This window comes from Streptomyces sp. NPDC058371 (genome assembly GCF_042723265.1).
In the GTDB taxonomy this organism is placed as follows: Bacteria; Actinomycetota; Actinomycetes; order Streptomycetales; family Streptomycetaceae; genus Streptomyces.
Map to the genome: position 1 here is coordinate 1 of NZ_JBHXJC010000001.1, position 57,251 is coordinate 57,251.

At 69.9% G+C, this 57,251-nt stretch carries 49 protein-coding genes and 5 pseudogenes (1 of these 54 running past the window's edge); 26 read left to right on the forward strand and 28 right to left on the reverse strand.

The window, feature by feature from the left end:
* Positions 1–120 precede the first annotated feature (120 nt).
* The 3 genes and pseudogenes from ACFWM2_RS00005 to ACFWM2_RS00015 form a co-directional block, all read right to left on the reverse strand.
* Positions 121–789 carry a nucleotidyl transferase AbiEii/AbiGii toxin family protein gene (locus ACFWM2_RS00005; protein ID WP_167518972.1) on the reverse strand — a complete coding sequence of 223 codons (669 nt, stop codon included), beginning with the start codon at positions 787–789 and terminating at the stop codon, positions 121–123.
* 5 nt (positions 790–794) lie between these two features.
* Positions 795–1,187 (reverse strand): hypothetical protein, encoded by a 393-nt coding sequence (locus ACFWM2_RS00010; RefSeq protein WP_359942424.1) that lies wholly within the window; start codon positions 1,185–1,187, stop codon positions 795–797.
* Positions 1,188–1,540: 353 nt separating this feature from the next.
* Positions 1,541–1,738: pseudogene (locus tag ACFWM2_RS00015) on the reverse strand (CorA family divalent cation transporter); the annotation flags it as partial.
* A 586-nt stretch (positions 1,739–2,324) separates the two neighbouring features.
* Here ACFWM2_RS00015 and ACFWM2_RS00020 point away from each other — a divergent pair.
* Together ACFWM2_RS00020 and ACFWM2_RS00025 are read left to right on the forward strand one after the other, a co-directional pair.
* A pseudogene (locus tag ACFWM2_RS00020) lies at positions 2,325–2,768 on the forward strand (DinB family protein); the annotation flags it as partial.
* 101 nt (positions 2,769–2,869) lie between these two features.
* Positions 2,870–3,493 (forward strand): hypothetical protein, encoded by a 624-nt coding sequence (locus ACFWM2_RS00025; RefSeq protein WP_383271271.1) that lies wholly within the window; start codon positions 2,870–2,872, stop codon positions 3,491–3,493.
* Positions 3,494–4,356: 863 nt separating this feature from the next.
* Here ACFWM2_RS00025 and ACFWM2_RS00030 read toward each other — a convergent pair.
* Positions 4,357–4,680: pseudogene (locus ACFWM2_RS00030) on the reverse strand (transposase); the annotation flags it as partial.
* A 164-nt stretch (positions 4,681–4,844) separates the two neighbouring features.
* Between ACFWM2_RS00030 and ACFWM2_RS00035 the strand changes: the two are divergent.
* From ACFWM2_RS00035 to ACFWM2_RS00050, 4 genes are read left to right on the forward strand one after another with little or no spacing between them, the layout of a single operon-like run.
* Complete coding sequence (locus tag ACFWM2_RS00035; RefSeq protein ID WP_043687078.1) at positions 4,845–5,348, forward strand: DUF4365 domain-containing protein; 504 nt, start codon at positions 4,845–4,847, stop codon at positions 5,346–5,348.
* An 8-nt stretch (positions 5,349–5,356) separates the two neighbouring features.
* Positions 5,357–6,442, forward strand: a complete 1,086-nt coding sequence (locus ACFWM2_RS00040; RefSeq protein WP_383271273.1) for a hypothetical protein — start codon at positions 5,357–5,359, stop codon at positions 6,440–6,442.
* Positions 6,443–6,490: 48 nt separating this feature from the next.
* On the forward strand, positions 6,491–7,084 hold the full coding sequence (locus ACFWM2_RS00045; protein WP_383271275.1) for a hypothetical protein: 594 nt from the start codon (positions 6,491–6,493) through the stop codon (positions 7,082–7,084).
* Positions 7,081–10,197, forward strand: coding sequence for a helicase HerA domain-containing protein (locus ACFWM2_RS00050; protein ID WP_383271277.1), 3,117 nt, complete (start codon positions 7,081–7,083; stop codon positions 10,195–10,197). Before ACFWM2_RS00045 ends, ACFWM2_RS00050 begins: the two co-directional genes overlap by 4 nt.
* Positions 10,198–10,562: 365 nt before the next feature.
* Here ACFWM2_RS00050 and ACFWM2_RS00055 read toward each other — a convergent pair whose 3' ends face one another.
* From ACFWM2_RS00055 to ACFWM2_RS00065, 3 genes are all read right to left on the reverse strand, one after another.
* Positions 10,563–11,120, reverse strand: coding sequence for a nucleotidyl transferase AbiEii/AbiGii toxin family protein (locus ACFWM2_RS00055; RefSeq protein ID WP_383271279.1), 558 nt, complete (start codon positions 11,118–11,120; stop codon positions 10,563–10,565).
* 109 nt (positions 11,121–11,229) lie between these two features.
* The gene (locus tag ACFWM2_RS00060; protein ID WP_383271281.1) at positions 11,230–11,403 is read right to left on the reverse strand and encodes a hypothetical protein; all 174 of its coding nucleotides are present in this window, start codon (positions 11,401–11,403) and stop codon (positions 11,230–11,232) included.
* Entirely contained in the window at positions 11,397–11,549 is a 153-nt protein-coding gene (locus ACFWM2_RS00065; RefSeq protein WP_383271283.1) for a hypothetical protein, read from the reverse strand. The genes ACFWM2_RS00060 and ACFWM2_RS00065 overlap by 7 nt, the downstream gene beginning before the upstream one ends.
* Before the next feature lie 58 nt (positions 11,550–11,607).
* Between ACFWM2_RS00065 and ACFWM2_RS00070 the strand changes: the two genes are divergently transcribed.
* Entirely contained in the window at positions 11,608–11,739 is a 132-nt protein-coding gene (locus ACFWM2_RS00070; RefSeq protein WP_383271285.1) for a hypothetical protein, read from the forward strand.
* 612 nt (positions 11,740–12,351) lie between these two features.
* On the opposite strand, the gene ACFWM2_RS00075 is transcribed toward ACFWM2_RS00070, so the two are convergent.
* Complete coding sequence (locus tag ACFWM2_RS00075; RefSeq protein WP_383271287.1) at positions 12,352–12,618, reverse strand: hypothetical protein; 267 nt, start codon at positions 12,616–12,618, stop codon at positions 12,352–12,354.
* A gap of 105 nt (positions 12,619–12,723) precedes the next feature.
* On the opposite strand from ACFWM2_RS00075, the gene ACFWM2_RS00080 reads away from it, so the two are divergent.
* Positions 12,724–13,023 carry a trypco2 family protein gene (locus tag ACFWM2_RS00080; RefSeq protein ID WP_383271289.1) on the forward strand — a complete coding sequence of 100 codons (300 nt, stop codon included), beginning with the start codon at positions 12,724–12,726 and terminating at the stop codon, positions 13,021–13,023.
* 1 nt (position 13,024) lies between these two features.
* On the forward strand, positions 13,025–15,676 hold the full coding sequence (locus ACFWM2_RS00085; protein WP_383271291.1) for a trypsin-like peptidase domain-containing protein: 2,652 nt from the start codon (positions 13,025–13,027) through the stop codon (positions 15,674–15,676).
* A gap of 369 nt (positions 15,677–16,045) precedes the next feature.
* Here the strand turns inward: ACFWM2_RS00085 and ACFWM2_RS00090 are convergent, their stop codons facing one another.
* From ACFWM2_RS00090 to ACFWM2_RS00100, 3 genes and pseudogenes are all read right to left on the reverse strand, one after another.
* Positions 16,046–16,378, reverse strand: coding sequence for a hypothetical protein (locus tag ACFWM2_RS00090; RefSeq protein WP_383271293.1), 333 nt, complete (start codon positions 16,376–16,378; stop codon positions 16,046–16,048).
* Positions 16,378–16,893: pseudogene (locus ACFWM2_RS00095) on the reverse strand (ATP-binding protein); the annotation flags it as partial. The pseudogene ACFWM2_RS00095 and the gene ACFWM2_RS00090, both read right to left, overlap by 1 nt.
* Entirely contained in the window at positions 16,890–17,819 is a 930-nt protein-coding gene (locus ACFWM2_RS00100) for a hypothetical protein (protein ID WP_383271295.1), read from the reverse strand. The gene ACFWM2_RS00100 and the pseudogene ACFWM2_RS00095, both read right to left, overlap by 4 nt.
* A 511-nt stretch (positions 17,820–18,330) precedes the next feature.
* Here ACFWM2_RS00100 and ACFWM2_RS00105 point away from each other — a divergent pair.
* The 3 genes from ACFWM2_RS00105 (at position 18,331) to ACFWM2_RS00115 (ending at position 20,418) form a co-directional block, all read left to right on the forward strand.
* The gene (locus ACFWM2_RS00105) at positions 18,331–18,588 is read left to right on the forward strand and encodes a helix-turn-helix domain-containing protein (RefSeq protein WP_383271297.1); all 258 of its coding nucleotides are present in this window, start codon (positions 18,331–18,333) and stop codon (positions 18,586–18,588) included.
* Between the two features lie 277 nt (positions 18,589–18,865).
* Positions 18,866–19,144, forward strand: a complete 279-nt coding sequence (locus ACFWM2_RS00110) for a helix-turn-helix transcriptional regulator (RefSeq protein WP_383271299.1) — start codon at positions 18,866–18,868, stop codon at positions 19,142–19,144.
* A 47-nt stretch (positions 19,145–19,191) separates the two neighbouring features.
* Positions 19,192–20,418 carry a tyrosine-type recombinase/integrase gene (locus ACFWM2_RS00115; protein WP_383271301.1) on the forward strand — a complete coding sequence of 409 codons (1,227 nt, stop codon included), beginning with the start codon at positions 19,192–19,194 and terminating at the stop codon, positions 20,416–20,418.
* Between the two features lie 285 nt (positions 20,419–20,703).
* Here the strand turns inward: ACFWM2_RS00115 and ACFWM2_RS00120 are convergent, their stop codons facing one another.
* A complete protein-coding gene (locus ACFWM2_RS00120) occupies positions 20,704–21,864 on the reverse strand; it encodes a magnesium and cobalt transport protein CorA (protein ID WP_383274008.1) in 1,161 nt (386 codons plus the stop codon).
* Between the two features lie 520 nt (positions 21,865–22,384).
* Between ACFWM2_RS00120 and ACFWM2_RS00125 the strand changes: the two genes are divergently transcribed.
* Positions 22,385–23,551, forward strand: coding sequence for a winged helix DNA-binding domain-containing protein (locus ACFWM2_RS00125; RefSeq protein ID WP_383271303.1), 1,167 nt, complete (start codon positions 22,385–22,387; stop codon positions 23,549–23,551).
* A 26-nt stretch (positions 23,552–23,577) separates the two neighbouring features.
* On the opposite strand, the gene ACFWM2_RS00130 is transcribed toward ACFWM2_RS00125, so the two are convergent.
* The 4 genes from ACFWM2_RS00130 to ACFWM2_RS00145 all read right to left on the reverse strand — a co-directional run bounded on the left by ACFWM2_RS00130 (position 23,578) and on the right by ACFWM2_RS00145 (position 29,556).
* Complete coding sequence (locus tag ACFWM2_RS00130) at positions 23,578–24,225, reverse strand: LysE family translocator (protein WP_383271305.1); 648 nt, start codon at positions 24,223–24,225, stop codon at positions 23,578–23,580.
* 198 nt (positions 24,226–24,423) lie between these two features.
* Complete coding sequence (locus tag ACFWM2_RS00135) at positions 24,424–25,215, reverse strand: S1 family peptidase (protein WP_383271307.1); 792 nt, start codon at positions 25,213–25,215, stop codon at positions 24,424–24,426.
* Positions 25,216–25,511: 296 nt separating this feature from the next.
* Positions 25,512–28,319 (reverse strand): AAA family ATPase, encoded by a 2,808-nt coding sequence (locus ACFWM2_RS00140; protein ID WP_383271309.1) that lies wholly within the window; start codon positions 28,317–28,319, stop codon positions 25,512–25,514.
* 400 nt (positions 28,320–28,719) lie between these two features.
* On the reverse strand, positions 28,720–29,556 hold the full coding sequence (locus ACFWM2_RS00145) for a response regulator transcription factor (protein ID WP_383271311.1): 837 nt from the start codon (positions 29,554–29,556) through the stop codon (positions 28,720–28,722).
* A gap of 102 nt (positions 29,557–29,658) precedes the next feature.
* Here ACFWM2_RS00145 and ACFWM2_RS00150 point away from each other — a divergent pair, with 102 nt between their 5' ends.
* Both ACFWM2_RS00150 and ACFWM2_RS00155 read left to right on the forward strand, forming a co-directional pair.
* Positions 29,659–31,362 carry an AMP-binding protein gene (locus tag ACFWM2_RS00150; RefSeq protein ID WP_383271313.1) on the forward strand — a complete coding sequence of 568 codons (1,704 nt, stop codon included), beginning with the start codon at positions 29,659–29,661 and terminating at the stop codon, positions 31,360–31,362.
* Entirely contained in the window at positions 31,359–32,966 is a 1,608-nt protein-coding gene (locus tag ACFWM2_RS00155) for an AMP-binding protein (RefSeq protein ID WP_383271315.1), read from the forward strand. Before ACFWM2_RS00150 ends, ACFWM2_RS00155 begins: the two co-directional genes overlap by 4 nt.
* Positions 32,967–33,062: 96 nt before the next feature.
* Here the strand turns inward: ACFWM2_RS00155 and ACFWM2_RS00160 are convergent.
* A pseudogene (locus ACFWM2_RS00160) lies at positions 33,063–33,443 on the reverse strand (hypothetical protein); the annotation flags it as partial.
* A gap of 1,283 nt (positions 33,444–34,726) precedes the next feature.
* Here ACFWM2_RS00160 and gcl point away from each other — a divergent pair.
* Positions 34,727–36,511 (forward strand): glyoxylate carboligase, encoded by a 1,785-nt coding sequence (gcl, locus tag ACFWM2_RS00165; RefSeq protein ID WP_383271317.1) that lies wholly within the window; start codon positions 34,727–34,729, stop codon positions 36,509–36,511.
* Positions 36,512–36,904: 393 nt separating this feature from the next.
* Here gcl and ACFWM2_RS00170 read toward each other — a convergent pair whose 3' ends face one another.
* From ACFWM2_RS00170 to ACFWM2_RS00185, 4 genes are all read right to left on the reverse strand, one after another.
* Positions 36,905–37,129 (reverse strand): hypothetical protein, encoded by a 225-nt coding sequence (locus tag ACFWM2_RS00170; RefSeq protein WP_383271319.1) that lies wholly within the window; start codon positions 37,127–37,129, stop codon positions 36,905–36,907.
* Between the two features lie 515 nt (positions 37,130–37,644).
* Positions 37,645–39,102 (reverse strand): catalase, encoded by a 1,458-nt coding sequence (locus ACFWM2_RS00175; RefSeq protein WP_383271321.1) that lies wholly within the window; start codon positions 39,100–39,102, stop codon positions 37,645–37,647.
* A 515-nt stretch (positions 39,103–39,617) separates the two neighbouring features.
* On the reverse strand, positions 39,618–40,508 hold the full coding sequence (locus tag ACFWM2_RS00180) for a 2-hydroxy-3-oxopropionate reductase (protein ID WP_383271323.1): 891 nt from the start codon (positions 40,506–40,508) through the stop codon (positions 39,618–39,620).
* 106 nt (positions 40,509–40,614) lie between these two features.
* Entirely contained in the window at positions 40,615–41,454 is an 840-nt protein-coding gene (locus tag ACFWM2_RS00185; RefSeq protein ID WP_383271324.1) for a TIM barrel protein, read from the reverse strand.
* Positions 41,455–41,602: 148 nt separating this feature from the next.
* On the opposite strand from ACFWM2_RS00185, the gene ACFWM2_RS00190 reads away from it, so the two are divergent.
* The 7 genes from ACFWM2_RS00190 (at position 41,603) to ACFWM2_RS00220 (ending at position 47,613) form a co-directional block, all read left to right on the forward strand.
* Positions 41,603–41,863 (forward strand): hypothetical protein, encoded by a 261-nt coding sequence (locus tag ACFWM2_RS00190; RefSeq protein ID WP_383271326.1) that lies wholly within the window; start codon positions 41,603–41,605, stop codon positions 41,861–41,863.
* Positions 41,860–42,228, forward strand: a complete 369-nt coding sequence (locus tag ACFWM2_RS00195; RefSeq protein ID WP_383271328.1) for a helix-turn-helix domain-containing protein — start codon at positions 41,860–41,862, stop codon at positions 42,226–42,228. Before ACFWM2_RS00190 ends, ACFWM2_RS00195 begins: the two co-directional genes overlap by 4 nt.
* A gap of 223 nt (positions 42,229–42,451) precedes the next feature.
* Positions 42,452–42,967: a 2-oxo-4-hydroxy-4-carboxy-5-ureidoimidazoline decarboxylase gene (gene uraD, locus ACFWM2_RS00200; protein WP_383271330.1), complete on the forward strand. Its 516-nt coding sequence runs from the start codon at positions 42,452–42,454 to the stop codon at positions 42,965–42,967.
* The gene (gene uraH, locus ACFWM2_RS00205; RefSeq protein ID WP_383271332.1) at positions 42,964–43,365 is read left to right on the forward strand and encodes a hydroxyisourate hydrolase; all 402 of its coding nucleotides are present in this window, start codon (positions 42,964–42,966) and stop codon (positions 43,363–43,365) included. The genes uraD and uraH overlap by 4 nt, the downstream gene beginning before the upstream one ends.
* A gap of 5 nt (positions 43,366–43,370) precedes the next feature.
* Positions 43,371–44,318 (forward strand): factor-independent urate hydroxylase, encoded by a 948-nt coding sequence (gene pucL, locus ACFWM2_RS00210; RefSeq protein ID WP_383271334.1) that lies wholly within the window; start codon positions 43,371–43,373, stop codon positions 44,316–44,318.
* Positions 44,319–44,479: 161 nt separating this feature from the next.
* Positions 44,480–45,856 carry an 8-oxoguanine deaminase gene (locus tag ACFWM2_RS00215; RefSeq protein ID WP_383271336.1) on the forward strand — a complete coding sequence of 459 codons (1,377 nt, stop codon included), beginning with the start codon at positions 44,480–44,482 and terminating at the stop codon, positions 45,854–45,856.
* A gap of 407 nt (positions 45,857–46,263) precedes the next feature.
* Entirely contained in the window at positions 46,264–47,613 is a 1,350-nt protein-coding gene (locus ACFWM2_RS00220) for a nucleobase:cation symporter-2 family protein (RefSeq protein WP_383274010.1), read from the forward strand.
* Between the two features lie 108 nt (positions 47,614–47,721).
* On the opposite strand, the gene ACFWM2_RS00225 is transcribed toward ACFWM2_RS00220, so the two are convergent.
* Together ACFWM2_RS00225 and ACFWM2_RS00230 are read right to left on the reverse strand one after the other, a co-directional pair.
* Positions 47,722–48,537, reverse strand: coding sequence for a chitosanase (locus ACFWM2_RS00225; RefSeq protein ID WP_383271338.1), 816 nt, complete (start codon positions 48,535–48,537; stop codon positions 47,722–47,724).
* A gap of 183 nt (positions 48,538–48,720) precedes the next feature.
* The gene (locus ACFWM2_RS00230) at positions 48,721–50,907 is read right to left on the reverse strand and encodes an alpha-N-acetylglucosaminidase (protein ID WP_383271340.1); all 2,187 of its coding nucleotides are present in this window, start codon (positions 50,905–50,907) and stop codon (positions 48,721–48,723) included.
* 99 nt (positions 50,908–51,006) lie between these two features.
* Between ACFWM2_RS00230 and ACFWM2_RS00235 the strand changes: the two genes are divergently transcribed.
* Positions 51,007–51,732 carry a TMEM175 family protein gene (locus ACFWM2_RS00235; RefSeq protein WP_383271342.1) on the forward strand — a complete coding sequence of 242 codons (726 nt, stop codon included), beginning with the start codon at positions 51,007–51,009 and terminating at the stop codon, positions 51,730–51,732.
* Here the strand turns inward: ACFWM2_RS00235 and ACFWM2_RS00240 are convergent.
* Positions 51,693–52,487, reverse strand: coding sequence for a helix-turn-helix domain-containing protein (locus tag ACFWM2_RS00240; protein WP_383274013.1), 795 nt, complete (start codon positions 52,485–52,487; stop codon positions 51,693–51,695). The genes ACFWM2_RS00235 and ACFWM2_RS00240 overlap by 40 nt on opposite strands.
* 179 nt (positions 52,488–52,666) lie before the next feature.
* Here ACFWM2_RS00240 and ACFWM2_RS00245 point away from each other — a divergent pair, with 179 nt between their 5' ends.
* Positions 52,667–53,521, forward strand: a complete 855-nt coding sequence (locus tag ACFWM2_RS00245; RefSeq protein ID WP_383271344.1) for an NAD(P)H-binding protein — start codon at positions 52,667–52,669, stop codon at positions 53,519–53,521.
* On the opposite strand, the gene ACFWM2_RS00250 is transcribed toward ACFWM2_RS00245, so the two are convergent.
* Positions 53,494–55,005: an MFS transporter gene (locus ACFWM2_RS00250; protein ID WP_383271346.1), complete on the reverse strand. Its 1,512-nt coding sequence runs from the start codon at positions 55,003–55,005 to the stop codon at positions 53,494–53,496. The genes ACFWM2_RS00245 and ACFWM2_RS00250 overlap by 28 nt on opposite strands.
* 90 nt (positions 55,006–55,095) lie before the next feature.
* On the opposite strand from ACFWM2_RS00250, the gene ACFWM2_RS00255 reads away from it, so the two are divergent.
* Complete coding sequence (locus ACFWM2_RS00255; protein ID WP_383271348.1) at positions 55,096–55,497, forward strand: winged helix-turn-helix transcriptional regulator; 402 nt, start codon at positions 55,096–55,098, stop codon at positions 55,495–55,497.
* Between the two features lie 135 nt (positions 55,498–55,632).
* On the opposite strand, the gene ACFWM2_RS00260 is transcribed toward ACFWM2_RS00255, so the two are convergent.
* The 3 genes from ACFWM2_RS00260 to ACFWM2_RS00270 form a co-directional block, all read right to left on the reverse strand.
* A complete protein-coding gene (locus tag ACFWM2_RS00260) occupies positions 55,633–56,055 on the reverse strand; it encodes an acyl-CoA thioesterase (RefSeq protein WP_383271350.1) in 423 nt (140 codons plus the stop codon).
* 72 nt (positions 56,056–56,127) lie between these two features.
* Complete coding sequence (locus ACFWM2_RS00265; RefSeq protein ID WP_383271352.1) at positions 56,128–56,754, reverse strand: hypothetical protein; 627 nt, start codon at positions 56,752–56,754, stop codon at positions 56,128–56,130.
* Positions 56,755–56,809: 55 nt separating this feature from the next.
* A protein-coding gene (locus ACFWM2_RS00270; protein ID WP_383271354.1) for a histidine phosphatase family protein crosses the window boundary here: on the reverse strand, positions 56,810–57,251 show its 3' portion. 209 nt of this gene lie beyond the right edge of the window; the window shows 442 of its 651 coding nt (coding positions 210–651); its start codon lies off the right edge, out of view; its stop codon occupies positions 56,810–56,812.

Genomic DNA, 57,251 nt, shown 5'->3' on the forward strand with positions numbered 1-57,251 from the left:
AACAGGACCCTAGACAAGTCCCATCGTTGCAGGTCAGGAGCACTCTCCGCTTATTTGATCAAGCCTCGGACACCCCACCTCGTGAAAGCGCGAGGCTAGATGTGCCTCGCCTGGGCGTGATCAGTCGATGTCGGGGGCACCGGACTCTTCGAGGAGACGGGTCGCGAGGTCGTCGGCCCACTCCACGGCCCAGGCGCGGAGAGAGATGATCGTGGCGTCATCGAGGCCGTAGGCTGTGAAGGCGTCGTCGTCGGTCCACTCGGCGCCCGTTAGGTTCGCCTGGAGGTCCTCGCGCTCGAAGCGGCCGCGGGCGTGTCGGCGGCCGAACTCTTCGAGTTCGGCATTGGTCCAGCGGCGGGAGGCTGCGAACACGTCAATCAGGTCGCGGGGCGCTCCGCGGTCGGCGAGGGCGCGGACCTTGGTCCCGATCACGTCCTCCTCCGCGAGGACGGGCCCGTACGGGCTCTGGGCGACCGGCCGCCAGAAGATTTCCTTGAGGATGTCGACTTCGCATTCTTGCCCGGTGGCCGGGTCGGCCACGGTGAAGCGGGCGGACAGCGGGGCGGTCTCCAGCGCGTGTACCTTCCAGCCGCGGGCTTCCAGGCCGGCGCGGAGCGTGGCTGCGATGTCGGCCATGGGCGCCGGGTTCTCGGTGGCGACGTCGAGGTCCTGGCTGGGTCGGTTCACCAGGCGGTGTGCCTGCACGGCGTATCCACCGGTGAGAACCAGTGGATACGGAGAACCGAGGGCGATGACATCCGCTAGGAGCCGCGTGTGCAGCTCTGGCATGTCCGTCACGCGGCCGCCCGGGTGCGAGAGGCGAGCTCGGGGAAGGCGTCCTCCCACACAGTGCGCACGGTGCGACCGACGAGGGTGCGCAGCACTGGCCACAACTCGAGCAGCAGGTCCCGGTTGAGGTAGCCGGGGAGGTCGTCGTGCAGGCCCTCGTGCAGGACGGTGCGGTACAGGCCCATGCGCTGGCGAGGTTTACCCAGTTCGTACGAGGTCATTCCGGACCATGCCAGGTGCAGCGGTAGCTCCACGACACCGTGGGTCGGTCCGTGTAGCTCGTCCAGCGACTCCGGTAGACGGCGCCGGAACTTTTCCCGGTACAGCGCGAGATCCTCGGCGTCCGCGCCGGAGAGGTTTCTCGTCCCGGGTCCGGAGTGCTGCGGGTGGGAGGTCACGCCTCCATTATGGCGGCCGCACGGGGCCGGAGGCTTGTGGCTCCTTCGATGGAGCCAATGTCACGGTCTGTTATCCATTGCGGATGTAGCAATGGAGACCGGCGAGACTCGTGGCGTGGAACGGGGCGGCGACGAAGTTGCCGGTACAGGGCCCGTGTCGTCGGCAGATTCTCCCCGGATTCTCCCCAGCGGCTTCAGGAGGGCAAAAGTACTGGTCAGGGGTTCAACGGAGGGAGGTAGACGAGATCACCCGCATCACTTCTCCCCAACGGCTCCCCAGGGCCGGTTTGGGTCGACCTTCGGGCTTTACTGTTGCGAAGGTTGTGAGATCACCTGGCCTGCTCAAGAATCGCTTAGAGCCAGTCCCGTCGCTTGAAAATGACGTACAAACTGGCGCATACGACCCCCATCAGGCCGACCGCGAAGGGGTATCCGAAGCTCCAGCCGAGCTCCGGCATGTGCTCGAAGTTCATCCCATAAATAGTTCCCACGAGTGTGGGAGCAAAGAGAATGGCCGCCCAGGACGAGATCTTCTTGACGTTGTCTACCTGGAGGCGCTGACCTGTGGTGATACGGCTCTGATGGCCTCTGGCCTGCACGGATGGATCTTTCAGCGTTTTACCGGATCATGCCGTGCTATGCAGCCGATTCTCCCCACGTGCTCCCCGGTGCCGCCCGTACTCCCCAGATTCTCCCCAGAGAGGGTGTCCCGAAGGGATCCGCGCCAGGTGTGCTCGTGCTCGCCTGGCGGCCGGTGGAAGTCACTACGGGTTACCTCTGACGTGTCGTCCATCGGCCTCCGGCGAGTGTATTTCGCGGTCGCCGAATTCTGTGCCCGCATGAGTTCACCGGGTTGCGTCCGGGTCGTCTGCGACTCGCAGCGACACCTGGCCACGTTCGGTGCGGCGTCGAGCGATGAGTTCCGATACGAAGAGAGGTCTTCTTGGTCGAACGTGCCCCCGGGGTGCCGATAGAGAGGCTGCTCGGTCCTCGGATCGTGGGGACGTACCAACTCGGCCGAGACTGATGCCCAGCAGGGAGACCCCAGCGTGAGCGACCTTGTCGTCCAGAAGACCGTCCGGCCCGAACGTGCGCTGTCGGGCCCGTGGTTGGAGCTGATCGCCTCGAATCTCGACTCGAGCGACCTTCCTGTGGAAGTGCGAGGGTCTCTCGGACGCACAACTACGGCTACGCCCCGTGGGGTCGTCGGCATTGACCCTGCTGGGGCTCATGCGTCATCTGCAGGGGGTCGAACGGGCCTGGTTCCAGCGGACGTTGGCCGGCACGGCGCCTGACTTCTTCTTGTATCGGACCTATGCCATCGCTGACGGCGGGGAGTGGTACGACGAGTCGGACGCCACGCCGGCCATGAACGTCTACGAGGACTACCTGAAGGCGTGCGAGGAGTCACGGCAGGTGTTCGCGAGGGTGACCGTCGACCTCGCGCGCATCGTGCAGAACCCGGAATTCGGTGACACCGACGTGCGGTTCGTCCTTGAGCACGTGATCGAGGAGTACGCCCGCCACGTCGGCCACGCGGATCTCCTCCGCGAGGCCATCGACGGCACCACCGGCGAGTAGCCGACCGCCGCGCACTGCGATGCATCCCTGGGCTCGTCAGACGAAGTGCTTGCCGGAGTCACGGCAAACGGTTCCTCCAACTCCCGCTACGCTCCCGCCTCATGGGAACACCCTGGGCCTCCATTATCGCCGGGTCAACGGCCGTCTTCAGCGCGGTCGCCACCGGGGGCGCGTGGCTGGCGGCGCGCCGTGCGAACGCCACCGCGGACACGGTTGCGCGCATCGAGCGGGACCGTTGGCACGCCGACCTGCTGCCGCAGTTCAGCGTGAGGATCGAGATGGGTGAGGGCGACCGAGCGACGCTCAGCGTCCGGCTCGTTGGCCCGCTTCCGCTGTGCCATCTCGACGAGATCCGAGTCGAGGTCGCGCAGAGCGACGACATGGACTACACGCCCCGGCTCGCTGGGGGACCGACCGAGGAGCCGGTGGCTGCCCAGGTGTGGGGACCGCTGCGGTTCGTGCCCGGCTCCGACGGCGCGGACCGGAACGGGCATACGGTCGTCCCGTTCGCTCTCGCCGTGGGCAGGGGACGGCCGTTCTCGCTGGAGCGCACGCGCTCACCCCTCTGGTGGGACGGCAACGACCGGGAGGAACGGTGGCGGGACAAGTGGCTCAACCTGCCGATGCGCCTGGTCCTCACCTGCCGTCGAGAAGGTTTCGAGCTGTGGACGGTCCCGTACGAGGTGGACGTGCCGGAGGCACCGCGGGTGCGATTCGTCGGTTGACCCTGCTGGGGTTGATGACCCGACCCGGGTAGGCAGCATGCGTTGACCTCTCCAGCCTCCCGTGTCCGCCGAACGGACACGGGAGCGACGATCAGGGCGACCGCCGAGCGGACACCCCCAGCCGCCAACTGAGGCCGGCCGCCGCTTCCTTCACGGATCGGCGCTCTCGCGCTGGCCGCCCCCCCCGTACGGACAACATCTGCATCGCCACTGGATATACGGGGGTTGTGGGCGCGGCGGCGGTTCGCCCGGCGGGCGTCCTTGAGCTCGCGAACCGTGAGGCGGTAGCGGAGTAGCTCACGCCACCACTCCAACCGAGCCGGGGCGGTCTGGGGCAGGGCGCGGACGAGAGTGCGCGCCAACGTGACGAGGCGCGGTGGTGACGGTGGTCAGGGCGACGAGGCAGGCGGCGGCCCAGGATGGGACCGCTGAGAGGTCGGGCAGCACGGGATGAGGGCCTTCCGGAGGCGCGAGGGCGAGGTCCGCGACGAACCAGCCAGGGGCGTGCCGAGGAGCCTGGCGCTGGCCGAGCGGTGGTCGTGCCCGTGCTGTCGGGAGGTCGCTCGACTCAGCCAGGTGGGGCGGTTGGTCACCGGGTTCGGCATGCCGGTGACGTCGTTGGCGTCGCCCCTGGCATGTGCATCCCCCTACGCGTTGTCTCCGTTGGCCGGTGTCTTCCCCGAGTCGGAGATCCCTACACGATTTCCGAGGTGCGACGGGGCAGCCCCCAGTGGCCCCCGAGTGGTTCAGTTACTCAGACGCTCTCAGGTCCCGATACGATGTGACCGTTTTGTCCGCTGCTTGCTTCGGTCACGTCCGCTGAGGTGGTGTATTGACGGCCACTCGGTGATCTCGTTTTGAGGCTAGGCGGTGAGTTGGGTCGGGACGATGGTCTCGTCGGTTTGTGACTCGATCGGGTGGAGGCAGCCCTTGGCGAGGAGGTCGAGTCCCATGTAGCGGCGGGCTTCGGTCCATTCGTCGTTCTGCTCGGCCAGGACCGCGCCGACGAGGCGGACCAGGGCGGTGCGGTCGGGGAAGATGCCGACCACGTCAGTGTGGCGGCGGATCTTCTTGTTGAGTCGTTCCTGCGGGTTGTTGGACCAGATCTGCCGCCAGGTCTCGCGCAGGAACGCTGTGAACGCCAGGACGTCGTGCTGGGCGGCATCCAAGTGGGCGGCCGCTTGGGGGGAACTTGACCTCCAACGCGTCCAGGCGGGGATGAACAGCTGCCTGCCGGCCATCGTTTCGCAGGCCTGCCGGAAGGTCCATTTTGGGGCCCTGACAGTCGTCAGCGCGTGCCGTAAGGTTCTGACTACTGTGTGCCACAGTAGGGGGACATTGGGGGGCTTTCGTGCTCGATGCGAAGCAGCATCAGGGCAAGTTCGGCGAAGACTACGTCCGTGTGCTGGCCTCTGCGGCAGGCCTGATCGTCCTGCAAGGCGATCTCGACGCGGACGGGGTCGACCTCGGGTTCCGCGCCACCGGCCGCTACGGACGGACGCTGTCACCCACTGTCGAGGCTCAGATCAAGACATGGTCGGCGCCGTCCGTGTCGTCCGGCCACCTGAACTACCGCGGGCTCAACGAGTGGCAGTTCAACAGGCTCGCCGGTCCCGACTTCACCGTGCCCCGGTTTCTGTTCGTCATCTGCGTCCCCGCCGACAACCAGGCGTACGCGGCCATGAGCACCGACGGTGTGATACTCCGTCACCTCGGCTACTTCGTCTCGCTTCGCGGCGAGGAACCGATCAAGGACCCCGACCGTCACCGAAAGCGTCCGGTCAGAGTTCCGACAGCGAACGTGCTCACTGCCGCCTCACTGCGCCGGCTCGCCGAGACGCAGTCCGACTGGTAGGGGAACCGATGACGATTCCGCTGAAGGTCGACGACATCGCCAGCTATCTGGCGGAAACGGGCTGGGAGCGGGATCCACAAGGCTGGCGCGGCGCGAGTGTGTGGCAACACCCGGGCGACTACGAGGTGTTGGTACCCGCTCGCGACGGCATGGGCGACAACGACCGTCGAGTACGGGAGATCCTGCGCTGTCTGTGCACGCTGGAGGACCGGCCGGTGGGCGACATCGCCCTGGAGATCGCCAGACCGCAACTGGACAAGCAGTCCTTCCGCACGTTTCCCACCGGCCGCGACCCCGGCTACACCTCGCTGCTCCTGGGTACGCAGACGGTGCTGGGTGTCCGCAACCTCCTGACGGCGGCGGCGCGCACCGTCGTGCAGGGTCCGCACTTCGCCTTCGCCGGCCGACAACCGGGCGTGGTGGGCGACCTCTTGCGCGCAGCCGAACTCGGCCCCTCCCGCGCCGGGAGCTACGTCGTCGAGATCCGGGTGGCGGCGGACGCGACGGCCCGAACCCCGAGCGGGGAGCAGGTCACCGGTCGGGCCGTGCTGGTCCAGATGCTCGAGGCGGTGAGCGCGGCCCAGGCAGCCGTAGCGGCGGACGCGCCCGCGGCCTTCGACGAGACCGTCACGGCCGGCGTCTCCGCGGATCTGTGCAAGGCGCTCAGTGAGCTCTCCGGTTTCGACCGGAGCGAGCCCTTCGAGATCGGCTTCCGGTGGGCGCGCTCGCAGCCACTCGATGTGCCGTCACGCGTCATCGCGTTCCCGGAGACCTCGGGATCGCTTCTGCACGCCGCGTCCCTGCGGCTTCGCGGCCTCAACGCCACCGGTGCCGCGACGGTCTCCGGTGTGGTCGAGGGGCTGCATGACGACTCCTCCGGCAACGACCGGTGGCGGATCAAGGTCCGCGGTGAGTTGCGCACCGAGCACGCCGAACTGGTCCGGCGGGCCGTCTGGGTGCGGCTCCCGGACCAGGCCTCGTACGACCGTGCGATCACCGCGCATCGGGAACGGCAGGTGATCACCGTCATGGGCGAGTTGTCCAGCATGACCGGCCGGGTGGAACTGGTGCCCAGGCGGGGGTTCGACATCTGACCGGATTTCGGCTCATCGAGGAGGGGTACTGTGCCGACGGAGTTGACTGTGCGGGATCATGCATCGCTGTTCGCCCTGATGGTGGTCGCACGGCCGGTGACCAACCGTGAACTGCGCGAACTCGCCGGCCTGGAGATCACCGCGGCGGTGCGACGGCGAGTGAACCAGGATGCCGAGCGGATCGTGACCAGGAAGCACGGTGCGGTCAACACGCACCAGCTCACGTCCGCGGGCCGGACCTGGTGCGAGTCCGCTCTGGTGGCCGGACGCCCGGACGGAGCGAAGTTTCCGGCCGGGGTGCTCTACGCGGTACTGGAGAACGTCGGACAGTACCTGGCCCGCTCCGGCACCAAGTTCGGCGAGTTCTTCCAGCCCGACGTCGAGGACTGGATCCGCGCGGTCTACACGGAACTCACCGCCCGCCGGAAACCGGGCAGCTGGGTCAGACTGTCGGCGCTGCGCCCATGGCTCGAGAACCTGCCGCGAGGGGCCGTCGACGCCGAACTCGACCGGATGATCGAGCAGTCCGACGTACAGCTGATGGGCGAGCTCAACCAGCGCACGCTCAGCGACGAGGACCGCGGAGCCGCCGTCGACATCGGCGGCTCACCTCGCCACCTGCTGCGGATCGGACCGGCGTGAACGGGGAACTCGCCGCCCTGGAGACGCTGTACATCAACACCGCGCTGACCCAGGAAGAGATCTGGACACCGGTGACCTCCTACCACGTCGACGGCCTTCATCCTGAGGTCTTCCGGCGGCTGGGGAGGGCAATGAGCGCCGTCGAGCGCGCCCACTCGCCGGTTGCGACCGTGGTGCGTGGCGAGACCGGTTCGGGCAAGACGCATCTGCTCGGCTGGACCCGCCACGAGATCCAGCAGCGCGGCGGCTCCTTCTTCTACATCAAGCTTGTCACCGGCCGGAACTTCTGGGAGAGCGCCGCCGACAGTCTCGTCGACAGTCTCTACCGGGAGGACGAGGGTGGCCAGGAACAACTGATTCGCCTGCTCGACGAGCTTTCGCGCCAGGCTCGCCTCGACACGGATACCCGTAACGCCGTCACTGGCCGGCGCGAGTTGACGCGAGCCCATGTCGATGCGTTCGTTCGGGGGATCCGGACCATCGACCGACAGGTGGGCAACGAGGCCGCGGACACGGCCCGCGCGCTGGCGCTCATAGCCTCCACCGGCGATCCCGTGGAGATCGGCAGGGCCTACTTCGCGCTCAACGACGACGACGGGGACAAGCGCGCCGTCTGGGGGATGTCGCCGGGCGGGCGACAGGCTCAACTCGTCCTCCGCGATCTGACGCGCCTGTTCGCCCTGGTCGGACCGCTGGTGTTCGCCTTCGACCAGCTCGACACCCTGGTGTCCGCCGCGGAGACGTCGTCGCTGACATCGGCCCCTTCCGGCGAGGGCCGGGCCGCGAAGAGGCTGAGCAGCGAGATCGCCACCGGCCTGATGGAACTGCGGGAGGAAGCCCGCCGGACCCTGATGGTCGTGGCGTGCCACGAGGACACCTGGGAGCAGATTTCCCGGGCGGCAGTCCGGTCCGCCCTGGACCGGTTCGAGGTTCTGCCGACGCTCGGCGCGATTCCCGACGAGGCCACCGCCGCCGCCATCGTCAGCAGCCGCTTTCGGGCCTACTACGAGTCGGTGGGGTTCACTCCGCGGTATCCCACCTGGCCGGTCACCTCGACGGCGCTGGCCGAAGCCCCACACCGTTACACCGCACGGCGGCTGCTCATCCGGGTCCAGAAGCACATCGAGGCGTGTCTGCAGACCGGCACGGTGGCCGAACTGACCTCCCTGGCAGGCGCAGAGCCCACGGCAGCCGCACCGCCCGCACCGGCGAGGGCCGTCAACCTGAGCACCCTCACGGAGCCCTTCAACAAGCTCCGTGCCGAGGCGGACGACCTCGGGCCGCTCGACCCCACGACCGAGGACGGGTTGATGCCCGCTCTGCTGGGCGCGGGGCTGCGGAGTCTGGTCAGGGAACTGGGCGCCGACGAGACGCGGTTCTCCATCGAGACCGACTTCGGCCGCAAGGCGGCGTTGCACGCCCGGTTGCGCTATGTCGTGGACGAGGCCAGCGAGAACGAATTCCACTGGTCCTTCCGGGCGATCGCCGCGAACAACGCCATCGCCGCCCAGAACCGGATCCGAAATGCGGCCGTGGAGGCTGGCCTGACGGCCGACCTGGCGAGCCGCCGGCTGATCCTGCTGCGGAACATGCCGTACCCGAGCGGCCCTAAGACCAAGGGCATCAAGGACGACTTCGAAGCGCGGGGCGGCGTGTCGTTACCGATCGGCGCCGCCGACCTCCGGACCCTGGCCGCCCTCCGGGCCATGCTCGACGACCGTACGTCAGGCCTGGACGAATGGCTGCGACAGGAGCGCCCCGCTTCCCGCATCGAGGTCTTCGCGCCGGTGCTGGGAGACTTACGGGAGCTTCTCGGCATCGCGACCACGGAAGTCGGCTCCGGGGTGGCAGCGGATGTGGCGGGCATACCGGAGGACCCCGAGCCCGCTCGTACCGAAATCGTCGTCGGAACCACGGTCCGGGGCGGCCGTTCGTTTGCGGTACCCATGGAACGACTGCGGATGCACACCGCGGTGGTGGGCGCGGCGGGATCGGGCAAGACGGTCCTGATCAAGCGACTTGTGGAGCAGTGCGCTCTGCGCGGCGTCTCGGCGATCGTGCTGGATCCGAACGACGATCTCGCACGGCTCGGCGACCCCTGGTCGAGCCCGCCGAAGGGTTGGACGGACGACCATGAGCGCGAGGCCCGACGCTATTTCGCGGATGTCGAAGTGGTGGTGTGGACACCGGGTCTGAACCGGGGACGTCCGATCTCCTTCTACCCGCTTCCCGATTTCGGTCCCGTCCTTGACGACGAGGACGACTTCCCCCGTCTGGTCAGGTCGACGGTGACCTCACTCGCGCCACATGCCGGTGTACGCGGCAGCAGTGCTCGCGCGACCCAGCAGCTGGGGGTCCTCAAACGTGCCCTCGAACGGTACGCGCGCGACGGCGGCAAGACCCTGGCCGGCTTCGTCGAGCTGCTCGCCGAGCCCCCGAGCGACATTGTGAACAGCAGGACCAGTCGCTTCGCGGTTCAGATGGCGGACACGCTGGAAGCCGCGATGGAGACCGACCCGCTGTTCGGGGAGTCCGGCGCACCCGCCGATCCCGGCATGCTCCTGATCCCGTCGCCGGGAAAGGCCGCCCGTATCTCGGTGATCAGCTTCATCGGCCTGTCCGGCGACGGACCGGCCCAATTCGTCAGCCGCCTCCAGGCGACCTTGTTCTCATGGTTCAGGGCACACCCGGTCGGTGACCGTGCCCTGGGCGGGCTGCTGGTGATGGACGAGGCGCAGAACTTCGTGCCCTCCGGTGCATCGAATCCGAGTACGGAGAGCACGGTCGAACTCATCCGCCAGATACGCAAGTACGGACTCGGGATAGTCCTCGCCTCACAGCTCCCCAGGGGGATCCACAACCAGGCGCTGGGCAACACCGTGAACCAGTTCATCGGCCGACTCACCCAACCCGCGCACATCGAGGCCGCCAAGACCATGGCCCAGGCGCGGAACGCGGTCCTCGACAACCTCGCCGGTCTCAAGGCCGGCATGTTCAACGCCGCAAGCGAGGGGACCGGATTCAGCAAGATCGAGGTGCCGATCTGCCTCAGTCACCACGATGTGCCGCTCACGGAGGACGAGATCGTCGAGCGAGCCCGCCGGGGTACCTGAGCGGTCGTGAGGTGGTGAGCGCGTCCTGGCCCATGCCGAAACCCTGACCTGCGCGGACAGGGTCGCCAGGGCGCTTGAGCCGTCCTGTCCCGGCGGTCACCCCCATGGCGGTGGGTGAACTGCTCACCGCTCATCTGGCCGTCGTAGTCCAGTCCGCCGACGGACCACACAGTTCCGACCGCACGATGTCATCCGGGAGCACACCCAGCAGGTGTCGAGGAACCTCCCGGAGGCCGAACGCCGCGCCGTTCTGCGGGCCGTGGCCGACCTGATTTCCGTCGGCGGCGGGTTCAGCGGCGTGGCTCAGACGACGCGCCGGATCGCCTCAGTCGACGCTGCCTGGCGCGGGAGGATTTCACTCTGGTTCAGCTGCGATCTTGGTCGGATTCGGGCTGGGTGAGTTGTTGTTGCCAATCGTTGAATTGCTGGCGGAGCGCGGCGGCTGCCTGGGTGTCGAGGCCGTAGGCGGCGTATTGCTTGTCGGTGTAGCGCTGCACACGGCGGAGGGCGTCGGCGAACATCCGTCGGTCGAATCCGGCGTCGTTCTGTGTGGCGAGTTCGATCAGCCGCTCGCGGCTGTAGCCGGTCTTGAGCAGGCCGTCGACGTCGATGGCGTCGCGGACCTCGGCCCGGGTGAACAGGGCGCCGGTTTTGCCGGCGGCGACGTCGTAACGGTGGAGCACAGGACCGAGCTCGGAGGGGACGGGCGCATGGCGGAGGAATTCTGCGACGACGAGTTCCACCTTGGTTTGTGATCCGGTGGACGGGTCGATGACGTTCAACCGGCTGTAGATAGGGGTCTGTTGGGCCGTCTCCACCGTGTATCCAGCCGCCGAATACGCCTTGATGAGCCGGGCGACCGCCTCGGGCATCTCGTCGGCGGCGCGATCGATGGGCGCTAACAGGTCGACGTCATCGCTCATTTGACGATGCGATGCGCCTGGACGGCATAGCCGCCCGCGAGTGCGTACCCGTAGTCCTCGGCGAGCGCGTCGAGCCCGATCCTGATCAGCCGCCGATGCAGTTCCTCCACTATGCCGCGGCCGCCTTCGCCGCGAGCTCGGTGAACCGGGACTGCCAGGCCGTACGGACCGGCAGCGGGAGGAACAGGTCGGCCCACAGCCGCCGCAGAAGCGGGCCGTTCAGGTAGGTCTCGAGGTTGGCCGGGGTCTGGGCCTCACGGATGACCCGTTCGTACATCAACACGACATCAGCCTGGTCGGCCGGGTCGTAGACCTATCGGGATCCCGGTCGAGGTGACGGGGCAGCGTGACCGTACCCGTCGTCGGCCCGTCCAGCTCGGCCAGCGCCGTCGGCAGGGTGTAGGGCTTGGCTGCCGCGTACCTGTTCATGACCCCAGCATGCCGCAATCGGCCTGTCCGGGGGTATCCACGGCGCGGTTGTCACGGGATGGGCCACGCGGCAGGGAGCAGCCTGATCGAGGATGACGGGATCCGGTCGAGCGCGTTCCCCCACAGCTACCCGTACGTCCTCGCTGCCCTGGAACAAGCTCTGGAGCAGTCGATCTTCGGCTCGGCGTAGGAGGAGGCATCCGGGTGCGGCCGTCCTCCGGCGCCGGCGGCGGGAGTTACTGGCATGGGCTTGGGAACGGGCGATATCGAGGCATCGGTGTCGCCCCTCGGTTCAGAAAGCTGCGCAGCCGCGCGTTGGCTCACAGCCGGGTGTCAAAAGTCCGCCGTCCCTGCGATTTCTGGCGCGGAGTCCTCGAGGATCGACGAGAGGCCTCGTCGCAGAGCGTGACGAATGCTTGTTGCATCTGCCTGCGACGTTGCTTCACAGAGAGTCAGAAGCCGTCTACAGCGCAGCGAGCAACGCGCCACGAGAGGAAGTGCCATCGGTAAGCCCTACAGCCGATCTGGGCTGCGGAAACACGGGGTGTAGCGAAGCGCCCCCGGCAGGGCTCGAATCTGCGGCCAAGCGCTTAGAAGGCGCCTGGCGAAGACACGTCTTCTGTGCCTCTGACCTGCCCTTACGTGATGTCCTGACCGGCTGTCAGCGAATTTTCCGCCGTTTTCGGGAAGGAGTCGACTGGCTCGACGGCTGCTGGGCGTGTGACTGTCCAGCAACTCGCTGCCTGTTCGTCCCAAATGGGGTTCGGGCAGGATCCGGCACCTGCCGAGTTGGCTTTCGGGCTCAGCCCACTTCCTCGCGGGCTGCCTTGAGGTCGTCCACCAGGAACACGTCCTGGGACCACTGCCCCGGCCATGCAGCAAGAACCAGATCCTTCGGTCCCGCCTGTGTGAGCATCGCCCGCTTCTCGGTTATGCGGGTCGCTTGTGTGACGATCCCTTTCGCATCGATCCGGATCAGAGTCACGGTCTGCCCGCGCCAGGGAAACCCACCCTCCACAGCGCTGGTGCGACGGAGGGACGAAGCGTCGAACTCGGCGAATCTCGGCATGACTTGAACCTTCTTGTCGGCAGCTGCGCCTGTCTCGCCGTGCACGGTAGATCATCTCGGTGTGTGTCAGTAGGGTGCTGGCATCGTCATCGGCTTGGGGGACGCGTGATCGAGCTGTCAGAGATGATTCGCGAGCTGCGTCGAGAGTTCACGGCGGCGATGGCTGAAGGAGACGGGGAGCGGGTGCGGTTCGAACTTGGCCCCGTGGAGGTCGAGGCGTCCGTGACCGTAAGCAAGGAGGCTGGGGGCGATGCGAGGCTGCGCTTCCTGATTGTGGAGAGCGGAGCCGCCGCCAAAATGGCGCATGCCGAGACTCAGCGCATCACCTTCACCTTGCAGCCGCGGATCGCGGACTCCGGCGCCTCCGTGCTGATATCCGGTGACGACGTGGCCAACGAGCGCTGAAGTGCCTCCCGGCGCGGCAAGCGGTCTGGATGCCGGCCGTGTCGCCGAAGTCATCGTCGCTGGTGGTGCTGGAACCCACCGGCGCGGCTCGGGCTACTTGGTTGCTGTCGGTCGCGTGCTCACAGCTGCCCACGTCATCAGGGACGCCCGTTCGATCCAGGTGAGATTCGACGCCGACCAGCCGACTGAGCAGGTTCATCGTGCCGAGGTCGCCTGGGTAGATCCACGCATTGATGTCGCGGTGCTCGCCGTGGGCGGCGACCAACAGCACGTCGCTTGGACTGACTTCGGCCGTGTTCCCGAGCGCGACGCCGAGCTGCGGTGCAGCACCATGGGCTTCCCTGCCTTCAAGATGCGCAGCGGCGACGACGGCACATCGTTTCGGGACTCGTGCCACGCGCACGGCACGTGCGCTGTGTTGTCCAACCGCCGTGAAGGGACCCTCGACTTCCACGTCGTGTCTGGTCCCGCGGCGACTGATTCTGCGCGCTCACCGTGGGAGGGCATGTCCGGCGCCGCTGTCTTCAGCGGAGAGAGCATCATCGGAATCATCGGCCGGCACCACCTGGCCGACGGGCCCGATCGCCTGGCTGTGCTTCGCGCGGATCGGTGGCATGGCCAGCTCACACCAGATGCGGCCAGACTTCTGGAAGACGCCATCGGGGTTCCACTGGTGCCGAGTCGGCTGACCGACGCATGGCATCAGGCTGGGGGCGTGAAGAGAACCGCAGCCGGACCATCCCTTGGACGGCTTGTGAAATCCCTCGCGCCTGAGCACGCCCTGGCACTGGAGGTCCATCCGGCGATCCAGGCGCGGGGCCCCGACCAGAAACTCGACATCCTGCCTCCCTACTTGCAACGTCCCCATGTGGATGATCAGTTGCGTGAAGCAATGGTTGACGCCGAGGACGGCAGCCGATTGCTGATGCTCGTCGGCGGATCGTCGACAGGTAAGACCCGAGCCGCGTGGGAGGCGGTGCGTTCCTGGCTGTCGGACGGCTGGCGGCTGTGGCATCCGCTTACACCTGACCGGCCCACTGCCGTGTTGAAGGCGCTGCGTTCCGGCCGAGTGGCTCCACGCACCGTCATCTGGTTGAACGAGGCCCAGCTCTATCTGAGCCCGCGACCCTACGGTGAGCAGGTGGCTGCCGCGCTCCAGGAGCTTCTCGCCGAAGAGAAAGTCGGTCCCCTGCTCATTCTGGGGTCCCTCTGGCCCGACTACTGGAAAGAGCTCACCGCGGACCCGGTGCCGGGAGAGCCCACCCCTTTTGCTGCTGCTCGGGCATTACTTGACCTCGCCACTGTGATCCATGTGCCGGACACATTCAGCGAGCACGACCTTCGCATGCACGCGCAGATGCTCGACACTGATCCGCGGCTCGCGCAGGCAGGGGCCTCCGTCGGCGGGCGGCTCACTCAGTTTCTCGCTGGCGCACCTGAGCTGATACGCCGCTATCGACATGCTCCTGTGCCCGCGCGAGCTCTCCTCTGGGCGGCCATGGACGCCCGTCGGCTTGGCCATGGTCCGCGTCTGCCTCGGGCGTTCCTGGAGGAGGCCGCATCGGGCTATCTCAGCGATGACGAATGGGACGATCTGGATGATGCCTGGTTCAACCAGGCGCTCGCTTATCTTTCCGAGCCATGTCGGGGTGCACGAGGGCCGCTCACTCCGATCCGACCGCGCCCCGGCTCGCCGGAAGCCGGCTGGATGACCTACCGGCTCGCCGACTACCTTGAGCAACACGGCAATACTGAGCGCCAACTCATCAGCCCTCCGGCCGGATTCTGGGACGCTGCGGTCCATGCGGCGACCGCGCTCGATGTACGGCAACTTGCCGAGTCTGCACATCTGCGCTGGCGTCTGCGTCACGCGGCTCGCCTCTACACGTATGCCGCCGACCAGCAGGACGAGACGGCGCTTCAAGGCGCCGTCCGATTGCCGGCCCACAAAGGCTGGGCCCCGGGCGCTGACCATTCCCTGACCGATCTGTCTCGTGACGTTGCGGTCACCCAGACGGACACCGAGACCGACGAGCTCTGGGTGATAGGCCAAGAAGAGCTTCGTACGCTGGCGGACGCGCATGAGACGGCGGAAAAACAGGACGAGGAGATGGAACTTCTGTCTCCGTGGGAGCGCGCCGAGTCCTTCGAGTCCCGTACTCAACGCGAGATGTCGCCCCTGAGACAAGCTGCTCCGGACATGGTGGGTGCTCAGGCGTTGATGGCCGAAGCGGTACAGGAAGGGAACACCCGGCTTCTGCTCAGTCTGGCTTCGATCAAGGAGCTGGCCGGCGATCCAGACAGCGCTGAGACCTATCTGCGGCGGGCCGCAGAGGCTGGCTACGCCATCGCCTTCAGTGATCTTGCTCGGTTACGGGAACTGGCCGGAGACCACGACACAGCCAGTACGTACGTACTGGCAGCTGCGGCTCAGGGGGAGCTGCGTTTCTTGGAAGTGTTGGTGGAGCGCCGCGAGCGCTACCACCTCCCGGCAGCGCGATGGTTGGCTCATCGGGCTGCTGATGCTGGCTACGCAGGGATCTTGGTGCGGCTGGCGGTTCGCCGTACTCGGGCGGAGGGAACCGACAGTGAGTGGGTACGGCTCTGGCGATACGGTCTGACCGCCGACGGAGACATCAGCCGGCCCTGGTGAGTTCGCCGGGCCGATGGTTTGACGCTGTCGGACTCGCACTCTCAGCTTGGGAAGCGACGGCGCTTGGGGAGGCGTATGCCTTCTGAGCTGGGACTACGTGTTCTTAGCTGGCGTCCGGGAGCGCACGATCGCACCGCTGTTGACCGTGGTTCTCCGGTCTTAAGGGCACGCTATGGGCACGGCGCTGGGAAGGATGAGCCGATGGCGGTTGGGAGGTGTCTTCGAGGCTCGAGATGGCCTGGCCCACAGGAAAGCTGAGCGGGGGCATCGCGACTGCACACATGGCCACGGGACATCGGCATGTGCGGCTTGATGGCGGTGGCGATGCTGATGAGGACCGGTGATAAAGGCCGACGATCTATCGACGTTTCACCCCAGGTCTTCCGAAGGCGCCTGCCTCACCCGTTCCGCCGGGCTCAGGCTCACCTCCATCGTCACGTCCTCGCGGTTGTCGTTGATTCTGAGCGCAAGCGCCTGGATGGAGGTCTGGTCGAATCGGAACGGAGGCGGCCAGTCCAGCAGGGGATGAGTTGGGGGCCATATCTGTAGGACGGAGCCATGGAAGTCTTCAAGGGGAGCGAGGTTCCCGTCGAAGAAGGGAATGAGGACCTGAAACGCGACCTTGACGACTGAGAACGTGACGCACAGGTCGAGTAACTCGTCTCTCGTATCTTTCCCAGGCATGTAGATCGGGCGAGACACAGCTCCTCGGTCCACTCGCTGGTCTTGGCCGCGCCGAGGTCATCGAGGAGCAGCAGTGGGCATCGGGCCAGGGTCTGCAGCTCCCGTTCTCCGTCGTGGCCGGCGCGGGGGCGGAGCCGTGCGTGCAGGTCGGCGCTGGTGGTGGCTTCCCAGCGCAGGCGGACGCCTCGGGTGAGGAGGGCGCGGACGGCGCCGTATCCCTGGTGGGTCTTGCCGGTGCCGGTAGGGCCGGCGATCAGCAGCGACGGGCCCTCGGCGATGCCCGGTCCGCCGGGTCCGGGGCGTCCGGCGCGGGCGATCCGGTCGGCCCAGGCGGTGATCTGCGGGTGGTCGGCCAGGGCGCGGCGGTAGCGGGCGGGGATGCGGGCGTCCGCGAGCTCCAGGGCGGTGACCGGCTCGGCCGGTGGTTCCTGTGCTGTGACCGCGGGGTCGATGCCGCGATTGGCCAGGATGCCGTTGAGCCGGTCGGCTATCGGGCCGACCCGGTGGGGCTCGCGGGTGAGGGTGGCGGTCAGAGGTCACCTCCGTAGGCGGCGTCGAGGTCGGCGGGGTTCGTCCATGCCCTGTGGGTGGCAGGTACGGGCGCCGCGTTCATGACCTCGTGGACGAGACTCGGCAGGACTCTCGGCGACAGGCCCTTGGTCCGATGGCGTTCCAGGGCGGTCCGGAGGTGGGCAGGGGCAATGTCCTCGTCGAGCAGCCTGCGAACCTGTTCGCCGAGCTGGCTCAGGAAGACTTTCGGCGGGCGGTGGTTGCACCCAGCCACGTACTCGCCAAGGAGATCCTTGGCCGAGACGGTGTTGGGCGCGGGGACGCTTGCGGCCCCCGAAGGGGTACTTCCTAGATCCACGGTCCTAGGTCCTAGATCCGGACGATGAGGCGTCACCGCCGATGCAGGGAGGGCTCCCGAATCCTTCACGGAGTGCTCCGTGAAGTCCTTTTGACCTGCGGCTTCGCTAGCAGGTCCCAAGTGCGGTGCGCGCTCGCGTGCTTCACGGGAGGTCTCACGGAGGGTTCCGTGAGGCGAGGGTGCGGACTCCGTGACGCTTGCCTCCGCCACCGGTGCGGCGGCAATCGGCCGGGTGCCAGACGGGCCGTTGTGGCGGGGGCAGTCGGGCAGACGGCTCATGCTCGGCCGGTTGATCTTCTGATGCTGGTGCCATGTGACGACGTGCAGGTACCGCTTGTCGTCCGGGCCTGTGTAGCGGCAGATCAGACCGGCGTCGGCGAGCTGGGCGAGGTCCGTCTCGACGTCTGACGGAGTGTGCTCGGGGCGCAGGACCCACAGCTGCCCGGCGATGATGGCGGCGTGGTCGCGGTGGCGGCCTTGGTCGTCGGCCTGGGTGAGCAGGCCGAAGAAGGTGCGCTCGGCGGTCAGGGAGACGGCGGCCAGGGACTCGGAGACGAAGGCTTCGGGCTTGATGGTGCGGATTCGTGCCAAGAGGGGCGGGTCCTCACTCGGTTGCAGGTGGGCAGGTGCCCACGGCTCACCGTCGATGGGCGGTACGGGCGTACGGGGTGGGGGAGTTGGCCTGTCGGCGGCACGGGGCGCGCTGATGGCCGCTCGCGCTTTCCGGGGGTGTCGTCAACATAGCCACACCCAGGTCGCGCAAGTCCAGCCCCATCCCGCGCAATCTCTTACGGCAGAAAGGCAGCCGTAAAAGCGGGCGGTAGAGGGCGGTGGCAAAACGGTAAGGCACGATCCCCGGTTGACCAAATAGTTGTGCCGGTTTCCGAGCCAGAAGCATCACATCGGGAAGCCGTTGACGTGTCGGCGACGGGCAAGCTACAACACAACACCCCATGTCGCAGCAGTCGCTGAGCGGCGATCAGCGCGGCGGCTCTCGGAGCATGTCAGCGCAGGGAACCGCTCCGTATGTGGACGGCGCGGGGGAACATAGACCACGATCGCCGGTTAACCAAACCGGCGAATGGACGCTACAACTGGAGCCATGCCCGCACGCTCATTGGAAATCGGTCCCGCAGGAATACGGACGGCCCGCACCATCGAAATCCTCCGCACCGAACGCGGCTTGTCGCAACGCCAACTCGCCCGCCACGTCACCGCACTTGGCCACCCGATGTCCAACACCATGCTCTCTCGCATCGAACGCGTTCAGCGCCGGTGCGACATCGACGACCTTGTGGCTCTCGCCGAGGCACTGCACGTCGCACCCACAGTACTCCTCGGAGACCCCAGACTCGTCTGACCTGCCTCTGGAGCTGGATTCACAGTCCGGGGACCGTCGGCGAGTGCTTGCCCCGGGCCGTACGGCTCGTACTCGCTGGGGCATATAGCACGAGATCCCCGGTTACCGAAACCGGGGATCCTCCGCACCATTGATGGTGTTCGCCGACCGCGCTCGGCAGAGAGCGCCCCTTTCCATGTCGCGCCGCCTGGCAGACCACACCCACCCCGCGCCACGCCCACGGAGGCCAACCATGCCTGCACGCCCGCCTTCTGCTCCGAAGCCGAGGTCCATCCAAATGCCGGATGCCACCCCCACAACGCGCCAGGCATTCTTGAGCGTGAAAGACGCCGCCGAATACCTCGGCCTGTCCCCACACACCCTCTATGTCTGGCGGCATCGCCGAAACGGCCCGCCCAGTTTCCGGATGGGGCCGCGTGGCCGCGTCATGTACCGGATAGAAGCGCTCGACACCTGGATCCGAGAGCAGGAGCAGGCCGACTCGCGTTCCAATACGACCCTGAGCCCATTGGGCACCGCCCCGCAGAAACGCTCGGACTACGCCACAGGCGCCTGACCCTGGGCTGACTCCTACCGCACGCAACCTGCCATCGAGGGAAGTATTTGGCCGGCTACATAGAAGACCGCTGGATCAAGAAGAAGAAGGACCCCGACACCGGCAAGCGGGAACGCACCGCCCGCTACGGCAAGGGCTCCAGGTACCGGGTCGCCGGCATCCCCGGTGTCCGGGACAAGTCGTTCGACGTGCTCGAAGACGCCAAGGCGTGGCTGCGCAGGGCCGGCACCGACAGCGAACGCGGCGAGTTCGTCGATCCCCGCGACGGCTCCATCACGCTGGACGACTACGTAACACGCTTCTGGCAGACGGGAGTTCGCGGTGCGCCCGGCACGATCAAACGCATCGACGAACGCGTCCGCCTCCACATCCAGCCGCAACTGGGCACCGTCGCCCTGCGGGACATCAGCCCGGCGGTACTGCGTGGCTACATCGCCGCGCTGGAGAGCGAACTGTCACCGCGATACGCCCGGCAGATCCTCGGCTCGCTCTCGAACATCTTCGAGACCGCCATCGACGACAAGCGCCTGGTGCGCAATCCGATGCGGGCCAAGTCCGTGCGGTGGCCCAAGGCGCCGGAGGATCAGAGGGAAGCCTGGCCCCTGGAGACCGCGCAGCGCGTACGGGACGCGATCAACGCGCGCTACCGCATCGCCGTCGTGCTCGCGCTGGGCTGCGGGCTGCGGCAGGGTGAGGTCTTCGGGTTGTCGCCGGAGGATGTCGACTTCGCCCGTGGAGTCCTGCGCATCCGCCGGCAGGTCCAACTCCTCGACGGGCGGCTGTACTTCACCTTGCCGAAGGGCGGCAAGACCCGTGTCGTCGACATGCCTCCGTCGGTCGCCGCCGCGCTGGCCCAGTACTTCATGGAGTACCCGGCGGTCGAGGTAGAGCTGCCGTGGGGCGGTCCGGAGTCCGATCGGGAGACGAAGAAGTTCCCGCTCGTCATCACCACGAGGTACGGCAACGCCCTTCGCGCGAACATCTTCAACGTCGAGGTGTGGAAGCCGGCCCTGGCTGCCTCCGGCGTCATCCCCCTGCGCAAGAAGGGCGAGCGGTGGAAGGCGTCGCGCAAGGACGGCTTCCACGTGCTCCGGCACACGTACGCCTCGGTCATCCTCGAAGCGGGCGAGTCCGTCGTCACCCTGGCCCGCTGGCTCGGCCATTCGAGCCCGACCATCACCCTGGACTACTACGCCCACTTCATGCCGGAGGCCGGCGGCAAGGGGCGCGGTGCCATCGACGCTCTGCTCGGCCGGCCTGCTCTGGCCGCGTAGCCGTCCGTTCCTCACGACCCATGAAACGGGTGGGCACAGCGATCGCTGTGCCCACCCGTTTCGGCGTTCCACAAGGGAAGTTGGCTACTCTCCGTGCCGAGCGGTGCTCTCAGGAGGTGCCTGAAGAGCGAAGCTCCGGCAGGTCAACGCGCTCGATCGCAGAAGACCGCCCAGACCGGAGCGCGGCTCATTCTCCCCAGATTCTCCCCAGGAGCTTCTGAAGCGCCGTCGGAGCTTGCGATCCGGGCAGCAGCCACTCCCGGGAGCGCCTCCCGAGGCGATTACTCAGAGCCAGTCTTTCCGCTTGAAGATGACGTACAAACTGGTGCAAACAACCGCCATCAGGACGATGGCGAAGGGGTAACCGAGCACCCAGTGCAACTCCGGCATCCGATCGAAGTTCATCCCGTAGATCGTCCCCACCAGCGTCGGCGCGAACAGGATCGCCGCCCACGACGAGATCTTCTTGATCTCCTCGTTCTGTTCGAAGCCCGCCTCGGCCAACGCGCGCATTTCGGCGTTCTGTTGCTGGGTCACCAGGGTCGCGTTGACGGTGAGGATGTCGGCGAGGGCCTGGCGGAAACCGTCGACGCGCTCGCTGGTGTGGGTGACGTGGTCGGCGACGTCGCGGAGGTAGCGCTGGAGCTCCTCGTCGGTGCCGTACTTGGCGAAGCCGGCCATCAGGCCGTGCAGCATGCCGACCAGGGGGCGGGTGGCGCGCTGGAACTCGACCATTTCCCGGGAGAGTTCGTAGATACGGCGGGACACCTCGGGGTCGCCGCGGAAGACCTCGGTCTCGATCTCGTCGATGTCGTTCTGCACGCCGGCGACGACCGGGAGATAGCCGTCGACGACCGAGTCGAGGATCGCGTAGAGGACGGCCTCCGCGCCGAGCTTCAGCAGCTCCGGGCTGTCCTCCATGCGGCGGCGCACCGCCGAGAGGTCCGGCGCCGCGCCATGGCGGACCGTGATGACGAAGTCGGGGCCCACGAAGACGTGCAGCTCACCGAAGTCGACCTCCTCGGACGCGTCCAGATAGCGGGCGGCCCGCAGCACGACGAACAGCGTCTCGCCGTAGCGCTCCAGCTTCGGGCGCTGGTGCGCCTCCATCGCGTCCTCGACGGCGAGCGGGTGCAGGTCGAACTCGGCAGCCAAGGAAAGGAGTTCGGCCTCCGTGGGGCGGGCCAGACCGATCCACGCCATGCCGTCGGGCTGTTCGCGCAGCTCGCGGAACGTCTCCGCGAGCGTGGTCGGGGTGGAGACGCGCACACCGTCGCGGTACAGGGCGGCCTGTACGACGCTGTCAACCTCGGCCGGGTCCGTCACCGGCGGCTCCGGGTGCGGTGCCCGGGACGGCGCCGACGGCGTGGACGGGGGCGTCAGGGCACGGCGCCAGGCGGACTTCCTGCCGTTCTTCGCGGCCGGACGGGCGCGGCGCTCGGACATCGACTGCCTCCCGTCCTCGCTGTGCGGCTGACTGATCACGGAGCAGGATATACGGGTCAAATGAGGTCGGCGCGAGTGCCCGGGTCCTGCACGGTACGGGTTGTTCGGGAATTGCGGACAGAAACTGTCCGCAAGCCCCACTAGCCTGCGGAGCATGACGACGGCGACGGACCCGGCGATGACGAAGACCGACGTGAGGAAGGCGGACTCGACGGTGACCGAGGCGGACGACAGGAGCAGGGCGGGCCGGGCGACCGCCCGCGGGGCATCCCCGGCGGCACGGCGCGCGCCGTCCCCGGCGGGGGAGCGGGCGGCCTCCGCCGCGACGCCTTCCACTGAGACGGCCTCCGAGAAGGGGCCGACCTCGAAGGTGCCGTCCGCTGAGACGGCCTCCGAGAAGGTGCCCTCCTTGAAACTGCCCTCCTCGAAGCTGCCGTCGGAGAAGGGGCCCTCCGCCAAGACGGCCTCTGCGAAAACACCCTCCGCCAAGACACCCTCCGCCAAGGAGGCCGCCGCGAAGGTGCCCTCCGCAACGGCCGCCTCCGCGAAAACACCCCCCGACAAGACCCCGGCCTCGGCAAAGGCGGCGAAGAGCAGGGCGGCGGCCCCCGTACTCGGTGTCCGGGCGCTCAACCGGGCCACCCTCGACCGCCAGCTCCTGCTGCGCCGCTCCGCGCTGTCCGCCAAGGACGCCGTCACGCACCTCCTCGGACTCCAGGCGCAGAACGTGAAGCCGCCGTACTACGCGCTGGCCGCCCGCCTGGAAGGGTTTGCCCCCGAGGACCTGTCGCGGCTCATGGCCGACCGCGAGGTCGTCCGTATCGTCACCATGCGCTCCACCATCCACACCCACACCGCCGACGACTGCCTCACCCTGCGACCGCTCGTGCAGGCGGCCCGCGAGCGGGAGCTGAACGTCTTCCGCAAGGGGCTCGCCGGGGTGGACCTGGACCGGCTCGCCGCGGTCAGCCGGGAGCTGGTGGAGGCCGAGCCGCGCACCATGAAGCAGCTGCGCGAGGCACTGCTCGCCGAGTGGCCGGACGCCGACCCGTTCGCGCTGGCCGTCGCCGCCCGCTGCCGGCTGCCCCTGGTCCAGGTCACCCCGCGGGGCCTCTGGGGTCGCAGCGGCCAGGTCGCGCTCACCACCGCCGAGCACTGGCTGGGCCGCCCGGCCGAACCGGTCCCCGCACCGGACGCGACCGTGCTGCGCTACCTCGCCGCCTTCGGGCCCGCCTCGGTCAAGGACATGCAGACCTGGGCCGGTCTGACCCGCCTGCGCGAGGTCTTCGAGCGGCTGCGGCCCGAGCTGGTCACCTTCCGCGACGAGCACGGCGTCGAGCTCTTCGACCTGCCCGACGCGCCCCGCCCGGACGCGGACACCCCGGCTCCACCGCGCCTCCTGCCCGAGTTCGACAACCTGCTTCTCTCGCACGCCGACCGCTCCCGCGTGGTGCCCGCCGACCTCAAGGGCCGTACCTGGCAGGGGAATCAGGCGTACCGCACCTTCCTCGTCGACGGATTCCTGGCAGGTGTCTGGCGTCACGAGGAGCAGGTGCTCACGATCGAGGCCTTCGGCACCCTCACGAAGGCACAGCGCGACGAGGTCGTCCAGGAGGCCGGACGGATGCTCGCGGTGATGTCCGGCGGGACGTCGTACGACATCCGCTTCGGGACGGTCATCGAGTAGACGCCGCCCCGGTCACGGGCCCGGGCTCAGTCCGCCCGGCCCGTGACCGCGACCGTCAGGCCGAGGCCGATCATCGTGAATCCGCCCGCGCCGCCGATGAGCGACAGCCGGCGGTCCGAGCGGGCGAACCAGCCGCGGGCCGCGGAGGCGGTGAGCCCCCACAGGGTGTCCGTGACGAGACCGATGGAGATCGGGATCAGCCCCAACAGGAGCATCTGGAAGGGGAGTTGGCCCGCCGAATGGTCGACGAACTGGGGCAGTACGGCGGCGAAGAAGACGATGCCCTTGGGGTTGGTGACGCCGACCAGGGCACCGTCGAGGACCGTGCGGGCGTCACCGCGCGCCGGTGCCTGCGATCCGGTCCCGATCGCCGCGGCCCGCATCTCCTTGCGATGGCGGAACGCCTGCACGCCGAGGAAGACCAGATACGCGGCGCCGGCCAGCTTCACCGCCAGATAGACGGTCACGGACCGCTCGACGAGTGAGCCGATCCCGAACGCGACCGCCACGACCAGCAGGTAGGAGCCGATGACATTGCCCAGCGCCGTCGCCACGGCGGTGCGCCGGCCGTGCGCGAGCGCCCGGCCGATGACGAACAGCACGCTCGGGCCCGGGATCACGATCACGAGCAGCGACATCGCGGCAAAGGCCAGGAACCGGTCCGTGGACACCATGCCCATCACCTCCCACAGGGGCCCATTCAAACAGGTGACGTCAGCCGCGGACCACCGTCCCGGACAGGGAAGAACCGCGGCCCGGACACCGGGCCGCGGTTCGTCACCGGGCTGGAAGGGGAGCGGCGCGGGCCGCTCGTGGAGGCTCGCGACGCTCCCCGGCTTGCACCTGAGGGGTACTCAGGAGTTCTTGGGTGATTACGAGTTGACCTGTGTCGTCACCAGGCTGGAGAACGTGGTGAGCCGGGTGTACACGCCCGGGTAGCCGGCCTCGGCACAGCCCTCGCCCCAGGAGGTGATGCCGGCCAGCACCCCGCCGATGAGCAGAGGGCCGCCGCTGTCGCCCTGGCAGGTGTCGACGCCGCCGGCGGTGTAGCCGGCGCAGACCATGTCGGAGGCCACGAAGTCGGAGCCGTAGGAGCTCGCGCAGCTGGAGTTGGACACGATCGGGACGGTCGCGGTGCGCAGCTGGTTGGACGAGCTGCCGCTCTCGGAGGTGGTGCCCCAGCCGACGATGCGGGCGGTGGCGCCGGTCGCGTACACGCTCGTCTGGGAGGAGGAGACGTAGGACGCAGGGGTGTACGACATCGCCGTCGACAGGGTCAGGACGGCCACGTCGTCGCCGTTGGTGGCGTCCGTGTAGTCGGGGTTGACCCAGATCTTGCTGACCTTGCTGACGGTCCCGTTCGTGCCGTTGAGATAGGTGCGGCCGCCGACGACGCGGACGCTGCTCGTGGTCTCCCCGACCATGCAGTGGGCGGCGGTGACGACCTTCTTGGCCGCGACGAGGGTGCCGCCGCAGAACTGGCTTCCGGAGGCGTCGGTGATCTGCATCATGAACGGGTACGCGGTCGTCGTGGTCGTCGAGCCCCCGACGATCGGCTGGGGCGCGGCGACGGCACCCGGGGCGCCCAGCAGCACGGTCGCGGCGGCAGCGGCGGTCGCCGCGCAGACGGCGGCGGTCTTCTTGGCGCGGTTGAGCCCGAACATGGGTCTCCTCGGAGGTTGCCGGTGGGGGGACGCGCGGGTGGGGGGTGCTGCACGGGGGCCGGCGGGCCGGCACCCAGTGCCCGGGCGAGCGGCACGCCCTCACGCTAGAAGCCGGCACGCCCACCACCCAATGAGGGAACCCCCTAGGCGAGTTGGGGAGGGAAAACCCTCGGTCGCGCCGCGCAAACCTCCAGGAGGGTTCACTCGTTCGGTCCGCGCGTTCGGCCGTCCCTCGGCGGGGCGCGCCGCCGTCCGGGATGATCCCGGCACGCGGTGCCCAGAAGTCGGTCCAGGCGTCAGCCCGCGCGGCCACCCGCCGCCAGCCGCACGATGTCGACCCGCGACCGTATCCCCAGCTTCCGGTAGACGCGGGTGAGCGTGGCCTCGACGGTCTTGACGCTGATGAACAGACGGGCGGCGATCTCGCGGTTCGTGGCGCCCTCCATCACGAGCGCCGCGACCTGACGTTCCGTCGCGGCGAGGGTGTCCAGCGCGGCGGGGGCGATCACCGGCGCCGGGCTCACGGTCGCGGCCGTCTCGACCTGGCGCAGCCACGGCAGGGCGCGGCAGCGCCGGAACAGCCGCGCGGCCTCGTCGTACGAGGTCGGGCCCGGCCGGTGGGTGCGCAGCCCCGCCAGCGCGTACGCCGCCCGCGCCTCCTCGAGCCCGTATCCCAGCTTGGCCAGCCGGTCCTGAGCCGACGTCAACTGCCGGGTGGCGGCGCCCAGTTCACCGCGTGCCGCGCGGGCGAGCGCCTCGGCGCGGTCGAGCACGGCGAGAACGCTCTCCCGCCCGAGGCGCAGCGCACGCGCACGTGTGGTGTCGATGACGTCCTGTGCCTCCGCCGGCTCACCGATCCGGACCAGCGCCTCCGCGAGATCGCCGTGCCAGCGGCCCCGCGCGGGATCCGTGACCCCGAGCCCCTCCTCCAACTCCCTGACCCGGCGCAGCGCCTGGACAGCGGCCGGCGCGTCCCCCGCGACCAGGTGGGCGTGCCCGAGGGCGCCCAGCGCGCGCGACAGATAGATCAGGTCCCCGTCGTCCTCGGCGCGTTCCACCGCCTCCAGAGCCAGCACCAGCGCCCGGCCGGCGTCACCGCCCGCGGCCTCCGCGAGCGAGGTGAACATGGCGGTGGCGGCCTCCCCGATGCCGGTGTCCCGGGCCAGCCGCAGGCTCTCCCGGGCCAGGTCGAGGGCGCGGCCGCAGTGCCCGGCCCGCAGCTCCGTCTCGGCGAGTCCCCGCAGGAAGTGCACCTCGCTCTCGACCATCCCGCGCCGGCGCACCTCACGCAGCAGAGCGGTGATCGTCGTGCGCGCCTCGGCGAGCTGGTCGCCCATGATCAGCCAGCGGAAGCGGACCGCGCCGGCGCCGTTGTGGTCGCACGCCACCCGCGGGTCCTGCGGCTCCCGCATGGCCCGCTTGATGGTCGCGGGCGCGTCCGCGTGCCCCATCAGGGTCTCCATCTGGGCGCGGAAGGCGAGCGCGAGCAGCTCGGTGCGCCGGTCCCCGGCCCGCTCGGCCAGCTCCGCCGCCCGCGCCGCCTCCTCGCGGCCCTTGGCCATCTCGCCCTCGACGAGCAGCGCGCGCCACGCCAGTTGGTAGCGCACGAGAGCGAGCAGTCCCGGGTCGTCGCCGGCGTCCGCGAGGGCCTGCGGGAAGACCGCGTCGACCTCGGCCATGGCCTGCCCGGCCGCGTCGATCACGACCATCCAGGCGCGTACGCGGTCGGCGGGCTCGGTGGCGCGGGCCAGCACATCGCGGGCGATGTCGCGTGCCAGGTCCCTCTCCCCGGCGGTCAGCGCGTCCTCCGCGGCCTGCAACCGCCGCTCGTCCGGGCCGGGCGCACCGTCCACGGGGGTGTGCCGGGCGGCCAGCAGTCCCAGTCCCGCGGCGACCGACGGCGCGCCCCGGTCCCGGGCCGCGGTCGCGGCCTCCGCGAGCCGGGCGGCGACCCGGGGGTCGGTCCCCGTGGCGGCCAGGGCGAGATGGCGGGCCCGCTCGATGGGGTCGGAGGCGGCCGTGGACAGCGCGGCATGGGCGGCGCGCCGCTCCTGCGGGGTCGCCTCCGCGTACACGGCCGCCGAGATGAGGGGATGCGCGAACCGTACGACCGGACCCTCCCGTTCGGGGGTCAGCAGCCCGAGCGCGGCGGCCGACGCGGTCTCCGTCTCGGCGTTCTCGCGCCCCGCGGCGAGCAGCAGTGCCTGGGTGGGACGGGCGCCCGCGCTCGCCACGAGCAGGGTGCGGCGGGCCTCGGGCGAGAGCATGCCGAGACGATTCAGCACCAGTGCCCGCAGCGAGGTCGGGACCGGCAGCGGTTCGCCGGGGCGCGGGGCGGTCGGGCTCTCGGCCAGGGCCCGGCCCAGCTCGAGCGCGAAGAGCGGGTTGCCGCCGCTGGTGCGGTGGATGTCCCGCACGGTCGACCGCGGCAGGCCCGTGTAGCCGCGTCGGCTCAGCAGCTCGGCGACCTGGGCGCGGGAGAGCGGGTTGACCCGCACGGCGAGGGTTTCCGGAGGGGACGCGCGTAGATGGCGGTCGTGCTGCTGCGCCTCCGGCTCCGTCTCGGTGCGTGCCGCACACAGCATCTGCACCGGTATTCCGCCGAGGCGGCGGGCGGCGAAGCCGAGCAGCTCGGTGCTGGCCGAGTCCAGCCACTGGAGGTCGTCGGCGACGATCAGCACCGGCCCGCGGGAGGCCAGGGCCCGCAGCACGGACAGCACCGCGAGCCGCAGCGCGAGTCCGTCGCGCTGGAGGGTGGACTCACCGCGGCCGGTGAGAGCGGACTCCAGGGCGGTGCGCTGCGGTGCGGGCAGCGCGTGGGAGACCTCGTCGAGGACGAGGCCGAGGAGGTCGGCCAGGGCAAGGAAGGGGAGATGGGATTCCGACTCGGTGGCGGAACAGCGCAGGACGGTCCGCGCGGCTTCACCGTATTCCGCGGCCAGGGCCCGCAGTACGGTCGACTTTCCAATTCCCGCCGGGCCGTGGATCAGCACACTGCCCCCGCGGGAGAGCTGCTCGCGGGCGCCCGCGACCAGTTCCTCCCGGCCGATGACCAGGTCGGGGCGGGGTCTCGCAGGCTCCTTGAAGTCCCCTGTCACGGTCACCGCTCCCCTCGTGTGTCGTGTTCGGGCCAATATTAGGCAACGAAACCTTGAAATTCGGACGGTCGGAGAGGTGAGGGAAATAACAAGGCCGAGGCATAAGGCAATTCATTGAGCCCGTCATTGAATGGGTGATCTCTCACAGCTCTGCCGAACGGGTTGATTCCGGGCCCGCGGAACGGCCTATAAGGTCCCGCAGGGCACCAAATCCCCCGGAGCGGCGGAGAACGGCCCGTTGGGGGCACCCCCACCCCGTGCTCCAAGGAGCCGTGCCCCGGCGGACGTCGGCCGAAAGGACTCGTCCGGAACGAAAGGCGGCCGGCGAGATCTGGCTACGCCGGCAACCCGGCCCGGCGTCGGAACGCAACGCGGCCTGAAGCCAACGCGGCCGGTGCCCCATGGCCTACGGCAGCAGCCCGGCCCGGCGGGCGGCCACCACCGCTTCCAGGCGGGTGTGCGCACCCAGCTTCCGCATCGCCGAGCGGAGATAGCCCTTCACCGTCTCCGGACGCAGCCCCAGCCGCTCGGCGGCGACCGCGTTGGTGGCACCCGCGGCGACACAGGTGAGCACATCCACCTCGCGGGGCGACAGCCCGACGTCACGGGCGGCGGGCTCCTGGCCCGCCGCGCCGGCCAGGCGCCCGCAGGCCTCCAGGAGTTCCGCCCGCAGCGCCGGATCCACGATGCGCGGGGCCAGCGCGCGCAATACGCCGTGCGCCTCCCGCACCTCCTCCCACGCCGCCGGGGACGCCGCGGCGGGCACCCGCGTCGCGGCCAGCAGACTCCGCGCCTCGTCCCGTACGACCAGCGCCTGTTCCACGTCCCGCGCCGCCTGCACGGCCGCGGTCAGCGTGCGGTCGCCCAGCGGCTGGGCCGTCCGCAGGGCGCCGTACAGGACGGCGCGCACCCGGCGCCGTACGACCACGGGCACGGCGAGGACGGAGCAGAGCCCCTCCGTGGCGACGGCGACGTCGTACTCGTGGCTGATCTGCCGCGAGGACGAGTAGTCCGTCACGGCGCACGGGCGGGCGAGGGCCACCGCCTTGCCGCCCAAGCCGTTGCCCGACGACACCGCGAGGGCGCTGAGCGCGGCCGTCGCGGTGCCGCTGAGTTCGCTGATGCGTACCTGTCCGCGCCCCGGCTCGACCAGTCCGCCGAAGGCCACCGGCAGCCCGGTCGTACGCCGCAGCCGCAGCAGCGCACCACGCATCTCGACCACCTCGGCTGCGTCAGCTGCCACCTGCTCGCCCCTTCATCGCGGCGCACCCCCCGTTCGGGGGTGGTGAGACCTGCATCACGGATTACACGATGGTAGGTGGCTGTCCGGCAACGAGGAGTACACATGACGGCGAAGACGAGCGCGACGGACGAATTCCGGACCGCGCGGGACTTCCTGCTGGCGCACCGCGAGGACTACGCGACCGCCTACGAGGGATTCGACTGGCCCCGCCCGGAGTACTTCAACTGGGCGCTCGACTGGTTCGACGTCATCGCAGAGGGGAACGACCGGACGGCGCTGCACATCGTCGAGGAGAACGGCGAGCGGACCCGGCTCTCCTTCGCCGAGATGTCCGAGAGGTCCCACCGCGCCGCCAACTGGCTGCGCGCCCAGGGCGTCCGCGCCGAGGACCGCATCCTCGTCATGCTGGGCAACCAGGCCGAGTTGTGGGAGACCGCCCTCGCCGCGATGAAGCTGCGCGCCGTCGTCATCCCCGCCACCCCGCTGCTCGGCCCGGCCGACCTCCGCGACCGCGTCGAACGCGGCCGGGTCCGGCATGTCATCGCCCGCGCCGAGGACACCGACAAGTTCGCGGACGTCCCCGGCGACTACACCCGGATCGCCGTCGGCGGCCCGCCCGGGGACCGGCCGTCGTACGAGCGCGGGGGATGGCGCTCGTACGCGGGAGTGGACGACGCCTCCGTCACCTTCGAGCCCGACGGGCCCACCCACTCGGACGACCCGCTGATGCTCTACTTCACCTCGGGCACCACCGCCCGCCCCAAGCTGGTCGAGCACACCCACGCGTCGTACCCGATCGGACACCTCGCGACGATGTACTGGATCGGGCTCAGGCCCGGTGACGTGCATCTGAACATCTCCTCGCCCGGCTGGGCCAAGCACGCCTGGTCGAACCTCTTCGCGCCCTGGAACGCGGAGGCGACCGTCTTCCTGCACAACTACACGCGCTTCGATCCGGTCCGGCTGATGGACGAGATGGACCGGGCCGGGGTCACCACCTTCTGCGCCCCGCCCACCGTGTGGCGGATGCTCATCCAGGCCGACCTGACCCAGCTGCGCACCCCGCCGCGCGAGGCCGTGGCCGCCGGCGAGCCGCTCAACCCCGAGGTCATCGAACAGGTGCGGCGCGCCTGGGGCGTCACCGTCCGGGACGGCTTCGGGCAGACCGAGACGGCGGTCCAGGTCTCCAACAGCCCCGGCCAGGAACTGAAGACCGGTTCGATGGGCCGACCCAGCCCCGGCTTCCGGGTCGAGCTGCTCGACCCGGTGTCGGGTGCGCCCGGCGCCGCGGAGGGCGAGATCGCGCTGGATCTCGCCAACCGCCCGGTGGGCCTGATGACCGGCTACCACGGCGACGGCGACCGCACCGCCGAGGCCATGGCCGGCGGCTACTACCGCACCGGCGACATCGGCTCCCGCGACACCGACGGCTACATCACCTACGTGGGCCGCGCGGACGACGTGTTCAAGGCGAGTGACTACAAGATCTCACCCTTCGAGCTGGAGAGCGTGCTGCTGGAGCACGAGGCGGTGGCGGAGGCGGCGGTCGTGCCCGCCCCGGACGCACTGCGGCTCGCGGTCCCGAAGGCGTACATCGTGCTGGCGGAGGGGTGGGAGCCGGGCCCGGACACCGCGAAGGTGCTCTTCGAGCACGCGCGCACCGTCCTCGCGCCGTACAAGCGCATCCGCCGCCTGGAGTTCGGCGCGCTGCCCAAGACCGTCTCCGGCAAGATCCGCCGGATCGAACTGCGCGAGGCCACGGCAGCGGGCTCGGACGCCGAGTACCGCGAGGAGGACTTCCGGTGACGGAACTGTCGTACGCCCACGGGACGAGCGGGACGGCCCTCCTCGGGGACACGATCGGAGCCAGTCTGGACCGGGCGGTCGCGGCCTGGCCGGACCGCGAGGCGCTCGTCGACGTGCCGTCCGGGCGGCGCTGGACGTACGCCCAATTCTCCGCCGACGTGGACCAGTTGGCGTATGCGCTGCTCGCCAGTGGCATCGCCAAGGGTGACCGGGTGGGCATCTGGGCCGTCAACTGCCCCGAGTGGGTCCTCGTGCAGTACGCGACCGCACGTGTCGGCGCGATCATGGTGAACATCAACCCGGCCTACCGCACCCACGAGGTCGAGTACGTCCTCGGGCAGGCCGGCATCTCGCTGCTCTTCGCGTCGCTCAGCCACAAGGGCAGCGACTACCGGGCCATGGTCGAACAAGTGCGCGGGAAATGCCCGCAGTTGCGCGAGACCGTGTACATCGGGGATCCGAGCTGGGAGGCGCTGATCCGGCGCGGAGCCCCCGATCTGTACGAGGACCTCTGGACCCGCAGGAGCGAGCTGTCCTGCGACGACCCGATCAACATCCAGTACACCTCGGGCACCACGGGCTTTCCCAAGGGGGCCACCCTCTCCCACCACAACATCCTCAACAACGGTTACTTCGTAGGGGAGTTGATCGCCTACACCGAGCAGGACCGCATCTGCATTCCGGTGCCCTTCTACCACTGCTTCGGCATGGTCATGGGGAACCTGGCCGCGACCTCGCACGGCGCCTGCATGGTCATCCCCGCACCGTCCTTCGACCCGGCGGCGACCCTGCGTGCGGTCCAGGACGAGCGCTGCACCTCGCTGTACGGCGTCCCGACCATGTTCATCGCGGAGTTGAACCTGCCGGACTTCACGTCGTACGACCTGTCGTCGCTGCGCACCGGGATCATGGCGGGCTCGCCCTGTCCGGTCGAGGTGATGAAGCGGGTGGTCGCCGAGATGCACATGGACGAGGTGTCCATCTGCTACGGCATGACGGAGACCTCGCCGGTGTCCCTGCAGACCCGCCGGGACGACGACCTGGAGCACCGCACGGGCACCGTCGGCCGGGTCCTGCCGCACTTCGAGGTGAAGATCGTCGATCCGGCGAACGGAGTGACACTGCCCCGCGCATCGGCCGGCGAACTCTGCACCCGCGGCTACAGCGTCATGCTCGGCTACTGGGACGAGCCCGAGCGGACCGCGGAGGCCGTCGACGCGGGCCGCTGGATGCACACGGGCGACCTCGCCGTCATGCGTGACGACGGCTACGTCGAGATCGTGGGCCGGATCAAGGACATGATCATCCGGGGCGGCGAGAACATCTACCCGCGGGAGATCGAGGAGTTCCTGTACGCGCATCCGAAGATCGCCGACGTACAGGTGGTCGGAGTGCCGCACGAGCGGTACGGCGAGGAGGTGCTCGCCTGCGTCATCCCGCGGGATCCTGCGGACCCGCTCACGCAGGCGGAGCTGCGGGCCTTCTGTGAGGGGCAGTTGGCGCACTACAAGATCCCGAGCCGGCTGCGGATCCTGGAGTCCTTCCCGATGACGGTGTCCGGCAAGGTGCGGAAGATCGAGCTGCGCGAGGGGTACGGCGAGTAGGGCGCCCCGGGATGCCCGGCGCCGCGTACGTCGCCCAACGCCGCCGGACGTCGTAGGACACCGTCGTACGGGCACAGCGTCGTACGGCGGCGGCCTTCAGGCTCCCGTGGCGACGAGGTCGGCGGCCGGGCTGTTGACCGGCTGGGGTGTACCCGTGAGGTCGAGGACGAAGAGGGGGACGCCCAGGTCGTCGGCGCGGGCGCGGGCGTCGTCCGCGTAGCCCGCGAGCGAGAAGTAGACGCAGCCCGCGGACTCCGTCATCGCGGTCAGCCACAGGCACTCCACGTCCCGCAGCGAGGCCGGGCGCACCGTCGGGTCCACCTGCGCCAGGACGCCCCGGGCCGCGAGCCCGATCCCCGACGGCGGTCGCTGATCCGCCCGCCGGACGTCCCGGTACCCGAGCCAGCGCAGATAGAGGGCGGTCACGGTCACCGCGTCCCGGGCCGTCCGGATGGCGACGGGCTGGAACGCCGGACGGGGAGCCCGGGTGCGGCCGGGGTGGTCGAGGGGTACGGGGGCGGGCGCCGGCGACGTCGACCGCCCGGGGTCGGTGGCGCTGCCCGGCTCGGTGCCGGTGCCGGTGCCGGGGTCAGCGCTGCGGTCCGTGCCGGTGTCAGCGCTGCGGTCGGTGACGGCCTGGGCGGCCGAGGTGCCGGGACTTGTGCCGCTGTCCGTCGCGCTGTGGGAGGCCGAGGCGCCGGGGCTTGTGCTGCTGTCGGTACTTGGGTCCTTGTCGGTCCCGAGTCCGTAGGTGACGGCGCCCCTACTGCTGGCGGTGCCTGGGTCCTTGTCGGTCCCGACCCTGGAGGCGGCGGTGTCCATACTGCCGTCGGTGTGCGTGCCCCTGTCGGGCTCCGCCCCGGAGGCCGGGGTGCCGGTGGGGCCGCCGTAGGCCCGCCTCTCCCGTGCGGGGCCCGGGGCCGCCCCCGGGCCGGGAGCGGCATCGGGGTCGGCGGTGGAGGGGACGCCGGGTTCGGCGGGCGGGTGGGTGTGCGACCCGTCGAGCGGGTGACCGTGCGCCGGCCGTAGCGGCGTCCCGGCCACCGCGATCCGCAGCACCGCACCGCAGGCGCACCCCAGCTCGGGATGGGGCCACTGGTCCGCACGGCCACAGGCGGCGCAGCGGACCCCGACCCAGTCCTCGTCCCAGGTGCGGTGGGTGACGGCGAGCGGCGCCGTGCGGCGGTCGAGCGGCGGCGAGACGGGCGCACCGCACACGCAGGGATAGGACGGCGCGGAATAGAAGTGCTCGCGGCGGCAGGCCGGGCACCGCACCGGCACGCTCTCGGCCATGGGCCCACTCCAGGACAGACGTCGTGTCGGGGACAGCGCCCCCATCGTCCTCCAGCCGCCGCCCTGCCGGCAGCCGAACGGCCCGATGACCGCGCTCGGATTCCGCCACGGAAAAGGGGGCACGCGCCTGCACCACCGCTGCGGCCACCGGCCCCGAAACGGGGGCACACGACGGCACCCGCCCCTGCGGCCCCCGGCCCCGAAAGGAAGGCACACGACGGCACCCGCCGCCGCGGCCCCGGCCACGAACGAGGGCGCACCGCCGGGCCCTCCGCTGCCGGTGCCGCCCCGGCGCCCGCTCCCCCCGCTCTTGACGGCCCCTCGTACCGCCACTTACATTGATTCCAGATAGTAGAAGTTACTTTCCGCAATACGGAAATCGTGATGCGGGTCAACACACGGAATCACATGGCTCTCCGAGGGGCGCGACGGGAGCGCGAATCCGACAGCCGAAGCAGGAGTACTCAATGGCTCGTATGACCGCTGCCCGCGCGGCAGTCGAGATCCTCAAGCGCGAGGGCGTCAGCGACGCGTTCGGTGTCCCGGGCGCGGCGATCAACCCCTTCTACGCGGCCCTCAAGGCCGCCGGCGGGATCAGCCACACCCTCGCCCGCCACGTCGAGGGCGCCTCGCACATGGCCGAGGGCTACACCAGGACTCACCCGGGCAACATCGGCGTCTGCATCGGTACGTCGGGGCCGGCCGGCACCGACATGATCACCGGTCTCTACTCCGCGCAGGGCGACTCGATCCCGATCCTGTGCATCACGGGCCAGGCGCCGACCGCCGTGATCCACAAGGAGGACTTCCAGGCCGTCGACATCGCCTCGATCGCCAAGCCGGTGACCAAGATGGCCGTCACGGTGCTGGAGGCCGCCCAGGTCCCCGGCGTCTTCCAGCAGGCCTTCCACCTGATGCGCTCCGGCCGTCCGGGCCCGGTCCTCATCGACCTGCCCATCGACGTCCAGCTGACGGAGATCGAGTTCGACCCGGAGACGTACGAGCCGCTGGGGGTCTACAAGCCCGCAGCGACCCGCGCGCAGGTCGAGAAGGCGATCACGCTGCTCAATGAGTCCGAGCGCCCGCTGATCGTCGCCGGTGGCGGCGTCATCAACGCCGACGCGTCCGAACTGCTGGTGGAATTCGCCGAGTTGACCGGCACGCCGGTCATCCCGACGCTGATGGGCTGGGGCATCCTGCCCGACGACCACGAGCTGAACGCCGGCATGGTCGGCCTCCAGACCTCGCACCGCTACGGCAACGCGACCTTCCTGGAGTCCGACTTCGTCCTCGGCATCGGCAACCGCTGGGCCAACCGCCACACCGGCAAGCTGGACGTCTACACGGCCGGCCGCAAGTTCGTGCACGTCGACATCGAGCCGACCCAGCTCGGCAAGATCTTCGCCCCGGACTTCGGCATCGCGTCCGACGCGAAGGCCGCCCTGGAGCTGTTCGTCGAGGTGGCACGGGAGTTGAAGGCCGCGGGCAAGCTGCCCGACCGCTCCGACTGGGCCGCGTCCGCGCAGGAGAAGAAGGCGACCCTCCAGCGCCGTACGCACTTCGACAACATCCCGATCAAGCCGCAGCGCGTCTACGAGGAGATGAACAAGGCCTTCGGCCCGGAGACCCGGTACGTCACCACCATCGGCCTCTCGCAGATCGCGGGCGCGCAGATGCTGCACGTCTACCGGCCGCGGCACTGGATCAACTGCGGTCAGGCGGGCCCGCTGGGCTGGACGGTCCCGGCCGCGCTCGGTGTCGCCAAGGCGGACCCGGAGGCCCAGGTCGTGGCGCTCTCCGGTGACTACGACTTCCAGTTCATGATCGAGGAACTGGCCGTCGGCGCGCAGCACCGGATCCCGTACGTCCATGTCCTGGTGAACAACGCCTACTTGGGCCTGATCCGGCAGGCGCAGATCGGTCTGGACATCAACTTCCAGGTCAATCTGGAGTTCGAGAACATCAACTCGCCGGAGCTGGGCGTCTACGGCGTCGACCACATCAAGGTCGTCGAGGGTCTCGGCTGCAAGGCGATCCGGGTCACCGACCCGGCGGAGCTGGGCGCCGCATTCGAGCAGGCCAAGAAGCTCGCCGCGGAGTTCCAGGTGCCGGTCGTGGTCGAGGCCATCCTGGAGCGCGTCACCAACATCGCGATGAGCAAGACGAACGACATCAGCAATGTCGTCGAGTTCGAGGAGATCGCGACCGAGCCCGGTCACGCGCCGACCTCGATCAAGACGCTGAAGGTCTGACCCAGGTCGGAGAGCGAGAACGGTCCGAGGACCGCGTAGGGGTGGCTCAGCCCGGGGGGGAGTGAGCCGCCCCTTTCGCATGCTCTGAGCCGGCCGAGGAGCCGGCCGGGACGCTTCGGCGACGGGAGCGCGGGTTCCACGAGACTCACCGCGTCGCGAGGCTGTCGTCGGCGGTACGACGGTGGACGGCATGCGCCCGACCGTCGTACCGCCGACGTGGTGCTCCCCCGGAACGAGGCCCGCCGCCCCCGTGTCGGCGGGCCTCCTGTGTCGAGGATGTGCCCATGCACGGGGGAAGTTGAAGCCCTGGCACCGGTGTTCAGAGCTGGATTTGAGGGTTCCGTAGGCGAGGTACGCCCGCTTGCGTAAGCACCGGAGAAGTACCGTCCGTCGTCATTCCGCCGGATCCTCCGACAGCCCGGGCCAGTGGTCCGGGCCGCCGCCCTGCCACTCGATGATGTCGCTCTCCTCGACCTCGATCGCGTCGAGACCGGCGCGCCGCAGGAACTCGACGACGTCGTCGAGGTGGTACGCGATGCCGAGCTTCTCGTCCCCCACGGTGACTCTCCGCGAGCCGTCGAGGCCGGGCGCGTGCACAACGATGCTGGGATAGTCCATGCCCTCAGACTCCCGCCCGCCGACCGGATCCGCACGCCGACGGGCCCGACGGGCACCCGCTGTCCACCGGGCCCCCGCGGGCCCCGCACGACAGCGAGCGGCGCCGGGCTCCGGGCAGCAACGAGAGCGCCGGGTACGGGACCATCCGTACCCGGCGCTCTCTGCCGGTGAAGTGTGCTGTTGTTGCCGTCCGACGGCGCGAGGCTGGGCGCGACAGGACGTTCGCGCCGCCGGACGGGGTTCGGGGCACCCCCGTGGGGGAGTGGCTGGGACCGCGGCGGATGCGATGGAACCGGAACCGCTCTTCCCTCAGGTCGAGAAGGACGTTCCGGGACCTTGACCACCGCACTGGCTCGCACACCGCCGCGGTCCCACGCCGCGCCGGCCGTAGCGGCCGACGCGATCTGCCCGCTCCGGCTCCGGACCACCCCTCATCCGGGTCCAGGAGCCTTCGCGGGCGTGCGCCCGGGATCTGACCTCCCGTCAGATCCCCGGCGCAGCCCAGGGGTTGGGGCTCAGTCCTCGCGCAGGGCGTGGACCGCCTCCGCCACGCGCTTGCCGTACTCGGGGTCGGCGGCGTGGAAGTGGGCGAGGTTCTTCTCGACGACGTCGTCACGGGAGACCTGCGAGAGGCCGCCGGCGATGTTCGCGATCAGGCGCGACTTCTCGTCCTCGGACATCAGCCGGTACAGCTCGCCCGCCTGGAAGAAGTGGTCGTCCTTGGTGTGCAGCGGGGCCTCGTGGGTGCCCGTGTGGCCGTGCACCGCGAGCGGCGCGGCCAGCGGGCGGCCGGTCTCGGCCGGTCCTTCGTACGAGTTGGGCTCGTAGTTCTTGGCGGCGCGGCCCTGCGCGTTGGACGCCATCAGGCCGTCCCGGCCGTAGTTCTCGGCGACCGTCGCCTTCGGGGCGTTGACGGCCAGCTGGGTGTGGTTGACGCCCAGGCGGTAGCGGTGCGCGTCCGCGTAGGCGAACAGCCGGCCCTGGAGCATCTTGTCGGGGGAGGGGCCGATCCCCGGAACGAAGTTGTTCGGGGAGAAGGCGGCCTGCTCGACCTCGGCGAAGACGTTGTCGGGGTTGCGGTCCAGGACCAGGCGGCCCACGCGCTGCAGCGGGTAGTCCTGGTGCGGCCACACCTTGGTGAGGTCGAACGGGTTGAAGCGGTAGTCCGCCGCCTCGGCCGCGGGCATGATCTGGACGTACAGGGTCCAGGACGGGTTCACGCCCCGCTCGATGGCCTGGAGCAGGTCCGTCTGGTGGGAGTTGGCGTCCTTGCCCGCGATCTCCTGCGCCTGCTCGGTGGAGAGGGAGCGGATGCCCTGGTTCGTCTTGAAGTGGTACTTGACGAAGAAGGCCTCGCCCTCGGCGTTCGTCCACTGGTAGGTGTGCGAGCCGTAGCCGTTCATGTGGCGGTAGGACGCGGGGATGCCGCGGTCGCCCATCAGCCAGGTGATCTGGTGCGTCGCCTCGGGGGCGTGCGCCCAGAAGTCCCAGACGTTGTCCGGCTCCTGCTTGCCCGTGAACGGGTCACGCTTCTGGGAGTGGATGAAGTCGGGGAACTTGATGGGGTCCTTGATGAAGAAGACCGGGGTGTTGTTGCCGACGAGGTCGTAGTTGCCCTCTTCGGTGTAGAACTTCAGCGCGAAGCCGCGGGGGTCACGGACCGCGTCCGCGCCGCCGAGGTTGTCGGCCACCGTCGAGAAGCGCAGGAAGAGCTCGGTGCGCTTGCCGACGGTGTTCAGGAAGTCGGCGTGCGTGAAGCCCGTGACGTCGTCGGTCACCTCGAAGTAGCCGTACGCGCCGGAACCGCGGGCGTGCACCACGCGCTCCGGGATGCGCTCACGGTTGAACCGGGCGAGCTTCTCCAGGAGGTGCTGGTCCTGGAGGAGGAGCGGGCCACCGACGCCGGCGGTGGCGGAGTTCTGGTTGTCGGCGACCGGGGCGCCGGACTCGGTCGTGAGCACGCGCTTCGTCATCTTCGGGTGGCGACCTTCCGTACGGAACTGCTGGAACTGTTGACGGTGACGCGAGCGTATGGACGCCCGGTCAGCAACGTCAACAGTTTGTTGAAGTCATGTTTCAACGGATTGTTGAACCCCTGTCGGTGGGATCCCACAAGGGAATCCAGGGGTGGGTATCCGGGCCGCGGCGGGGCTTGGGCGCGACAGGACAGGTGTCAGCACCGCCGCGGCCCGGAGGTCTCGGTGGGGAACCGGATCACAGGGTCCGGGTGGATCGGGTGGCCCGGAGCGGGGCGTCGCGCGGGCCGCTCAGGACCTGGCGTCGGGCTCGTGGCTCAGGGCTTGGTGAAGGGCCTGGGCGTGGCGTCGGGCTCGTGGCTCAGGGCTTGGTGAAGGGCCTGGGCGTGGCGTCGGCCCCGTGACTCAGGGCCTGGCGAGGGGCCTGGGCGTGGCGTCGACCCCGTGACTCAGGGCTTGGCCATGGCCCGGCGCCGGCCGCGTTGCTCAGGGTCCGGCGCCGGGCAGGCGGCTCAGAGCTGGGCGCCGGAGAGGCGCTCGACGCCCCGCAGCAGCGCCGAGTGGTCCAGGCCGCCGTCGCCCTGCGTACGCAGCGACGCGACCAGCTGGGCGACCACGGCGCCGACCGGCAGCGCGGCACCCACGTTGCGGGCGGCGTCCGTGACGATGCCCATGTCCTTGTGGTGCAGGTCGATACGGAAGCCCGGCTTGAAGTCGCGGTTGAGGAAGTTGTCCTTCTTGCGCGTCAGCACCGTGGAGCCCGCGAGGCCGCCGTTGAGGACGTCGAGCGCGGCCTGCAGGTTGACGCCGGACTTCTCCAGGAAGACCACGGCCTCGGCGCACGCCTGGATGTTCACGGCGACGATCAGCTGGTTGGCGGCCTTCACGGTCTGACCGGAGCCGTGCGGACCGCACAGCACGATGGTCTTGCCGAGGGCGTCGAAGATCGGCTTGGCCTCGTCGAAGTCGGCCTGCTCGCCGCCGACCATGATGGACAGCACCGCCTCGACGGCACCGGCCTCACCACCGGAGACGGGCGCGTCCAGGACGCGGATGCCCTTCTCCTGCGCGGCCTTCGCCAGGTCGACGGAGGTCTGCGGGGTGATGGACGACATGTCGATCAGGAGGGCGCCGGACCCGGCGTTCTCCAGGATGCCGTCGGGGCCGTAGGCGATGGCCTCGACGTGCGGCGACGCGGGCACCATGGTGATCACCACGTCGGCGTCGCGCACGGCCTCGGCGATCGAGCCCGCGACCCTGCCGCCGGCCGCGGCCAGGCGGTCCAGCTTGTCCTGCTCCAGGGTGAAGCCGGTGACGTCGTAACCGGCCTTGATCAGGTTCTCCGACATGGGGGAGCCCATGATGCCGAGACCGATCCATGCGACCTTGGGGAGATTGCTCATGAGGGTGCCTCTCTGAAACAACTGCTGCTGTACGTCTGTGGGATGCCGCGCGCACGGGCGCGGCGGTGGGGCCGGGCGGCGGGTCGTCCGCGGCCGGCCCGGCGGGCTAGCGGGCCGCTCGGGCCTCGCGGGGCAGCCACGCGAAGGAATCGGCGCTCGGGCGGTCGCCCGCCTTGTACTCCAGGCCGACCCAGCCCTCGTAGCCGGCCTTCCTCAGCTGGTCGAGGAGGTCCTCCAGCGGGAGCGTGCCCGTGCCGGGGGCGCCGCGGCCCGGGTTGTCGGCGATCTGCACGTGGCCGGTCTTCTCCGCGTAGGCGGAGATCACCTGCGGCAGGTCCTCGCCGTTCATGGACAGGTGGTACAGGTCCATGAGGAACTTGGCGTTGCCGAGCCCGGTCGCCTCGTTGACCTTGTCGACGACGGCGATGCCGGCCGGGGCGGTCGCCAGCGGGTAGCGCGGGGACTCCGGCTGGTTGAGGGTCTCGATCAGGAGGATCGCGCCGACGCGGTCGGCGGCCCGGGCCGCGAGGGCCAGGTTCTCCAGGGCGAGGGCGTCCTGCTCGGCCGGGTCCACGCCCTCGACGCGGTTGCCGTACAGGGCGTTGAGCGCCGTGCAGCCGAGCGAGCGCGCGAACTCCGCCGCGACGTCGATGTTGGCGCGGAACCGCTCGGACTCCTCGCCGGGGATCGACAGGGCGCCCCGGTCCGGGCCGGGCAGCTGCCCCGCGTAGAAGTTCAGCCCCGTGAGCTGGACGCCCGCGTCCTCGATGGCCTTCTTGAGGGCATCGAGCTCGGACTGCTCGGGGGTGGGGGAGTCGACCCAGGGCCACCACAGCTCGACCGCGGTGAAGCCCGCCGCGGCGGCGGCCGCGGGGCGCTCCAGGAGCGGGAGTTCCGTGAAGAGGATCGACAGGTTGACGTTGAAGCGCTGCTCTGCGAATCCCATGGGGTAGGCGCTCCCTTCCGTTGGTCGCGATTCCGTATTACGGAAGTTCGTTTCTGCTTAATGGAAGATTGCCGTCGTGTGTCGCCGGTTGTCAAGAGGGGGCGGAGGAGGCTGCCGGAAAATCCGCGTTGCCCAGTAGGTTGAGCGCGTGCGATTGAGAGTGGAGTTCACGACCGAGCCCTTCGACCTCGACGAGGCGCCGCGGCACGCCCTGGTCGCCCGCGAGGTCATCGAGGCGGCCGAACTGGATGCCGTGGACGTCGGGCCGTTCGGCAACACCGCGGAGGGCGGCGCCGACGAGGTGCTCACCGCCGTCGACGCCCTGCTGCGCAAGGCCCTGGGCGCCGGTGCCACCCGGGTCTCGCTCCAGGTGAACGTCGTCGGTGCCGCCGAGGAGGGTGATCAGTGACCGGTATCGGGGACGACCCCTTCGTGACGGCGGTCAAGCCGCTGATCGACGCCATGGGCGGCGAGATGCTGGCGCCGGACCAGGCCGGCGCCGACGATGTCGTGCTGTCCTGGGAGGGCGCGGACGTCGTCGCCGTACGCCTGCCCCAGCTCGCCGACTCGCTGGACCACATCCTGGCCGCCCTGGAGCGCAAGCAGGGCCGGCCGCTGGCGGACCTCGACCGCAAGACCAAGCAGGAGGTCGTGCGGATACTCGAGGCCCGCGGCGCCTTCTCGGTGCGGCACGGGGTGGAGACCGTCGCGGGCGCGCTCGGCGTCAGCCGCTTCACCGTCTACAACTACCTGAACCGCGAGAAGGAATCCTGACGGCGGGACGCGGGGGAATCCTGGCGAGGGAGCGGGAAGGCCGCCCTGACCAGCGTAAAGCCGGCGCGGGCGGCTGACACCGGCCCGCCTGGCGCCGACCGTCGTCCGGACTGCCCGGACGACGGTTTTTGTTACCCGCATTTTTCAACAAAGTGTTGACGTGGTGTTTCCGAGGGCGTTAGCTGTCCGCAGCCCGTCCAGCACAAGGCCACGGAGGCTTCCCGTGACTTCGAGTACGACACCTGGCGGCCTCGCCCGGTTCAACGCCCTGGAGGACCACGCGGCCTTCGCCGCCCTCCACGAAGCGTGCGCCTCCTCGGCGTGGGCGCGCAGGCTGCTCACCCGGCGCCCGTACGCCACCATCGACGACCTCTTCACCGCGAGCGACGCCGCCATGGCGGAGCTGACCGCGGCGGACCTCCAGGAGGCGATGGCCGGGCACCCGCCGATCGGGCGGCCGAAGCCCGGTGACCCGACCTCCTCGCGCGAACAGCGCGGTATGGCCGGCGCCTCCGAGGAGCTCAAGGAGGAGATGCTCGAACTGAACCTGGCCTACCAGGAGAAGTTCGGCCACGTCTTCCTGATCTGCGCCACCGGCCGCACCGGTGAGCAGATGCGCGACGCGGTCAAGGAGCGGATCGGCAACTCGCCCGAGCAGGAGCGCGAGACCGTCCGCTCCGAGCTGGGCAAGATCAACCGCATTCGGTTGACCCGCCTCGTAGAGGAAGAGAGCGCATGAGCACCGACACCACCGCCTCCGTGTCCACCCACATCCTGGACACGAGCATCGGACGTCCCGCCGAGGGCGTCGCCATCCGGCTCGCGGCCCGCGGCGGCCGCACGGCGGACTGGCAGGCGCTCGGCGGCTCCGCGACCGACGCGGACGGCCGGTGCAAGGACCTGCCGGCCCTGCCGGTGGGGACGACCCACGTGCGGCTCGACTTCGCGGTCGAGCAGTACTTCGAGTCGCATTCAGAAGAAAAGCAAGCCGATGCGCAGCAGGACGCCCCCGCGAATCGGGACAGCGGTGCGTTCTTCCCCGAGGTGGCGATCACCTTCGCCGTCAAGCCGGGCGAGCACTATCACGTACCGCTGCTGCTCAACCCGTTCGGCTACTCCGTTTACCGAGGGAGCTAGCAGACATGACAGACCTTTCCCGACCCGCCCGCCCTGTGATCCTGGGTCAGAACCAGTACGGCAAGGCCGAGAACCGCGTCGTGAAGATCACGCGCGACGGCGACACGCACCACATCAAGGACCTGAACGTCTCGGTCGCGCTGAGCGGCGACATGGACGACGTGCACTACTCGGGCTCCAACGCGAACGTCCTGCCGACGGACACCACCAAGAACACGGTGTACGCCTTCGCCAAGGAGCACGGCATCGAGTCCGCCGAGCAGTTCGGCATCCACCTCGCGCGGCACTTCGTGACCTCGCAGGAGCCGATCAAGACGGCGCGCATCCGCATCGAGGAGTACACCTGGGAGCGCATCGCGACCTCGGACGCGAACTCCAAGTTCATCGGCTCGGACGAGGTCAACCACTCCTTCGTCCGCAAGGGGCAGGAGACCCGGGTCACCCAGATCACCTACGACGGTGAGAACTGGGAGGTCATCTCCGGCCTCAAGGACCTGACCGTGATGAACTCGACGAACTCCGAGTTCTGGGGTTACGTCAAGGACAAGTACACGACGCTCAAGGAGGCGTACGACCGCATCCTGGCGACCGAGGTGTCCGGGCGCTGGCGGTTCAACTGGACCGACGACGACGAGCGGATGCCCAACTGGGAGAAGTCCTACGAGCAGGTCAGGAAGCACATGCTCCAGGCCTTCGCGGAGACGTACTCCCTGTCGCTGCAGCAGACCCTCTACCAAATGGGCGCGCGCATCATCAACCACCGCAGCGAGATCGACGAGGTCCGCTTCTCCCTCCCGAACAAGCACCACTTCCTCGTCGACCTGGAGCCCTTCGGCCTCAAGAACGACAACGAGGTCTACTTCGCGGCCGACCGTCCGTACGGGCTCATCGAGGCCACCATCCTGCGCGACGGCTGCGAGCCGCACATCCCGGTGGACCTCACCAACCTGTAGTACTGCCGACGGCGGTACTGCTGCTCCAGCCCCGACGCGTGCGCCGGCGTCGAGTCCCAGGGGAGAGCGGGGGCATCTGCGCAACAACAGCACCACGGATCCGGTCGTCACCCCGCTCGACCCCCGGGTCCGTCCACCAATGGGAAGAACGAGGAACCGCCGTGGCAGTCGAGCGCATCGTCATCGAGAACTGCGCCATCGCGACCGTGGACGCGGGCGACACCGAGTACGCCTCGGGCTACATCGTCGTCGCCGACAACAAGATCGAGTCGGTGGGTGCCGGCAAGGCCCCCGAGAACCTGGAGAACGTGGTCCGTCGGATCGACGGCACCGGGCATCTGGCGACACCCGGCCTGGTGAACACCCACCACCACTTCTACCAGTGGATCACCCGCGGCCTGGCCACGGACCACAACCTCTTCAACTGGCTCGTCGCCCTGTACCCGACCTGGGCGCGCATCGACGAGCAGATGGCGTACTCCGCCGCGCAGGGCTCCCTCGCCATGATGGCCCGCGGCGGCGTCACCACCGCCATGGACCACCACTACGTGTACCCGAAGGGTTCCGGCGACCTGTCCGGTGCCATCATCCGGGCGGCGCGTGAGACGGGCGTCCGCTTCACTCTGGCCCGCGGCTCCATGGACCGCAGCGAGAAGGACGGCGGCCTGCCGCCGGACTTCGCCGTCGAGACCCTCGAAGGCGCGCTCGCGGCCACCGAGGCGACCGTCGACGAGCACCACGACGCCTCCTTCGACGCGATGACCCAGGTCGCCGTCGCGCCCTGCTCCCCGTTCTCCGTGTCGACCGAACTCATGAGGCAGGGCGCCGAACTGGCCCGCCGCAAGGGCGTACGGCTGCACACGCACGGCTCGGAGACCGTCGAGGAGGAGCAGTTCTGCAAGGAACTGTTCGGCATGGGCCCGACCGACTACTTCGAGTCCACCGGGTGGCTCGGCGAGGACGTGTGGATGGCGCACTGCGTCCACATGAACGACTCCGACATCGCCGCCTTCGCCCGTACGAAGACCGGTGTGGCCCACTGTCCGTCCTCCAACGCCCGTCTGGCGGCCGGCATCGCGAGGGTCCCCGACATGCTGGCGGCCGGCGTCCCGGTCGGCCTCGGCGTCGACGGCACCGCGTCGAACGAGTCCGGCGAACTGCACACCGAGCTGCGCAACGCCCTCCTCATCAACCGCCTCGGCGCCCATCGCGAGGCCGCCCTGAACGCCCGCCAGGCGCTGCGCCTCGGCACCTTCGGCGGCGCCCAAGTCCTCGGCCGGGCCTCCCAGATCGGCTCCCTGGAGCCGGGCAAGCTCGCCGACCTCGTCCTGTGGAAGCTCGACACCCTGGCCCACGCCTCGATCGCCGACCCGGTGACCGCGCTGGTCTTCGGTGCGGCGGCCCCGGTCACCCTCTCCCTCGTCAACGGCAGGCCGGTCGTCGAGGACAGCCGCCTCCTGCATGTCGACGAGGACGCCATCGCCCGCTCCACGCGGGCGGAGGCACAGCGGCTCGCGCGCATCGCCGCGCAGGCCTGACCGCCGTACCCGGACTCCTCGTGCCATCCGGCACGTGGAGTGGTACGGCCCCAGATCTCCGGCTGAGGGGGACGGCCCTCGGCCGGTAGCCGTGGACCCGAGCGGGGTCCACGGCGGCCGTCTCCGGGGAGCACGCATGAACGTGCGTGCTCCCCGGACCGGTCTCCGTCGCAGAGACTCCGGTCTTCGCGACGGTCATCGTCACGGAGACCCTCCTCCACGACGTATCGTCCCGGTCCCGCACGACCGCGCATCACCTCCATGAAACCCACGTCAACGCAGACGTGTACCCGACCGGAGGAGCCGCCGTGGCCGCCCAGCCCGCGCCCCGCACCGATGCAGTCCCCGACTCGACACCAACTGACCAGTCCAGGCACCCGGTCGACGAGAAGCTGCCGCCCCTGAAGATGGCGACCAGCGGCCTCCAGCACGTGGCCGCCATGTACGCGGGAGTCGTCGCCCCGCCCCTGATCGTCGGAGCGGCCGTCGGTCTCTCCGGCACCGAACTGACCTTCCTGACCGGCGCCTGTCTGTTCACCGCCGGCCTCGCCACCTTCCTCCAGACCCTCGGGTTCTGGAAGATCGGCGCCCGGCTGCCCTTCGTCAACGGCGTCACCTTCGCCGGTGTCGCCCCGATGACCGCGGTCGTCGCCTCCACCAAGGACAAGAGCGACGCCCTGCCGATCATCTTCGGCGCGGTCATCGTCGCGGGCGTCCTCGGATTCATAGCCGCGCCCTTCTTCAGCAAGGCGGTCCGCTTCTTCCCGCCGGTCGTCACCGGCACGGTCATCACGCTCATCGGCATCTCACTGCTGCCGGTCGCGTTCGGGTGGGCCCAGGGCCCCGATCCCGCCGCGCACGACTACGGTTCGACGACCTATCTGGGTCTCGCGGGCGCCACCCTCGTCATGGTCCTGCTGCTGCGCCGCTTCACCCGGGGCTTCGTCAAGCAGATCGCCGTGCTGCTCGGCCTGGTGCTCGGCACCCTCGTCGCGATCCCGTTCGGCGTCACGGACTTCAGCCCGGTGGGCGACGCGGACATCGTCGGGTTCCCGACCCCGTTCCACTTCGGCGCCCCGCAGTTCCAGGTCGCCGCGATCCTCTCGCTGTGCGTGGTGATGGTTGTCTCGATGACCGAATCGACCGCGGACATGCTGGCGTTGGGTGAGATCGTCGAGCGCCCGGCCGACGAGAAGACCATCGCGGCGGGCCTGCGCGCCGACACCCTCGGCTCGGCGCTCAGCCCCCTCTTCAACGGCTTCATGTGCAGCGCCTTCGCGCAGAACATCGGCCTGGTCGCGATGACGAAGATCCGCAGCCGGTACGTCGTGGCGACCGGCGGCGGCTTCCTGGTGCTGATGGGCCTGTGCCCGGTGGCCGCGTCGCTCATCGCCGTCGTACCGCGTCCCGTGCTCGGCGGCGCCGGGGTGGTCCTCTTCGGCTCGGTCGCGGCCAGCGGGATCCAGACCCTGGTCCGGGCCGGCCTGGAGCGGGACAACAACGTCCTGATCGTCGCCGTCTCGCTCGCCGTCGGCATCATCCCCATCACGGCACCGGGGTTCTACCACGCCTTCCCCCAGACCGCGAAGATCGTCCTGGACTCGGGGATCTCCACCGGCTGTGTGGCGGCCGTGGTGCTCAACCTCGTCTTCAACCACCTGGGCAAGGGCCAGGACGCGGAGGACGTCACGCATCCCATGGAGGCGGGCGAGGAACTCGGCGGCAGCCGGGCGGCGAAGGCGGTCCCGGCCCACTGACCGCCGGCCGCCGTCGGCCGGCGCCGGCAACCGGCACGTCCGACGGGCATACGGAGGGCGCGGCACCACGAGTGCCGCGCCCTCCGCCGCTCTGCTCGGCGGCTCTGTTCAGCCGATGTGGAAGCTGTCCCCGTACACCTTCCAGTCCAGCGGCGGATCGAGGTTGAGGTTGCGCTTCTGCACGAAGACGCGCTGGGCGGTGTCGACGCGGCTGGTGTCGGAGTGGGCCTCCTCCTGCTTCATCGCCCAGACCCGCGCGTCCAGGAAGGCGTTCAGGTACGTCACCTCGGTGCCGCCCTGGGCAGGCGGCTTGGCCGAGTTCAGCGCCCGCCTGCGGATGCTGCTGAAGCCGGTGCTGTCGCCGCCGTCGCCGTGCATCACGATGGCGTCGTAGTACGCGAACTGGCCGAGGACGCCGATGCCGTCGGCCTTGCCCTGCCGGACGGCCGGGTTGAAGTAGACGCGGTCGCGTTCGTCGTTCTGGGCCTGCTGGAACGCGGTGTCCGTGGCGGCCCTGCGCCAGTCGCCGGGGAAGCCGGGGTCCAGGCCCTGGTGCGAGTCGCTGCCGTTCACGGAGCGCAGCGCGGGGAGGTACTTGGCCAGCACGTTGCCGGGCTTGCGCCGGGTGTAGAGCTCGACGAGGTCGAGCATGTCGCCGGTGCCGGAACAGAATCCGATGATCCCGGCGGTGTAGCCGCGCCCGTCGCCGATGTCCTCGATGTACTTGTACTGCGCCTTCCAGTCCAGCGAGGAGTTCTCCGCGCTGGAGACCAGCTTCATGGCGATCTCCTTCTTCGCCGGGTCGTCCAGGCCGACCACCGCGGCGGTCGCGGACCGGGTCGCGATCACGGGGCCTGCCACCAGGGAAGCGCCGACGAAGGCGAGCAGCGTGCGCCGTGAGGTGCGTATGTGGGGGGTGTGCACGGGACCTCCAATGAGGGGTGTACGACGTACCCGAACTGTTAGGAAGGTTTCCTACCAGACTTTGAAGGTGACGTATACCCGTCAAGAGAGGGTCCGTTGAATCGTCATGCTCCGGGAGGTGAGACGTTCCTGCGGAAGCCGGCCGCGCCGGCCGGCCGCCGAGCGCAGCCCTCCCGGCGTGCGCTACCGGGTCGCCGCCAGTCGTTCCCGCACCCGGACCGCCGCCGTGTACGTGTCACCGGCGGGGCGCGTGGCGAGCCTGCCGGGGTTCCTCGTCCAGCGGTCCTCCAGGGCGAACCAGTCGGTCTTCCGAGGCGCCCGGCCCTCCCGCAGCGCCGCCCGCAGCTCCGTGAAGTACGTCGACCAGCGCAGCCGGTACAGCCCGCCCACCAGCCCCGCCCACTCCCGGTTCGCGTAGTCGCGCAGCCCCGCGTCCGCGCCCTCCCGGGTGCCCCACACCGTCAGCAGCGACAGCGCGTCGTACGCGAGCCGGTCCCGCTCCGCCGCATCCGCGCCCCAGGCCCGCGCGTCCGCCACCCAACGGCCCAGCAGATGACGGGAGTCGGTGGCCAGCAGCGCCTCCAGCGCGTCCATCAGGGACAGCCAGACGCCGGCCAGCTCACCGAGACGGGCCGCGTCGCCGGCGTCGTACGCCTGCTTGATGCGCGGCAGGAGGGTGCGGCTGCGATTGGCGAGCGCCTGGCGGGCCACGTCCAGCAGGTCGCGGCGGTACGCCGACGAGCCGCGCAGCCCGGCGCGCACCGCGAGCAGCTCGCCCAGCGCGGGCTCGAACTCCTCGGCCCTGTAGCGCAGTTCCTTCGGTGACCACTTGGCCGCCCTGTTCGCCGTCAGCGACGGACGGGCCGCGAACAGGCTGTCCGCGCCCTCGCTCCACGAGTCGGCGCGCGTGGTGCCGTACACGGTGCGGCGCAGGACGTCCCAGGCCGCCTCGGCGTGCGGATCACGAGCGCCGTACCGCGCGTGCGACCATTGCCTGAACCAGTCACGCAGGTTCAACTCGCCCTCCCGCCAAGCGAGTTCGGAGAAGAGCGCGAAGGCCGCGGGGTTGTTGTCGGCGGCCTCCGGAAGCAGGGCGATGCCGCGCAGGGCGCTGCCGTCCCTGGTGCGCCACTTCTCGTACAGCTCCGCCCAGTCCGGGGTGTTGGCGCCGAGCGCCGTATGACCGCCGAAGTTCCAGATGGAGCCGAACGCGTAGGGCGTGCCGCCCCAGTCGGACTCCCGGTCGGTGACCGTCGGGAAGCGGTCGGACAGGCCGTCCACGACGAGCATCCGGTCCCTGGTGACGGCGTCGACGATCGCCTTCGGCGGGTTGTGCTGCCAGCCCAGGATCACCCAGACGGCGTTCGGGCGCGCCGCGCGCAGTGCCTTCTCGACACCGCGCGCCGCGTCCCCGACGGGCACGTCGCCGGGGCTGCCGCCCTCGTGCAGCAGGTCCATCTTGTAGAGCGTGGACGCGCCGAACAGCTCCTCCTGGACGCGGTAGAACGCGGCTGCCACCCGCGCGAAGTGGTCCGTGCGCGGGTCCAGCCAGTCGGGCCGCGCGAAGCCCATCCAGTCACCCTGCGGGACCGTCCGAGCCCCCGGATTGCGGTCGGCGAAGCCCGGCGGGACCGTGCCGAAGTAGCCCGGGAACACCGGGGTCATGCCCAGGTCGCGCACCCGGGCCGCGATCCGCCGGCCGAGGGCGGCGCGGGCGTCGAGCAGTTGCCGGGAGACGGGGTGCGGGAAGGCCGACAGGTTCTGCAGCAGCCACCAGGGCTGGTGCGCCGGGCCCGGGATCCAGCTCCGCAACTCCCCGTCCGAGTAACCGAACTCCTGGAAGAGGCGGTGGTACGGCGCGTCCGCTCCCGTGTACACGAGGATCTCGTTGTAGCCGTGCAGGGCGAGCACGTCGAGTTCGCGCTCCCAGTACGGCCAGTCGTGGTACGGGCCCGTGTAGCCGTCGTTCGTGTCGTTGAGGGCGAAGCGGTGCGGGACGTTGGCGCGCCGGACGACGGTGCCGTCCGGCGCCGGCAGCTCCCGCGGGAGGTCCAGCTGCTCGCCCGCCCAGTTGAGGTCGGCGTGCGCGACGTTCCTCAAGTACCAGTTCAGTCCGGTGAGTTGGACCGCGGGGGTGGCGCCCGTGAGGGTGACGCGGCCGGCGCGCCCGGAGACCCGGAAGACGTCGGGTTCGGTCGCCGTACGGAAGTCCAGCTGCTGCCAGTGCCGGGGGAGAAGCCGACGGGCCGCGTCGGTGGCCGCGCCCTGCACCCGCGCCGAGGCGCCGCCCGTTTCGGTGGACGAGGCGCAGGCGGCGGCCGGTCCGGCGCCGGCGAGGGCGGTGAGCACGGTGCGGCGGGCGAGCGGCATGAGGACTCCGTTTCCGCGGATGGAGGAACGCCGTGTGCAGGAATACCCGCTGAGTTACGGTCTCAGCGCACAGCCACGCCACAGGGGGGAGAATCCGTCATGAACGAGTCGGACCGGAGCGGCGGCTCCAGACAGGCCGGCACACCCGGCCACGGCCCGGGACCGGAGCGGGACGGCGCCACGGACGGGGGCGAGGAGCCGGACCAGGGCACCGACTCGGGGCGGGTCGAGGCCTTCAGCGACGGCGTCTTCGCCATCGCCATCACCCTGCTCATCCTGGAGATCAAGGTTCCGGAGGTGGGCGAGCACGGCGGACTGTGGCACGCGCTGGGCGGCCAGTGGCCCTCGTACGCCGCCTACGTGGTGAGCTTCCTCGTGATCGGCATCATGTGGATCAACCATCACCAGGTGTTCCGCCATGTGGCCCGCGTCGACCGCACGCTGATGTTCCTCAACCTGCTGGTCCTGATGGTGGTCGCCGCGGTGCCCTGGCCGACGGCGATGCTCGCCGAATACCTCCGGGAGGACGAGGCGTCCCATGTCGCGGCCGCCGTCTACAGCCTCGTCATGGTCGCCATGGCGCTGGCCTTCCAGGCCCTGTGGTGGCACCTCACCCGCACGGGCCACCTCTTCGACGCGCGCGTCGACGTCGAGGGCGCCCGGCGCACCCGCGTCCGGTTCGCCCTCGGCTCCCTCGCGTACCCCGCCACGGTGGCGCTGGCCTTCGTCTCGGCCCCGCTCACCCTCGCCGTGCACGGCCTGTTGGCGGTGTACTACGCCTTCAATCAGGCCCCGGTGCCGATGCGCCCCGCGCGCGAGGCATAAGCCTGGCACGGCTGTGCGGCGGGGAGACGGCCGGTGAAGAAGGACGTCGGCGGGACACCCATCAGGGTGCGGAAGTCCGCGGTCATGTGGGACTGGTCGTAGTAGCCGGTCGTGGTGGCGAGTTGGGCCCAGGAGGTGTCCGGGACACGCCGGGCGTGACTCAGGACATGGCGTACGCGCGCGATACGGGCGTAGTGCTTGGGGGAGACCCCGACCCCGTCCGTGAAGAGGTTGCGCAGCTGGCGTTCGCTGACCGCAAGACGGTTCGCCAACTCCCTTACGCCTGACGGGAGTCGGCCGGTGTCCGTCGACATCGCCTCGACCGCGGCGCGCAGCAGGCCGGTGCGTGCGGCGTCGCCCGGGGCGGGCCCGTCGGGCAGCGTCCCGGCAAGGTGGGGGACGACCTGTTCCGGTGCCAACGGGAGCAGGCCGTCCGCCAGTCGACGTGCCGCGCCGCCGGGGAAGTCGCCCAGCGGCGCGACCCGGCCGACCAGGTCGACGGCCGGTACGCCGAGCAGTGAACGGGCCGCGCCCGGGGCCAGGCGCAGCTCCACGCAGGACGTCAGCCGCTTGCCCGTGTGGTACGAGGCGCGGGTGCGCGGCCCGACGACCAGCACGTCGCGGCGCTCGTCCCCCTCGACCCGCACCACCACCTTCGTCGCCGCGTCCGGCATGTGCGTGAACAGCTCGCGCGGATCGCCCTCGACGGACGTGAACCCGATGCCGGTGAACCACGGGCGCAGTGCCTCCGGCAGCGCCCCCGACTCCTCGGTGAAACCGTCCGCGGCCGGCCCCGACCGGAACGCGGCGCCCTGGGTCGTGTCATGCGTGGTCGTCACCCCACCACCGTAGAGGCGCCCGGGGGCCCGATGGGCCCGGGAACCGTGCCGGAATTTCCTAGAGACCACCGGCACCGGCCCGGCACGGTGAGGACATGATCCTGGTGACGGGTGCCACGGGCACCATCGGAAGTGAAGTCGTACGACAGCTCACGGCGCGCGGAGCGAAGGTCCGCGCGCTGACCCGGGATCCGTCCCGGGCGCGGACGCCCGCCGGGGTGGAGGTGGTGCGCGGCGACTTCGATGAGCCCGCGTCCGTGGCGGAGGCGCTGGCGGGGGCGACGGCCCTCTTCGCGGTGGGGGTCCTCGGGCCGGATGACGCGGAGACGGACGCGGCGCTGGTGACGGCGGCGCGGGCGGCGGGCGTGGGCAGGGTGGTGAAGCTGTCCGCCATCGGCACGGGCGACCCCGCCGTGGGCCCCTCGGGGACCTGGCATCTGCCAGGTGAACAGGCCGTCCGCGACAGCGGGTTGGAATGGACGGTCCTGCGCCCCTCCAGTTTCGCCTCCAACACCCTGAGCTGGGCGCACACGATCCACACCGGTCAGCCGGTGGCCGACCGGACCGGGCCCGGCACCCAGGGCGTCGTCGACCCGCGCGACGTCTCCGAGGTGGCCGCGGAAGCCCTGCTGACGCCGGGGCACTCGGGCCGCACCTACACACTCACGGGACCCGAACTCCTCACCACCGCCGATCAGGCGGCCACTCTCGCCGAGGTGCTGGGCCGCCCGGTCGGCACCGTGGAGCTGTCCCCGGAAGAGGCCCGTGAGCAGTTCCTGCGGGCGGGCATGCCCGAGGCCTACGTCCAGGGTGTCCTCGCGGGCGCCGCGTACGTACGGGGCGGCGGGAACGCGGTGCTGACCGAGGACGTGCGGCAGGTCCTGGGCCGCGAGCCCCGCACGTTCGCGCGATGGGCCCGCGATCACAAGGAGGCGTTCGCGCAGGACTGACGGTCCGCCTCGGACGCCTCCACCACCTGCCCGGTCTCGGGCGTCTCCTCCGCCTGTCCGGCGGGGGAGACGCGTCCGGGGCGCAGGACCGCCGCCGCAGCCACCAGGGCCGCCGCCGCGATCCCGGTGGCGACGGTGAACGCCAGCCGGTAGCCGTCCGCGGTCGCCGTGACCAGCCGCGCACCCTCGCCGAGCACGTCCTCCGTGCGGCTCGCCGCCAGGGTCGTGAGGACCGCGAGACCCAGTGAACCGCCCACCACCTGCGTGGTGTTGAAGAGCCCCGAGGCCAGGCCCGCGTCCTCCTCACGGGCACCCGCCATGGCGAGCCCCGTCACCGCGGGCATCGCGGCGGCGAACCCGGCCGCGAGCAGCAGCATCGGCGGAAGGACGTCGGCCAGGTAGGTGCCGTCGACCCGGGCGCGGCTCAGCAGCGCCATACCGGCCGTGATGAGGGCGAGTCCGGCGAGCAGGACCCGGTACGGGCCGAAGCGGGCGACCGTCCGTGCCGACAGGCCCAGCATCAGCACCCCGATCGTGACCGGCGCCGGCAGGAACGCCGTGCCCGTGAGCAACTCGCTGTAGCCCAGGACGCGTTGGATGTAGAGCGCGCCGATGTACTGGAAGCCGTACATGCCCGCGATCATCAGGATCTGGACGCCGTTCGCCCCCGTCAGGACCCGGGAGCGGAAGAGCCGCAGGCGCAGCAGCGGACGCGCGGCCCGTGCCTGGCGCAGGGTGAAGCCGGCGAAGAGCACGGCCGAGACGGCGGCGAGCGTGAGCGTCGTGCCCAGCGCGCGGTCGCCGGCGCCGACAATCGCGTACACCGTGAGCATCAGCGCGCCGGTGACCAGGGCCGCGCCGGGGTAGTCGGCGCCCCTGCCGAGCCCGGCACCCCGTTCCGGGGCGAGGATCCGCAGGGCGGCGACCCAGGCCACCACCCCGATCGGCAGATTGATCAGGAAGATCCAGTGCCAGTCCAGTGCCTGGGTCAGGGCCCCGCCGAGGAAGGTGCCGAGCGCGCCGCCCGCCGCGCCGACCGAGCTGAACACCGCGATGGCCCGGCCCTGTTCGCGCGGCTCGGGGAAGAGCGCGACCAGCATGCCGAGGACGACGGCCGCCGTCATCGCTCCGCCGACGCCCTGCAGGGCGCGGGCCGCCACCAGCATCGCCTGGCTGTTCGCGACCCCGCACAGGGCGGAAGCCGCGGTGAACACGGCGAGCCCGGCGGCGAACATCCGCCGGCGGCCCACCAGGTCCCCGAGCCGCCCCACCAGCAGCAGCAGCCCGCCGAAGGGGATCAGATAGGCGTTCACGACCCAGGCGAGGCCCGGGGCCGAGAAGCCGAGGTCGCGCTGGATCGCCGGCATCGCGACCGTCACGACGGTCCCGTCCAGGATCGTCATCAGCGTGCCCGCGCACAGCACGACCAGGGACGCCCAGCGGGAGTACGTTCGTCGGGCGGGTGACTCGATTCTGGACGACATGGCGAGGGCCTCCGCAAGCTCCAAAGGTGCACGACTTGTAACGGGGTACATCGTCAGTGACCATGGAGGCCGGTAGAAGGAGGCACTTCGATGTCCCAGGGGAACACCGGTGTTACCTCGCAGGCTGTGCTCGCGCAGGCCTGCCCCGTCCGTGAAGTTCTTGACAGGGTCGCCGGCAAATGGAGCGTCCTGATCATCGTGGCCGCCGCCCACGGCCCGATCCGCTTCACCGAACTGGAGCGCAGTGTCGAGGGCATCAGCCGCCGCATGCTCACCCTCACCCTGCGCAATCTGGAGCGCGACGGACTGGTCACCCGTACCGTCCACCCGACGGTCCCGCCGAAGGTCGAGTACGAACTGACCCCGGTGGCCCGCGAGTTGCACGCGACGCTGCTCTCGCTCACGGACTGGGCGGAGCGGCACCGGGTGACGATCGCCGAGTCCCGTGCGGCCTATGACGCGGTGCACCGGCCGGAGCTGGTGGACTCGTAGACCGCGCGGACGGCCCGCGGTGGGCCCGCGGTCGGCGGACCCGCTGCCGGTCGCGGTCCGTTCAGTCGCGGACCGGCGAGGGCCGGCGGCCGGCGCGGCCCGTACTCGCGAAGGCCGGCGACCGGCGCGCGCCCGTCAGAGACCGAACAGCCGAGAATCCGCCGCCAGCACGCGGAAGTACTCGCGCGGGTCGGCCACCAGCTTGCGTTCCTTGAGGTCCAGCAGCCCGCCGACCGCCGTGATCTCGGCGGACACCGTGCCGTCGCTCTTCCGGATCGTCTGCTGCACGCGGAAACTCTTGCCCGCGCCCCAGACGAAACCGCACGTGACCTCGACCTCGTCGCCGGCCCGCAGCTCGCGTTTGTAGCTGATGGTCGTCTCCAGGGTCACCGGTCCCACGCCCTTGCCCATCAGCTCGGCCTGACTGATCCCGGCCGCGTGCAGCAGCGACCAGCGGGCGTGCTCCGCGTACTGCAGATACACGCTCTGGTTGAGGTGTCCCTGCACGTCGGTCTCGTACCCGCGGACGGTCACTGCGACGGAAAACTGCTCTGCCACGACTTCCCCCTTCAACGGCGGTCAGGACTTGATCCATCCAACTCCCTTGTACCGCACGCCATTCCGGCGCCCTCACGCGCGTCGCGGCGAGGCCAGCACATACGGCGCCCCGGTACGCGGCTCGGTGTGCGCGCTGACCTGCCAGCCGGCCTGCTCCAGCGTGACCGCGCAGGCCCGCAGCTCCTCGGGATCGGGCCCACGCACCGCGACGGCCTCCGGCTGGGGGGTCGCCCGCACCTGATACCCGGCACTCTCCTGGCCCGCGGGACGATGGCCCGCGGCCTCCAGGGCGAGCGCGGCGGCCTGCACCAGGTGCGTACGCTCCCAGCCGCACGGACGGTCCGTGGCGCCGCCCGGGTTCGTCATCCGCCGCAGCTCCAGCAGTCCCTGCCAGGCGCTGTGCACCTCGCGGAGCCGTGCCGGGCCGCTCTCCGGGGACTCCTCGCCGCCGATCCGCGCGGTGAACACCCCGGAGTCGTCGGCGGCCGGCGCCGGGGCCGGTGCGACCGGCTCGGGGGCCTCCCGCACCCGATGCCCCGCCGGCGTCAGGAAGTGGTCGTGCGGCGGCCGGGGGTGCCGGAAGGCGAGCCCGCGCCGCACCAGGGCGGCGAGCTGGGCCTGCGTGCCCTTCAGCCGTCCGGTGACCGGATCGGCGGCCTCGATGAGGTGCCGCTGCGCGGCGGTCGGCGGTCGTGTCACGGCGCGCTCCCTCCCGCCCGGCCGGAGCTGTCCCGGCGGCCGGCCGCTCCGTCGGTCAGTGGTCCTCGGGCCCCTGTCCCGCCGGGGCGAGCGGCCCATGGGAACAGTACGCGTCGGGTCTGACATTCCAGCCGGCCACCACATGGCGGCGGTGCTCCGTGCTCAGCCGGCTCATCGTCCCGGTGGCGAGCTGGAACAGCGCGCCGGCCGAAGCCGGCAGCCCGAGCCGCCGTGCGGTCAGCACCCGCAGGAAGTGCCCGTGCGAGAAGACGACCACGCTGCCCTCCGCCTCGGCGAGCGCGGCGTCGATCTTGGCCAGCATCCGTTCCGCGCGCTCACCGACCTGGTCCGGACTCTCCCCGGGGTGCTCGGGCGGGCCCGCCGTGACGCCGTCGTCGAACAGGAACCAGTCGGGCCGGCTCCGGTGGATCTCGACGGTCGTGATCCCCTCGTACCCGCCGTAGTCCCACTCGGACAGGTCCGGGTCGACGCGCGCC

Coding starts and splice junctions, on each gene's coding strand:
- ACFWM2_RS00065 (WP_383271283.1), bottom strand. CDS start 11,549: ATGAACAGGTACGCGGCAGCCAAGCCCTACACCCTGCCGACGGCGCTG.
- ACFWM2_RS00075 (WP_383271287.1), bottom strand. CDS start 12,618: ATGCCGAGATTCGCCGAGTTCGACGCTTCGTCCCTCCGTCGCACCAGC.
- ACFWM2_RS00185 (WP_383271324.1), bottom strand. CDS start 41,454: ATGGGATTCGCAGAGCAGCGCTTCAACGTCAACCTGTCGATCCTCTTC.
- ACFWM2_RS00070 (WP_383271285.1), top strand. CDS start 11,608: ATGGGCCACGCGGCAGGGAGCAGCCTGATCGAGGATGACGGGATCCGG.
- ACFWM2_RS00255 (WP_383271348.1), top strand. CDS start 55,096: ATGTCCCAGGGGAACACCGGTGTTACCTCGCAGGCTGTGCTCGCGCAG.
- ACFWM2_RS00220 (WP_383274010.1), top strand. CDS start 46,264: ATGGCGACCAGCGGCCTCCAGCACGTGGCCGCCATGTACGCGGGAGTC.
- ACFWM2_RS00130 (WP_383271305.1), bottom strand. CDS start 24,225: ATGGTGTCCACGGACCGGTTCCTGGCCTTTGCCGCGATGTCGCTGCTC.
- ACFWM2_RS00180 (WP_383271323.1), bottom strand. CDS start 40,508: ATGAGCAATCTCCCCAAGGTCGCATGGATCGGTCTCGGCATCATGGGC.
- ACFWM2_RS00135 (WP_383271307.1), bottom strand. CDS start 25,215: ATGTTCGGGCTCAACCGCGCCAAGAAGACCGCCGCCGTCTGCGCGGCG.
- ACFWM2_RS00150 (WP_383271313.1), top strand. CDS start 29,659: ATGACGGCGAAGACGAGCGCGACGGACGAATTCCGGACCGCGCGGGAC.
- ACFWM2_RS00105 (WP_383271297.1), top strand. CDS start 18,331: ATGCCCGCACGCTCATTGGAAATCGGTCCCGCAGGAATACGGACGGCC.
- ACFWM2_RS00025 (WP_383271271.1), top strand. CDS start 2,870: ATGGGAACACCCTGGGCCTCCATTATCGCCGGGTCAACGGCCGTCTTC.
- uraH (WP_383271332.1), top strand. CDS start 42,964: ATGAGCACCGACACCACCGCCTCCGTGTCCACCCACATCCTGGACACG.
- ACFWM2_RS00235 (WP_383271342.1), top strand. CDS start 51,007: ATGAACGAGTCGGACCGGAGCGGCGGCTCCAGACAGGCCGGCACACCC.
- ACFWM2_RS00040 (WP_383271273.1), top strand. CDS start 5,357: ATGACGATTCCGCTGAAGGTCGACGACATCGCCAGCTATCTGGCGGAA.
- gcl (WP_383271317.1), top strand. CDS start 34,727: ATGGCTCGTATGACCGCTGCCCGCGCGGCAGTCGAGATCCTCAAGCGC.
- ACFWM2_RS00230 (WP_383271340.1), bottom strand. CDS start 50,907: ATGCCGCTCGCCCGCCGCACCGTGCTCACCGCCCTCGCCGGCGCCGGA.
- pucL (WP_383271334.1), top strand. CDS start 43,371: ATGACAGACCTTTCCCGACCCGCCCGCCCTGTGATCCTGGGTCAGAAC.
- ACFWM2_RS00110 (WP_383271299.1), top strand. CDS start 18,866: ATGCCGGATGCCACCCCCACAACGCGCCAGGCATTCTTGAGCGTGAAA.
- ACFWM2_RS00245 (WP_383271344.1), top strand. CDS start 52,667: ATGATCCTGGTGACGGGTGCCACGGGCACCATCGGAAGTGAAGTCGTA.
- ACFWM2_RS00250 (WP_383271346.1), bottom strand. CDS start 55,005: ATGTCGTCCAGAATCGAGTCACCCGCCCGACGAACGTACTCCCGCTGG.
- ACFWM2_RS00055 (WP_383271279.1), bottom strand. CDS start 11,120: ATGAGCGATGACGTCGACCTGTTAGCGCCCATCGATCGCGCCGCCGAC.
- ACFWM2_RS00120 (WP_383274008.1), bottom strand. CDS start 21,864: ATGTCCGAGCGCCGCGCCCGTCCGGCCGCGAAGAACGGCAGGAAGTCC.
- ACFWM2_RS00005 (WP_167518972.1), bottom strand. CDS start 789: ATGCCAGAGCTGCACACGCGGCTCCTAGCGGATGTCATCGCCCTCGGT.
- ACFWM2_RS00175 (WP_383271321.1), bottom strand. CDS start 39,102: ATGACGAAGCGCGTGCTCACGACCGAGTCCGGCGCCCCGGTCGCCGAC.
- ACFWM2_RS00170 (WP_383271319.1), bottom strand. CDS start 37,129: ATGGACTATCCCAGCATCGTTGTGCACGCGCCCGGCCTCGACGGCTCG.